At 62.6% G+C, this 46037-nt stretch carries 39 protein-coding genes and 1 tRNA gene (1 of these 40 only partly in view); 27 read left to right on the forward strand and 13 right to left on the reverse strand.

From position 1 onward, the window contains the following. The 3 genes from JKL46_RS18175 to JKL46_RS18185 form a co-directional block, all read left to right on the forward strand. Nucleotides 1–702, forward strand: partial view of a dihydrodipicolinate synthase family protein gene (locus JKL46_RS18175; RefSeq protein WP_201835541.1) — the 3' portion only. The gene continues 225 nt to the left of window position 1, outside the view; 702 of the gene's 927 nt are visible here — the last part of the coding sequence; its start codon lies beyond the left edge, outside the window; it ends in the stop codon at nt 700–702. Between the two features lie 79 nt (nt 703–781). Continuing rightward, nucleotides 782–1804 carry a 4-hydroxyproline epimerase gene (locus tag JKL46_RS18180; protein WP_201835543.1) on the forward strand — a complete coding sequence of 341 codons (1023 nt, stop codon included), beginning with the start codon at nt 782–784 and terminating at the stop codon, nt 1802–1804. A gap of 65 nt (nt 1805–1869) precedes the next feature. Further along, complete coding sequence (locus JKL46_RS18185) at nt 1870–3105, forward strand: NAD(P)/FAD-dependent oxidoreductase (protein WP_201835545.1); 1236 nt, start codon at nt 1870–1872, stop codon at nt 3103–3105. Between the two features lie 15 nt (nt 3106–3120). Here the strand turns inward: JKL46_RS18185 and JKL46_RS18190 are convergent, their stop codons facing one another. Beyond that, the gene (locus JKL46_RS18190; protein WP_201835548.1) at nt 3121–4137 is read right to left on the reverse strand and encodes a hemin-degrading factor; all 1017 of its coding nucleotides are present in this window, start codon (nt 4135–4137) and stop codon (nt 3121–3123) included. Between the two features lie 354 nt (nt 4138–4491). Here JKL46_RS18190 and JKL46_RS18195 point away from each other — a divergent pair, with 354 nt between their 5' ends. The 3 genes from JKL46_RS18195 (at nt 4492) to JKL46_RS36595 (ending at nt 10214) form a co-directional block, all read left to right on the forward strand. Further along, nucleotides 4492–7155, forward strand: a complete 2664-nt coding sequence (locus JKL46_RS18195; protein WP_201835554.1) for a cadherin domain-containing protein — start codon at nt 4492–4494, stop codon at nt 7153–7155. Nucleotides 7156–7232: 77 nt separating this feature from the next. Then, nucleotides 7233–9239, forward strand: a complete 2007-nt coding sequence (locus JKL46_RS18200) for a TonB-dependent hemoglobin/transferrin/lactoferrin family receptor (protein ID WP_201835556.1) — start codon at nt 7233–7235, stop codon at nt 9237–9239. 51 nt (nt 9240–9290) lie between these two features. Continuing rightward, the gene (locus JKL46_RS36595) at nt 9291–10214 is read left to right on the forward strand and encodes a M10 family metallopeptidase C-terminal domain-containing protein (protein WP_201835558.1); all 924 of its coding nucleotides are present in this window, start codon (nt 9291–9293) and stop codon (nt 10212–10214) included. A 40-nt stretch (nt 10215–10254) separates the two neighbouring features. Here the strand turns inward: JKL46_RS36595 and JKL46_RS18210 are convergent, their stop codons facing one another. Further along, on the reverse strand, nt 10255–10665 hold the full coding sequence (locus JKL46_RS18210) for a hypothetical protein (protein WP_201835560.1): 411 nt from the start codon (nt 10663–10665) through the stop codon (nt 10255–10257). A gap of 476 nt (nt 10666–11141) precedes the next feature. Between JKL46_RS18210 and JKL46_RS36345 the strand changes: the two genes are divergently transcribed. Further along, nucleotides 11142–14861, forward strand: a complete 3720-nt coding sequence (locus JKL46_RS36345; RefSeq protein WP_201835562.1) for a hypothetical protein — start codon at nt 11142–11144, stop codon at nt 14859–14861. Nucleotides 14862–15001: 140 nt separating this feature from the next. Here the strand turns inward: JKL46_RS36345 and JKL46_RS18220 are convergent, their stop codons facing one another. Then, nucleotides 15002–15142, reverse strand: a complete 141-nt coding sequence (locus JKL46_RS18220) for a hypothetical protein (RefSeq protein ID WP_201835564.1) — start codon at nt 15140–15142, stop codon at nt 15002–15004. 400 nt (nt 15143–15542) lie between these two features. Between JKL46_RS18220 and JKL46_RS18225 the strand changes: the two genes are divergently transcribed. The 4 genes from JKL46_RS18225 to JKL46_RS18240 all read left to right on the forward strand — a co-directional run bounded on the left by JKL46_RS18225 (nt 15543) and on the right by JKL46_RS18240 (nt 19794). Then, nucleotides 15543–16688: a TRAP transporter substrate-binding protein gene (locus tag JKL46_RS18225; RefSeq protein ID WP_201835566.1), complete on the forward strand. Its 1146-nt coding sequence runs from the start codon at nt 15543–15545 to the stop codon at nt 16686–16688. A gap of 88 nt (nt 16689–16776) precedes the next feature. Further along, nucleotides 16777–17445 carry a TRAP transporter small permease subunit gene (locus JKL46_RS18230; RefSeq protein WP_201835568.1) on the forward strand — a complete coding sequence of 223 codons (669 nt, stop codon included), beginning with the start codon at nt 16777–16779 and terminating at the stop codon, nt 17443–17445. After that, the gene (locus JKL46_RS18235) at nt 17442–19190 is read left to right on the forward strand and encodes a TRAP transporter large permease (RefSeq protein WP_201835570.1); all 1749 of its coding nucleotides are present in this window, start codon (nt 17442–17444) and stop codon (nt 19188–19190) included. Before JKL46_RS18230 ends, JKL46_RS18235 begins: the two co-directional genes overlap by 4 nt. A 226-nt stretch (nt 19191–19416) precedes the next feature. Continuing rightward, on the forward strand, nt 19417–19794 hold the full coding sequence (locus tag JKL46_RS18240) for a hypothetical protein (protein ID WP_201835572.1): 378 nt from the start codon (nt 19417–19419) through the stop codon (nt 19792–19794). Nucleotides 19795–19810: 16 nt separating this feature from the next. Here JKL46_RS18240 and JKL46_RS18245 read toward each other — a convergent pair whose 3' ends face one another. The 3 genes from JKL46_RS18245 to ggt all read right to left on the reverse strand — a co-directional run bounded on the left by JKL46_RS18245 (nt 19811) and on the right by ggt (nt 23804). Next, the gene (locus JKL46_RS18245) at nt 19811–21001 is read right to left on the reverse strand and encodes an O-succinylhomoserine sulfhydrylase (RefSeq protein ID WP_201835574.1); all 1191 of its coding nucleotides are present in this window, start codon (nt 20999–21001) and stop codon (nt 19811–19813) included. Nucleotides 21002–21085: 84 nt separating this feature from the next. Continuing rightward, nucleotides 21086–21991 (reverse strand): dTDP-4-dehydrorhamnose reductase, encoded by a 906-nt coding sequence (gene rfbD / locus JKL46_RS18250; protein WP_201835575.1) that lies wholly within the window; start codon nt 21989–21991, stop codon nt 21086–21088. A gap of 58 nt (nt 21992–22049) precedes the next feature. Continuing rightward, nucleotides 22050–23804, reverse strand: coding sequence for a gamma-glutamyltransferase (gene ggt / locus JKL46_RS18255; RefSeq protein WP_201835577.1), 1755 nt, complete (start codon nt 23802–23804; stop codon nt 22050–22052). A 188-nt stretch (nt 23805–23992) separates the two neighbouring features. Here ggt and JKL46_RS18260 point away from each other — a divergent pair, with 188 nt between their 5' ends. Further along, complete coding sequence (locus tag JKL46_RS18260; protein WP_201835579.1) at nt 23993–24223, forward strand: hypothetical protein; 231 nt, start codon at nt 23993–23995, stop codon at nt 24221–24223. Between the two features lie 137 nt (nt 24224–24360). Continuing rightward, nucleotides 24361–25674: an MFS transporter gene (locus JKL46_RS18265; RefSeq protein WP_201835581.1), complete on the forward strand. Its 1314-nt coding sequence runs from the start codon at nt 24361–24363 to the stop codon at nt 25672–25674. Here the strand turns inward: JKL46_RS18265 and JKL46_RS18270 are convergent. Beyond that, nucleotides 25626–26597: a transglycosylase SLT domain-containing protein gene (locus JKL46_RS18270; protein WP_201835586.1), complete on the reverse strand. Its 972-nt coding sequence runs from the start codon at nt 26595–26597 to the stop codon at nt 25626–25628. The two genes, JKL46_RS18265 and JKL46_RS18270, sit on opposite strands and share 49 nt — an antisense overlap. 555 nt (nt 26598–27152) lie before the next feature. On the opposite strand from JKL46_RS18270, the gene JKL46_RS18275 reads away from it, so the two are divergent. Next, nucleotides 27153–28007, forward strand: coding sequence for an ABC transporter substrate-binding protein (locus tag JKL46_RS18275; RefSeq protein ID WP_201835588.1), 855 nt, complete (start codon nt 27153–27155; stop codon nt 28005–28007). Nucleotides 28008–28019: 12 nt separating this feature from the next. Here the strand turns inward: JKL46_RS18275 and cobU are convergent, their stop codons facing one another. Both cobU and JKL46_RS18285 read right to left on the reverse strand, forming a co-directional pair. Further along, complete coding sequence (cobU, locus tag JKL46_RS18280; RefSeq protein WP_201835589.1) at nt 28020–28565, reverse strand: bifunctional adenosylcobinamide kinase/adenosylcobinamide-phosphate guanylyltransferase; 546 nt, start codon at nt 28563–28565, stop codon at nt 28020–28022. Between the two features lie 6 nt (nt 28566–28571). Next, the gene (locus tag JKL46_RS18285; RefSeq protein WP_201835597.1) at nt 28572–29963 is read right to left on the reverse strand and encodes a PAS domain-containing protein; all 1392 of its coding nucleotides are present in this window, start codon (nt 29961–29963) and stop codon (nt 28572–28574) included. A 272-nt stretch (nt 29964–30235) separates the two neighbouring features. Between JKL46_RS18285 and JKL46_RS18290 the strand changes: the two genes are divergently transcribed. From JKL46_RS18290 to phoB, 8 genes are all read left to right on the forward strand, one after another. After that, the gene (locus JKL46_RS18290) at nt 30236–31291 is read left to right on the forward strand and encodes a lysylphosphatidylglycerol synthase domain-containing protein (RefSeq protein ID WP_425493282.1); all 1056 of its coding nucleotides are present in this window, start codon (nt 30236–30238) and stop codon (nt 31289–31291) included. A 58-nt stretch (nt 31292–31349) separates the two neighbouring features. Next, nucleotides 31350–32654 (forward strand): ATP-binding protein, encoded by a 1305-nt coding sequence (locus JKL46_RS18295; protein WP_201835607.1) that lies wholly within the window; start codon nt 31350–31352, stop codon nt 32652–32654. A gap of 194 nt (nt 32655–32848) precedes the next feature. Continuing rightward, on the forward strand, nt 32849–33892 hold the full coding sequence (pstS, locus tag JKL46_RS18300) for a phosphate ABC transporter substrate-binding protein PstS (protein ID WP_201835609.1): 1044 nt from the start codon (nt 32849–32851) through the stop codon (nt 33890–33892). Between the two features lie 35 nt (nt 33893–33927). Continuing rightward, nucleotides 33928–34902 (forward strand): phosphate ABC transporter permease subunit PstC, encoded by a 975-nt coding sequence (gene pstC, locus JKL46_RS18305; protein ID WP_201835611.1) that lies wholly within the window; start codon nt 33928–33930, stop codon nt 34900–34902. Nucleotides 34903–34912: 10 nt separating this feature from the next. Continuing rightward, entirely contained in the window at nt 34913–35815 is a 903-nt protein-coding gene (gene pstA / locus JKL46_RS18310; protein WP_201835613.1) for a phosphate ABC transporter permease PstA, read from the forward strand. Continuing rightward, complete coding sequence (pstB, locus tag JKL46_RS18315; RefSeq protein ID WP_201835615.1) at nt 35812–36630, forward strand: phosphate ABC transporter ATP-binding protein PstB; 819 nt, start codon at nt 35812–35814, stop codon at nt 36628–36630. The genes pstA and pstB overlap by 4 nt, the downstream gene beginning before the upstream one ends. 28 nt (nt 36631–36658) lie before the next feature. After that, nucleotides 36659–37372, forward strand: coding sequence for a phosphate signaling complex protein PhoU (gene phoU / locus JKL46_RS18320; RefSeq protein WP_201835616.1), 714 nt, complete (start codon nt 36659–36661; stop codon nt 37370–37372). Between the two features lie 2 nt (nt 37373–37374). Beyond that, entirely contained in the window at nt 37375–38091 is a 717-nt protein-coding gene (gene phoB, locus JKL46_RS18325) for a phosphate regulon transcriptional regulator PhoB (protein ID WP_201835626.1), read from the forward strand. Nucleotides 38092–38164: 73 nt separating this feature from the next. Here the strand turns inward: phoB and JKL46_RS18330 are convergent, their stop codons facing one another. Further along, the gene (locus JKL46_RS18330) at nt 38165–38704 is read right to left on the reverse strand and encodes a GcrA family cell cycle regulator (protein WP_201835628.1); all 540 of its coding nucleotides are present in this window, start codon (nt 38702–38704) and stop codon (nt 38165–38167) included. Nucleotides 38705–39089: 385 nt separating this feature from the next. Between JKL46_RS18330 and JKL46_RS18335 the strand changes: the two genes are divergently transcribed. From JKL46_RS18335 to JKL46_RS18345, 3 genes are read left to right on the forward strand one after another with little or no spacing between them, the layout of a single operon-like run. Further along, entirely contained in the window at nt 39090–40298 is a 1209-nt protein-coding gene (locus JKL46_RS18335) for an acetylornithine transaminase (RefSeq protein WP_201835630.1), read from the forward strand. Next, a complete protein-coding gene (gene argF / locus JKL46_RS18340; protein ID WP_201835638.1) occupies nt 40295–41221 on the forward strand; it encodes an ornithine carbamoyltransferase in 927 nt (308 codons plus the stop codon). Before JKL46_RS18335 ends, argF begins: the two co-directional genes overlap by 4 nt. After that, nucleotides 41218–42207 carry an Hsp33 family molecular chaperone gene (locus tag JKL46_RS18345; protein ID WP_201835640.1) on the forward strand — a complete coding sequence of 330 codons (990 nt, stop codon included), beginning with the start codon at nt 41218–41220 and terminating at the stop codon, nt 42205–42207. Before argF ends, JKL46_RS18345 begins: the two co-directional genes overlap by 4 nt. Before the next feature lie 146 nt (nt 42208–42353). Here the strand turns inward: JKL46_RS18345 and argE are convergent, their stop codons facing one another. Together argE and apaG are read right to left on the reverse strand one after the other, a co-directional pair. Next, nucleotides 42354–43526, reverse strand: a complete 1173-nt coding sequence (gene argE, locus JKL46_RS18350) for an acetylornithine deacetylase (protein WP_201835648.1) — start codon at nt 43524–43526, stop codon at nt 42354–42356. A 7-nt stretch (nt 43527–43533) separates the two neighbouring features. Then, on the reverse strand, nt 43534–43926 hold the full coding sequence (apaG, locus tag JKL46_RS18355) for a Co2+/Mg2+ efflux protein ApaG (RefSeq protein ID WP_201835656.1): 393 nt from the start codon (nt 43924–43926) through the stop codon (nt 43534–43536). 196 nt (nt 43927–44122) lie between these two features. Here apaG and JKL46_RS18360 point away from each other — a divergent pair, with 196 nt between their 5' ends. Then, complete coding sequence (locus JKL46_RS18360; protein WP_201835658.1) at nt 44123–45214, forward strand: 2'-deoxycytidine 5'-triphosphate deaminase; 1092 nt, start codon at nt 44123–44125, stop codon at nt 45212–45214. Nucleotides 45215–45288: 74 nt separating this feature from the next. After that, nucleotides 45289–45363 (forward strand) — tRNA-Gly (locus tag JKL46_RS18365). Nucleotides 45364–45816: 453 nt separating this feature from the next. On the opposite strand, the gene JKL46_RS35210 is transcribed toward JKL46_RS18365, so the two are convergent. After that, nucleotides 45817–46037 (reverse strand): hypothetical protein (locus JKL46_RS35210; protein WP_210381396.1); only part of this gene is annotated, 221 nt, incomplete at its 5' end.

The following is a 46037-nucleotide window of genomic DNA, read 5'->3' on the forward strand; positions in this document are numbered from 1 at the left end:
CCGGTGATTGCCGGCGTCGCCGAGTTCACCACGGCCTTCGCCTCCGAAGTCGCGAAGGAGGCCGAGCGTGTCGGGCTCGACGGCGTCATGGTCATGCCGGCGCTGGTCTATTCCTCGAAGCCCCATGAGACGGCGGCCCATTTCCGCGGGGTCGCGAAGGCGACCAGCCTGCCGATCATGGTCTACAACAACCCGCCCATCTACAAGAACGACGTGACGCCGGACATTCTCGTTTCCCTGGCGGATTGCGAGAACGTCGTCTGCTTCAAGGATTCGTCCGGCGATACCCGCCGCTTCACGGATACGAAGAACATGGTCGGCGATCGTTTCGTTCTGTTCGCAGGTCTCGACGACGTGGTGGTCGAGAGCGTGATGCTGGGCGCCGCCGGCTGGGTTTCCGGCATGTCGAATGCCTTCCCGCAGGAAGGCGAGACGCTCTTCCGTCTGGCGAAGGCCGGGCGCTACGAGGAGGCTCGCGCACTCTATGAATGGTTCATGCCGCTGCTGCACCTCGATGCCCGCCCCGACCTCGTGCAATGCATCAAGCTGTGCGAGCACATCATGGGCCGCGGCTCCGAGTTGACCCGTCCGCCGCGTCTCGCTCTTGGCCCGGAGGAACGGGCCGCAGTGGAAGCGGTCATGGGCAAGGCGCTCAAGACGCGTCCCGCGCTTCCGGAGGTCGGGCTGAAATCCGCCGCCTGATACCATCGAAGCGGAGGGTGACGGCACCCTCCGCTTCCCGATATGCAAATCGCATCGTTTCAGAGCAGCGAGTGAAGTCATGGCGCGCGATACGTTCTTCTGCATCGACGGTCACACCTGCGGAAATCCAGTCCGCGTAGTGACCGGCGGCAGCATACCGCAGCTGAAGGGCGAGACCATGTTCGAGCGCCGCCAGCACTTCCTGGCGGAATACGACTGGATCCGCACCGGCCTGATGTTCGAGCCCCGCGGCCATGACATGATGTCGGGCTCGATTCTCTATCCGCCGACCCGCGCCGATTGCGATGTCGGCATCCTGTTCATCGAGACCTCGGGCTGCCTGCCCATGTGCGGCCATGGCACCATCGGCACGGTCACGATCGCGCTCGAGAACGGGTTGATCCATCCGAAGACGCCGGGCCTCTTGCGGCTCGATACGCCGGCCGGCGTCGTGGAGGCGCGCTACGAGCAGAACGGTCCCTATATCGAGCGCGTGCGCATCACCAATATCCCGTCCTTCCTCTATGGCACCGGTTACGAAGTGGAGGTCGAGGGCCTGGGGCATCTCACCGTCGACGTCGCCTATGGCGGCAATTTCTACGCCATCGTCGAGCCGCAGGCGCTCTATTCCGATCTCGCCGATGTCGACCCTTCCGATATCCTGCGCTGGAGCCCCAAGCTGCGGGAGGCCTTCAATGCGCGCTACCGGATCGCTCATCCGGAGAACCCGGACATCAACCGCCTGACCCACGTTCTGTGGACGGGGAGGGCGCAAAGCGCGGAGGGCACGGCGCGCAATGCGGTGTTCTACGGCGACAAGGCGATCGATCGCTCGCCGTGCGGCACCGGAACTTCGGCGCGCATGGCCCATCTTGCGGCCCGCGGCGAACTGAAGGAGGGCGATGCCTTCGTTCATGAAAGCATCATCGGGTCGACCTTCACCGGGCGCATCGAGGGGCGGGCGAAGGTCGGCGACCGCGATGCCATCATTCCTTCGATCGAGGGATGGGCGCGGGTGACCGGCTTCAACACGATCATCATCGACGACCGCGACCCCTTCGCCCACGGCTTCCAGGTCGTGGATCGCGGCACGCGCTCGTAACCTCGCTCCCGCGGGCAGGTTGACGCAATCCGCCCACGATCCCGCTCTCTTGAACAGGGTCCACGATGCAGATAGCGGTTGTCGGTGCAGGAATCGTAGGTCTCGCGACAGCTCACGCTCTCCTCGAGCGCGGGCATCGAGTGACGCTCATTGATCCCGGCGGCCTGCAGGGGCGCCCGACGGACGGCAACGCGGGCTGGATCGCGCACGTCGACATCATGCCGCTGGCCTCGCCCAAGGTCTGGCGGAACCTGCCGCATTGGCTGATGGATCCCCTCGGACCACTGACCATCCGGCCAGCTTATCTGCCGTCCCTGGCGCCCTGGCTCATCCGCTTCGTGCTGGCGTCGTCACCGGCACGCATCAAGACGAGCATGAAGGCTATCCGCGCCATCAACGCGCAGGCACTGCCCGCATGGCAGACGCTTCTTTCCTCCCTGGGCCTGAGCGGTCATCTGCGCGAGAAGGGCATCCTGTCGGTCTGGCGAAAGCAGAGCGCCTTCGCGCAGGCAGCCGATCTGTTCGCCCGGCAGCGCGATTACGGAATCGCAGTGGATATCCTGAAGCCCGGCGATCTTGCCGCTCTGGAGCCTGCTCTTCGCAATGTCGAAGCAGGCGCGCTCTATCCTGATGCCTGCCACGTTTCCGATCCGGCGACCCTGGCCTCCGATCTGCACAGGCTTGCCGGCGAGCGTGGCGCGCAGCTCGTGCCCGGACGCGTGCTGTCCATCCGCCCCGAGAGCGACGGCATCCATCTTCAAATCGATGGTGCTGTGCACGAGCTTGTCGCGGACAAGGTCGTGCTCGCTGCGGGAATATGGTCGCGCACGCTCGCGAAAGGTCTGGATGACAGCATCCCGCTCGACACCGAACGCGGCTACAACGCTACCTACCCGGAGGGTTCGTTCGGACTCAATCGCCCGATCATGTTCGAGGGCGAGGGATTCGTGACCTCACCCCTCGCGGCCGGTGACAGGGTCGGCGGCGCCGTCGAGTTCGGCGGCGTCGAAGCCCCGCCCAATCACGCGCGGACTGAAGCCATGATCGCGCGGCTCAAGCGTTTCCTGCCCGATTTCGATGCTGGCCAGCCTGCCAAGCGCTGGATGGGCTTTCGCCCCTCGGTGCCGGACTCGCTCCCGGTGATCGGGCCGTCGCGACGGGATGCCCGCGTCGTCTATGCGTTCGGTCATGGCCACCATGGATTGACCCAGGCAGCCGTGACTTCGCGCCTCGTGACCGATCTGGTCGATGGGCAACCCGGCGAGATCGACTTGAGGCCTTATTCGCCGCAACGCTTCTGACGCGGTTTCAACGCCTCAGAGGCCTTCGGCGAGCTGCCGCCAGGCCGGGTCTTCCGGGCTCTGTTCCTCGCGCACGCCGAAGAACTGCGCAATGAGACTGCGATCCTCCGCATAGAGCTCGACCGAGGTGATCAGCCCGTGTCGGGTCGGCTTGCGGACGAGCCAGGTCTCTGCGACGAGATCCTGGCGCAGATGAAGGTTGAAGCCTGGATCGAGAACGTTGAGCCAGGGCCCCATGATCTTGATCGTCGATACGAGACCATGATGGATCTGGATGCAGCCCCGGTTGCCGACGAAGCACATGATCGGCACGGCATCGGCAGACGCCTTCTCCAGAAGGTTGCGCGTCGCTGAATGGTCTAGCCGGCGGACGAACTCGGCCTCAATGATGTCGAGGCTGCCGTGCCGGCTGAGCCCGAAGCGCTTCAGCAGCGGGAAGAATTCGTGAATGTCGCGCATCGCGCGGAACGCCTCGCGGAAGCCTTGGGCGTCGACGTCCCGGCTGGAAGCGTCTTCCGGCGCCAGTGCCTCGATCTCAAGAGGCTGTAGTGAAGAATCGGCAAAGCGGTTACGGATGGCCTCGAAGGCCGCGACATCGGACGCAGGCTTCAGATGGATCTTGATGACGGCATCGCCCGTCTCGTCGAAGATCTGGAGGCTGCGCCGCGACCCCTTCTCATCCGGGATCTCGACGGCGAAGGCGGTGCGCCAGTGCTGAAAGAACAGCCGTAGATCGATGGCATCGTTGAGGACGAGCCCGGTCTGTCCCGCCACCGTGATCCTGCCGAAGGTGCCAACCTTTTCATGGACGGCGGCTTCGTTCCGGGTGAGGGCCATCACCTCGCCGAGGTCCGGGAGGGCCTGGAGCAGACCGGCCGTGTCGCTGCCGAGCCGCACCACCTCGGGCCCGTCATGCGACGCCAGAAGTTCGGCCTCGGAAATCCCGAGTTCCTTCGCGAGGTCGCGACTGCGCTTGCCGCTGGCATAGAAGGGTTCCGGCGTCTGGACCCGCACGGCATTCGATAAAGTCATTCTTGCCCCCTGCATGCTATCCCGACCGATCGATCGGCGGCGATGCTGTATGTCGTGCCGAGTTGTTGATGCTTTGTATCCAAGTCGTCAATAGGAATGATTTACTTTTGAAAAGTTCTATTCTTTGTAATTCGTGGATAAAGACTCGAATCGTGGCCAGTTTTTAATCATTCCAATTTAAATCTACTCATGGAAACAAATTAGATAGATTCCAATATTTTAGGAAACTATGGACTCTGCTTCAAAGTATAAGTAAAGCCGCTCCCCATCGGGGTCGGGATTGTCGACTCGCGCGCAGAATTTTTCCTTAGTCCCGCCTCGCGCGGGCGTAAGAGGCAGGGAAGGGGAGCTGACGTGGCTACACCTAAGACCATCACCATCGACGCATCGAATGCCGCAGGCGGCGTCGATCTCGACACTTACTTCGCGACGTATTTCCAGGGGTTGAAGATAGGGTCATCAAGTTACTACGGTGGTGTCGAAGATCCCGCTCCCTACGGGTATCAAAACGGAACACAAGTCGGTTTCCGTTACACAGACCCGGCCAATGCCGCGACGAACAAGCAGGTTCTTATCGAGGGCGAGAATCTGGCTTATGACTTTGCTCACTATGGTTCCGACAAAGGGCACGGGATCTCGGGCACGATAGAGTCGATCACGTTCGGCACACGCGAAGCGCACGTGCCTGCCGGACCGACAGAGCTGACCGGCGTCATCGCCGATCTGACGATTTCCGGATGGGACATCAGCTCCGATCCAGGTGCCGGCAACACTTCGGCAAATCCCGTCTACAACCTCTACAATGCTGTGCGTAGGGCTGGGACGGACGCGACGCATATCACCACCATCAACGCGGTCCTCGACACCTACGCCCAGAACATCCTCGGATCGGACTTCGCCGATACCTTCGTCGCTACCGTGAATGACGACACCATTTTTGGCGGTGGCGGCAACGACGTGATCGATGGCGGCGACGGCAACGATTTCGCCGTTTTCTCCGGCCGCCGCTCGGATTACACCGTCGTCGAGAACGGTGATGGCAGTTTCACGATTACCGACAAGCGCACGGAGGATTCAGATGGTGCCGATACGGTCAGCCACGTCGAGAACTTCCAGTTCTCGGACACGGCGATCACCTCCGGCAATCTCACGGCCCAGCAGGGTGCCATCACCATCGATGCCAGCGGCGCCGACGGCATGGATTTCGAGGCGTTCATCCGTGGAGGATTCGTTGCCGGTGCGCCGGCTGGAACGAGGTTCGCATTCGATAATTCAAGCGCGTTCGCGGGCGAGGAAATGCTCCTAAGCCTCGGCACGAGCGCGGCCTCGAAATATGTTCTCGCTCATGGCGACCTCGCATACAGCTTTATGCCTCACCACGTTGTCGGGGGAACGATCAACACCATCGAATATGGTGTGCGAGGGGCCGGTGCCTTCGACAGCAATGGATACTTTGTCGGTGGCAGCGCTCAGCTGAAAATTACCGGTCTCGACTTATTCAACACCAAGGTGACGGGCGCCACGACCCCTGAGGAAGTTGCTGAGATCAAAGCGAACGGCCCGGTGCACAACTTCGCCGACTTCAGCAACGCGGCAGCGCTTGGCCTGTATGCCGACGCTCTCGACAAGTACGCCCAGAAGTTCATCGGGTCAGCAAAGACGGACTTTTACGCCGGAACGATCTTCGCCGATACGATCAGTGGCGGCGGCGGTGACGATGTGTTCGGTGCCACCAAAGGCAACGATGCCATCGATGGGGGCGACGACTACGATCAGGTCGTCTTCAGTGGCGCAAGGGCCGACTACACCGTAACTCGGCTGTTGGACGGCAGCTACACCGTTGCTCTGAATGACGGCAGCGGAACCACGACTCTCAAGAATGTCGAGGCTGCAACGTTCTCGGATGTAACTCTCGATACGGTCCGCAACGTCGAACTCCCAGGAACTCCCCCAAAGAACATCGCTCTTTCCAAGGATTCTGCTCTGGAGAGCGCTCAGGTCGGCGAGACCATCGCCAATTTCTCGGCGACCGACGTTGAAGGCAAGGCTCTCGCATTCAGCCTCGTGAGCGATGCCGGTGGGCTCTTCGAGGTCGTTGGCACGGCGCTGAAGGTCAAGAGCAAGCTCGATTACGAGACGGAGAAATCCCATAAGATCAGAGTGAAGGTCAGCGACGCCGACGGGCACATCGTCTTCAAGGAGTTCTCGATTGCCGTCGGCAACGTCGACGAGGGACCGGAGAACATCTCCATCTCGAAGTCCATCATTTCCGAGACCGCGGAGGTAGGATCCCGTGTCGGGATGCTGTCCGCTGTCGATCCGGAGGGAGGGACCGTCACCTACAAGCTCACCGGCAATCCGGGCGGATACTTCAAGCTGACAGATGGCAAGCTCACCGTGGCCAAGGCGCTCGATTACGAGAAGAACCAGAGCCACACGATCACAGTCGCAGCCACCGACTCCACGGGCCAGACGACGTCACAGAAGATTACCATCGACGTCGGCGATGTGGTGGAGTCGAGATCGGGCACCGGTCGCAACGACGTGATGACCGGCAATATCGGCCGGGACAAGCTGTCCGGCGGCGCCGGCAACGACAAGCTCGTCGGCAATGGCGGCAACGACTACCTCTATGGCGGCAGCGGCAACGACAAGCTGACCGGCGGCATGGGGGGCGACGATCTCTGGGGCGGCTCGGGTGCGGACACCTTCATCTTCAAGTCGATCAAGGAGACGGCTGTTTCGGGTTCCGGCCGCGACACGATCTTCGACTTCTCGACACGCCAGAAGGACAAGATCGACCTTTCGGCCATCGACGCCAATACCACGAAGGGTGGGAACCAGGCGTTCTCCTTCATCGGGACGAAAGACTTCGGCGGCAAGGCCGGCGAGCTGCGGTATGAGAAGGCGAAGAGCGACACATACATCCACGGCGATGTGAACGGCGACAAGATCGCGGATTTCACGATCCATCTCGACGATCGCGTGTCGCTCTCGAAGAGCTACTTCCTCCTCTGAGCTACGCGCGGACCGGAGACCGGCAAGGTCTCCGGCCCGCTCCCTTGCCTCATGCTTCCTGTTCAAGGTCATCGTACGTGTCCCGGTCTCGCCCCAGCCGCCTTGGAATTGCCGTCGCTGCCACCAGCCTGATTTCTCTTGCAGCGCCGGTCGAGGCCCAGGACGCCGGCGACGAAACGGCTATCGATCTCGATGCCATCACGGTCACTGCGACGAAGGCCGGCGAGCGCGTCTACGATTCCCTGTCGCCATCGAGCGTCATCGACCGCGATCGGATCGAGACACAGGTGCAGCCCAACAGCACCGCCGACATTCTCAACCTGATCCCCAGCGTGACGACCCAGACGGCGCCGGGCGATCCGGGCGTGGGCGTCAATGTCCGCGGCTTGCAGGATTTCGGTCGTGTCAATGTCCTCGTCGACGGTGCACGCCAGAATTTTCAGCGGGAGGGTCATTCCGCGAAGGGCACCTTTTACTTCGATCCCGAAATGATGAAATCGGTCGACGTGACCCGCGGTCCAGCCTCGTCGATCTATGGATCGGGTGCCATCGGCGGCGTCGTCAGCTTCACGACCATCGATGCCGGGGACATTCTTCCCGACGGCACGCATGTGGGCGGCAGGCTGAAGGGCACATTCGAAACGAATGGCACCTCGCCCCTTCTCCATGGCGCCGTGGCGGCGCGTCCAAGCGAGACGTTCGATATTCTGGGCGCGGCCACCTGGCGCTCGGCCGGAGACTATCGTTCCGGCGATGGATCGATTGTCGACTTCACGGCTCAGGATCTGCTCTCAGGCCTCATCAAGACGAGCATCCGTCCCGGCTCCGACCAGGAAGTGACTCTGTCCGCGCTGCGGATCGGGAACGAATTCGAGAACGGCCTGTCGACCCTCTACCGAACGCGCGCCGTCGCAGACACCTTTACGGCGGGCTATCGCTGGACACCGGATTCTCCCATCTGGGATCTGAGCGCCAAAGTCTATTACAGCGGCACCAACGTGGAGCAGACCACGCTGGAAGGCCTGATCGCGGGTGCCGCGAAAACCTTCGACATCGGCACGGTCGGTTTCGATCTCTTCAACACGTCTCGGTTCGAGACTGGTCCGCTGCGGCATGAGCTGACCTATGGCGGCGATCTGTTCCAGGACAATGTCGAGACGAAGGACCCGATCGGCAGCAGCGATCAGCTCACCCCCTCCGGCGAGCGGCTCGTCTATGGGGCCTTCGTGCAGGACCGCGCCCAGTTCTCGGAATGGCTCGAGGTCATCGGCGCCCTTCGGTTCGATTCCTATCGGCTGACCGGCGACGGGACCGAGAACGAAGGCACGAGGCTTTCGCCCAAGATCACCGTCGGGATCACGCCCTGGCAGCCGGTTTCCTTCTATGCCAGCTATGCGGAAGGCTATCGCGCTCCCGCCTTGACCGAGACCCTGATCGATGGTTTCCATCCCCCGCCGCTCAGTGCAGGACGTTTCTTCCCGAATCCCAACCTGAAGCCCGAGATCGCCCATAACATCGAAGGCGGCGTCAACCTGCGGTTCGACAATCTTCTTGTCGAGGACGACCGCCTGCGCATGAAGCTCGGCGTCTTTCACAACCGGGTTGACGATTACATCGAGCAGGTCTTCGTCCGTTTCCCAATTCCCGGCGGCTATCAGTATCAGAACATTGCGGAGGGCGTGATCGAAGGCTTCGAAGCCGAGGGCATCTATGATGCCGGCTCGTACTTCGTCGGCATTTCCGGCCATATCCTTCAGGGCAAGAACAGCCGCACCGGCGAGGAACTCGTGAAGGTTCCACCGAACCGCCTGATCGGCACTCTCGGGTTCCGTGCTCTCGACGGAAAACTCGAATTCGGCACGCGCGTGTCCTTCGTCGGCGGTAAAGAGGGGGCCGAGGATTTCGGCTTCGTCGGCGATCCCTACACGGTTGTCGACCTCTTCGCCTCATGGCAGGTCAACGAGCGCGTCACGGCGGGTCTCGTGGTCGATAACCTCTTTAATCGCCAATACACCGAATATCTGAACGGCCAGCCGAGCCCTGGCTTCAATGCCAAGGCATCGCTGTCGGTCAAATTATTCTGATCAAGACATTATTCCGCAGGCGGGCACGCACGCCGCAATGAGGAGGCAGGCATGACGATCACCATCAAATTGACCGCGAGCAGCTCCAACAAGGGCGTCAGCTTCAACAGCTATATGAAAAGCTATTTTAAAGACTTTTCGTTCGAGGGTTGGCCCTACATTCTCGGCGGGTCGGGAGAGTTCAAGGGAACGCAGATCGTCCTGCTCGACAACATGAACGGCCGCAACACCAAGACCATCGTGCTCGACGGCCGCTCCATCGCCTACGATCTCGGTAAACACGAGATCAGCGGATCGCTGACGACAGTGCGGCTCGGCACGCTCGGCAACAGCTACAAGGATTCCGGCGCATTCACGGAGGACTCGGCCGGGCGGATCACCAACATCTCTGCGCAGGTGCAGGTTTCGGGCCTCGCCATTGCAGGCACCGAATTCCACTCGCTCGTGTCCGGGCTGATGGGTGGCGTCAGCACGTCCCGCAAGGCGAATCCAGCCGTTCTCAACGCGGCCCTGGCCGACGAGGCCCATAACCTGATCGGGTCCTCCGGCAGCGACAGCTATACGGGAACCCGATTCAGCGACCGTATCAAAGGAAATGCCGGCAACGACAGCCTGACGGGCGGTGTGGGCGCCGACGATCTCTGGGGAGGTGCGGGTGCCGACAGCTTCATCTTCAAGACGGTCGCCGAGTCGACGGTCAAGACGTCCGGCCGCGACACGATCTTCGACTTCTCCGCCGCGCAGAAGGACAAGATCCATCTGTCGTCGATCGATGCGAACACGCTGAAGGGCGGCAATCAGGCCTTTGCGTTCATCGGCACGCAAGCCTTCAGCGGGCAGGCAGGCGAATTGCGCTACGAGAAGAAAGCCAGCGACACCTACATCTACGGTGACGTCAACGGAGACAAGGTCGCGGATTTCGCGATCCATCTCGACGATCCCGTCGATCTTCTGCGCAGCTACTTCGTCCTTTGAGGGAGCGACAAGGGGCGGCGTGCGCCGCCCCGACCCGCGATCACTCTGCCGGCGTCAGGCGGCCCGTCGGCGTCGGGTTGAGGTAACGGGAAGGGCGGAAGACGAAATAGGCGAACATCACCATGGCCGCCAGCACGGTCAGCGAGGCGATCGCGGCCACCGGATCGAAGGCCATATAGCCGAGATGGAGGGCTGCAACGGCAATGGTGAGCACGACGGTGCCGATAGACCAGATGGCGACCTGGATCTTCGCCAGCCTGCTCGCATCGAGGGCTGGGCGGCGCTCGTAATAGATCCCGAAGAGGAACAGGGAGACCCAGCCGAGCAGGTTCAGATGCGCATGGGCCGGCATGATCGAGTGGTCCTGTGACATGGCCATGCCGATGCCCATGGCCATGCCGGCGATGACGAAGAGGACGGCAAGTCTAAAACTCAGTGCAGATGCAGTCATGGTGAGGCCCTCCAAATAGTATTCTCTGGTCGATTTTCTGATTTTTATTACAACCGTGGCTACAATGACCGATGTGCGTAAAATCACAACAATTTATACAATATCGAAATTTATATGTTATAATGTTTATAATTTTGATAGTGAGAAAACCTATCGAAAATCTGACGATTACGAAATTTAAGATTGTTTAGCTATTAATCTATCTCAAATGAGGAGTGGAATATCCCAAGTATATATTCTGTCGAATGATAATTTGGTTTAGTTTAAACTGTGTTTTCTCGTATCAATGCGTTAGGCGCGAACGATATTGATAATTTATTTTCGTAGCTTTTGAATTATCTTTAGTTTTACTTATGTTGCTAAAAGGGCACGAATTGTAAAAACACAGAAAATCGACCTGCCGATCATATGACTTGAGTATTCACCGCACCGTAGCTCCGGCTACGATGGGAGAAATATTTCAAGGAGGGGCGGTCATGGCAAAATACGAAATATTCGAGGGCGTCAGCCTGTCTCCCGGCGGCTTTTTTCCGGTCGGAATCGAAATCGATCCCGTCGACAACGGCAGCAATGGCAGGGATTACCCGTTCACGATCGACGGGGAAGTTCGCTTCGTCCGGATTCACTGGGGCGACAATTTCCTGATCGACACTATCCAGCTTTTTGGTGCGGATAACGCGTTGCTAGCCGGGATCAGCGGCGTCTCGATGAATGTTGACGACTTCGAGGAGCTCTGGTTCGAAACCGCCGTTACCTCTACACAGGTGTTCACGACCATTTTTTCGCTCGACGACGAGGTGATCGGCAATGAGGGAGAAAACATCTTCCTTCCAGGTCTCGGCAACGACACGATCTACGGTGGCAACAACAGCCCCGAATTTTTCGATTATGTCGATTACTCGGCCGATAACCGTGAGCATGGCATAACGGTCGATCTCGTCGACGGCGACGCGGATGACGATATCGGAAAGGTCACGAGCAGGGGCGGTCCGGCGGAGACCGATATCCTGCACTCCATCAATGGCATCTATGCGACGGCCCATGACGATCTCCTGATCGGCGACAATCGCGACAACGAATTCTATGCCGGCTTCGGCAACGACACGATTCACGGCGGCGGCGGACCGAACGGCAATCTCGACGTGCTGAGTTACCGGCCGGATGGCCGCGCCCAGGGGATCACCGTGACGTTCACCGCCCAAGGTGTCGGCAAGGTCACGTCGGACGAGAAGGGCGGCGAGCAGGACATCTTCACCGGGGTCGAGGCGGTCTACGGCACGGCCCAAGCGGACAGGTTCACCGGAGCGGCCGGCTTCCAGCGCTTCCGCGGCTTTGCCGGCAACGACACCTTCGATGGCGGCGCCGACGATGACGAGGTCGATTATCGCAGCGATACGACCGAAGTTCCCGGAGGGGTGGGCATCATCGTTGATCTCTCGAACGTGGACGGGGAGGGAAGGGTTACCGTTGAAGGCGCCAACCGCGATGTCGACACCCTCATCAGCATCGAGCAGATCCGCGGGACCCGGAACAATGATGCCATCGCAGGAACGAACGCCAACAACAGGTTGCGTGGGGATGCCGGTGACGACGAGCTCAACGGCCGGGGCGGAGACGACAGGCTCGAAGGCGGCAACGGCAACGATACCGTGCTGGGTGGCGCCGGCAACGACATGCTATACGGTGATGCCGGCAATGACACCCTGAATGGTGGCGCCGGCTGGGACACTCTGGACGGCGGGGCCGGAAACGACCTCCTCATCGGAGGCATCGGCGAACCGGAGGATGAAGATGTCTTCATCGGCGGCACGGGCAACGACACCATTTATGGTGGCGATGTCGAAGAGGCTGACGACGGCACGGTAAACTGGAACGAGATCAACTATAACGTAGGGGCTTTCTCGGGCATCGTCGTTAAATTCGCCGCCTCCGACGGGCGCTATGGTGTCGGCACGGTCGTGAAGAAGGGCGGTGACGGAGAGATCATCGGAACGGACCATTTTTACGACATCAACCTTATTCGAGGGACGATGGGAGCCGACAGCTTCGAGGGAGCGGATGATGCAATCACCCAGCGCTTCATCGGCTATGGCGGCAACGACACCTTCGATGGGTCGAACGGCATCAATGAGATCGACTATCGCGCCGATGCGAGAGCTGCGGGCCTTACGAGCGGGATGATCATCGATCTCGGGACCGGAAAAGTCACCGATGCGACGGGCGACGAGGATACGCTGATCTCTATCGAGAACATCCGCGGCACGGAGTCCAACGATCAGATCTCCGGCAATGGGCTCCACAACCGCCTGCGAGGCGATGCGGGCAACGATACTCTCAGAGGCAAGGATGGCAACGATACGCTCGATGGCGGTGCGGGCTTCGATACCCTCGATGGTGGGGATGGCAACGACCTTCTCATCGGCGATACCGGCAATGACACGCTTAACGGCGACGCCGGCAACGACACGCTCGATGGCGGCGTCGGCAACGACACTCTCGAAGGCGGCGCGGACAACGACGATATCAGCGGCGGTGACGGCAGTGATACGCTTAAAGGAGATGCCGGCAACGACACGCTCGATGGCGGTGTCGGCAACGACACCCTAGACGGAGGATCGGGCAACGACCTTCTCATCGGCGGGATCGGTGGCGCTGGAGAAGAGGATTGGTTCGAGGGAAGCAAAGGCGACGACACGATCCATGGCGGTCTTGAGGGCGAAGACGACGATCCCAACCAGAACCATTGGAACGAGATCAGCTACTACAAGAAAGGCATCTCGGGAATCGAAGTGACATTCGGCTCGACGTCGAGGTCCGGAACGGTCCGGAAGCTCGGTGATGCCGGCACCGATACCTTCACCAGCATCGACGCCGTTCGCGGAACCGAAGAGGCCGACAAATTCATCGGCGGCGACAGCGCGGGAGTACAGCGGTTCATCGGATACGAGGGCAACGACACCTTCGATGGATCTCTGGGCGTCAACGAGATCGACTATCGGGCTGAAGCGAGGGCGGCGCAGTCGACGAGCGGCGTGAATGTCGATCTCAGCACGGGAATAGCGACCTATAGAGGCTTCACCGACACGCTGAGGGCTATCGAGCGAATTCGGGGGACCGAGAATGCCGATACGATCTCCGGCGACAGTATGAGCAACCTCCTGCGTGGTGATGCCGGCAACGATACGCTCATGGGCCGCGGCGGCAACGACACACTCAATGGTGGCGCCGGTGGCGACACCGCGATCTTCAGCGCCGGCCGGTCGAGCTATCACGTGATCCATTCGGGCACCGAGCTGACGATCGTCGACCAGCGCGGCGGAGGCGACGGGACGGATACCGTCATCGATGTCGAGTTCTTCAATTTCAACGGCACGCTGTTGAACGTCGCCGAGGTGATCAACCACGGCTCTGCGGTCAATCTCACTGGGGGAATGGTTTTCGAGAACAGCAAGGTGGGCGAGACGGTGGGCACGCTCTCCGTGGCCAATCCTGACGCGCTCAGCGTGCATGGATTCGAGCTGGTCAATGATGCCGGCGGACGCTTCCAGATCGATTCCAGCGGCAAGATCACCGTGAAGAACGGCCTCCTGCTCGACTATGAGCAGGCGACGACCCACACCATCGCGGTGCGGGCCAAGGACCAGTTCGGCAAGGTGGTCGACCAGACCCTGACCGTCGTTCTCAAGGATGTGGACAAGGAGAGCACAACCGGCACCGCCGGCGGCGACACCGTGTCCGGAGGCGCGAATGCGGATACGCTCGCGGGCGGCGGAGGAAACGACGTTCTCAACGCGGGCGGCGGCAAGGACAAGGTCGATGGCGGAACCGGCAACGACCGGATCATCGGCGGAGGCGGTCAAGACACGCTGACGGGCGGTGCCGGCAAGGACGTGTTCGCCTTCGGCACCAAGGATACCGGAACGAGCAAGGGAACGGCCGACTATATCACCGACTTCTCCGGCAGGGGCGGCGACAAGATCGACCTCAAGGCGATCGATGCCGACGTCAAGAAACAGGGCGATCAGGCTTTCAGCTTCATCGGCAAGAACGCCTTCACCAAGGCGGGGCAGGTCCGCTACGAGAAGACGAGCAAGGAGACGTTCATCTATCTCAACACCGACAGCGACAAGGCCGCCGAAGGCGTGATCAAGCTCAAAGGAGCGATGGACCTGCAAAAGGCGTGGTTCGTGCTCTGATCCGAATCGAGAATGCGGCGCAGGCGATGAAGCCTGCGCCGCATCCGGTGTCGTCGGGAAAAGACGATAAGTTCGCTGCTAAGAAGCGCGGCGAAGCGAGATGCGAGAATGGAGCCGTTTCGACTTTGCTGGGAACGGCTTCAGCCGTCGTTCCGCTCCGAGTCCTGCCGGTCATGAAGGGCATCCTCGCAGCGCTCCACGTGGTTTTCCGCGCGCTGCTCCATCTCCTGCGTATTGTGGCAGGGGTTCTCGATATCCTGCTGGCAGAACTGGCATTTCATGATGGTCTCCTTCGGCTGAATGGGAGGCCAACGTGGAGGCGAAGGGAGGGTTCCGTGCCAGTCCGAGTACCGAGGGCAAAGATGTGGAGGCGTCGTATTCTCGAACTCCCGTCGTTCTCATGTGTTATATAGTTTCTATGTGGACGGGAGTCAAAGGAGCCTCAAGCGGATCTCGGGATGACCCCTATCGATCTAACCCGACACTTGTAGAGCAGGAGCGATCGGAAACGCGGCCGCAGATCCAAGAGCCAGTGAGAGGCGGCCATGCTCAACGGCAAATCTGTCTTCCCGCTAGACAATCCCAAACTAAAGCCTAGCTTAACATGTTAGCTTATTTAGACGATTATCTGTACGTTACTTAAACGGGCCATAAGAGCCCGTAATTTCGGGAGGAAAGATAATGACCAAAGGAAAGTCCCCTCTTGGGGAGAAGACTTCGCGTCGTAAGTTCCTGGGCGGCGCGGCCATTACAGCTGCCGCGACCGTTGCCGCCCCGAATGTTGTCAGGGCGCAAGGCCCTATCAACATGCGTTGGCAGAGTACTTGGCCTGCTAAGGATATCTTTCACGAATTCGCGATCGACTTCTCCAAAAAAGTCAACGACATGACCGGTGGCGAGCTCACGATCGAGGTGCTGCCGGCGGGCGCCGTCGTGCCCGCCTTCGGCCTGCTCGACGCCGTCTCCAAAGGCACGCTCGACGGCGGCCATGGCGTGAGCGCCTATCACTACGGCAAGCAGCCGGCCCTGGCGCTCTGGGGGTCAGGTCCGGGCTTCGGGATGGACGCCAACATGCTGCTCGCCTGGCACAAATACGGCGGCGGCAAGGAGCTGCTCGAAAAGCTTTACTCCTCGATCGGCGCCAATGTCGTTTCCTTCCTTTATGGGCCGATGCCGACGCAGCCGCTCGGCTGGTTCAAGAAGCCGATGGCCAAGCTCGAGGATTTCAATGGCCTGAAGTTCCGAACCGTCGGCATTTCGATCGACGTGTTCACCGGCCTCGGCGCCGCGGTCAACGCCCTGCCGGGTGGTGAAATCGTCTCCGCCCTGGATCGCGGTCTGCTCGAGGCTGCCGAGTTCAACAACGCGTCGTCCGATCGGGCTTTGGGCTTCGCCGACGTGTCCAAGATCTGCATGCTCCAGAGCTTTCATCAGAACGCGGAGCAATTCGAGATCCTGTTCAACAAGACCAAGTACGACGCGCTTCCGGGCAAGATGAAGGCGATCATCACCAACGCCGTCGAGGCGGCCTCGCAAGACATGGCTTGGAAGGCGATCGACCGTTACTCCAAGGATTACACGGAGCTTCAGGCGAAGGATAATGTGAAGTTCTATAAGACTCCGGACGCAATCCTGAAGAAGCAGCTCGAAGTCTATGACGAAGTCGTGAAGAAGAAGGCAGGGGAAAATCCTCTGTTCAAGGAAATTCTGCAATCGCAGATCGAGTTCGCTCAGCGGGCGACGCGATGGGAGCAGGACACCGTCGTCAACCGCCGCATGGCGTTCGATCACTATTTCGGAGCGAACGCGGCGGCAAAGAAGATCTGATGCTCCGCTGAAGCGGCAAGGCGTCGTTCGGAAAATCCGAATGGCGCTTTGCCTGGTCAGATAACCCTTTGCCAGCCGGCTTCTTCGCATGAACGTTCAAAAACTTCTGCATACGGTCGACGGTATCAGCACCTGGGTCGGCAAGGCCGCGGCGTGGCTCATCATCGGGCTGATGGTCCTGATCTGCGTCGAGGTGTTCAAGCGCTACTTGATGAACATGCCGACGGCGTGGATCTTCGACGCCAGCAACATGCTCTATGGCACGTTGTTCATGCTCGCCGGGGCCTATGCTCTGGCGCAGGATGCTCATGTCCGTGGTGACTTTCTCTACAGCTCGATGCGGCCGCGAACGCAGGCCACCTTCGACCTTATCCTGTACGTCGTCTTTTTCCTGCCGGGGATCATGGCCCTCATCTACGCGGGCTACGATTACGCGGCGTTGTCATGGCGTATCGGTGAGCATTCCACGGTAACGGCGAATGGGCCACCGATCTATCACTTCAAGACGATCATCCCGATCGCCGGCATTCTGGTGATGCTGCAGGGATTGAGCGAGATCCTGCGCTGCATCGTCTGTCTCAAGACGGGCGCATGGCCGAGCCGCCTCAAGGACGTCGCGGAGATCGATGTCGTGGAGGAGCAACTCGCTCACAGCGAGTATGTGGATGAGGAAACGCGCAAGGCCGCGATTGCGCGTGCACAACAAATCGATGAAGCGGCACGCCAGCGTGGGATGGGGGGAGACTTGCAGACATGAGCGATCCGGCGCTGGGACTCCTGATGCTGATGCTCATCGTGGTTGTGATCATGATGGGCTTTCCGACCGCCTTCACCCTGATGGGGCTCGGCATATTTTTCGGCTTCTACGCCTTCTACGATCCGGCGCAGCACTGGCTCGACAACAGGGTCTTCGATCTGATGGTTCAACGCACCTATGGGGCGATGACCAACGATGTTCTCATCTCGATTCCCCTGTTCGTGCTCATGGGATACGTGATGGAGCGCGGGGCGCTGGTGGACAAGATGTTCTACAGCATCCAGCTTTCGTTCCGGCGCGTACCCGCATCGCTTGCCGTCGCGACGCTGATTGTCTGCACGTTCTGGGGGATTGCCAGCGGTCTCGTTGGTGCGGTCGTGGTCCTGATGGGCGTGATCGCCTTCAATCCGATGCTGCGCGCCGGCTATGACGTAAAACTCTCCTCCGGCGTCATCACCGCAGGCGGAACGCTCGGCATCCTGATTCCGCCCTCCGTCATGATCATCGTCTACGCGGCGGTCGCCGGGCAATCCGTCGTCAAGCTCTATGCGGCAGCGATGTTTCCTGGCTTTTTTCTCGCCTTCCTTTATCTCGTTTACATCGTCGGCTGGGCGATGATCAATCCGAAGATCGCTCCGCCTCTGCCGGAGGAGCAGACAAGGGTCCCCGTGCCGGCTTGGATGCGGGAGTTCCAGGCAGCCTATTCAAGCAACATGCTGGTCGGACTTGGCAAGGCCCTGTTGTCTCCCTTCAAGGCGAGAGCGATCAGGACCGAGGATGGGCAGCTGAATTATTGGGCCCTGGTCAAGAATTTCGGCGCTGCCTTGATCCCCCTTGCATTGTCAGCGGGCACTCTCTGGCTTCTGTGGTGGTATGTGGTCATCCATCCTCAGGCAACCGCCGAGGAGGTCCCCGCCGAACTGGAACAACTCGGCTCGCCGACGGTCAGCGCAGCGCCGGCGGCGCCTACCGAGGCGGGGCCCTCGACCACCTTCTACATCGTCTTCGGCGTCATCGCTGTCGTCACCGCGCTGATGCTGTTCCGGTACTATCGGAAAATGAACGCCGAGCGCCTCGAGGTCGTAAAACTCCTCTCGTCGTCCGTCATGCCGCTGGCGGTCCTCACGGTCATCGTGCTTGGCGTGATCCTGTTCGGGGTGACGACAGCGACGGAATCCGCGGCGGTCGGTGCGGCTGGCGCCTTCCTGCTTGCATTTCAGGCCCGAACTCTCAACTGGAAGCGCACCAAGGAAGCGGTTTTTCTCACGGCCAAGACCACGGCCATGGTGTGCTGGCTTTTCGTCGGCTCGGCATTGTTCTCGGCCGTCTTCGCGATCCTTGGCGGACAGGCCCTGGTCGAGCGCTGGGTGCTGTCTCTCGATCTGTCGCCTGTGCAGTTCATGATCCTCTCGCAAGCGATCATCTTCATCCTCGGCTGGCCGCTCGAATGGACCGAGATCATCATCATCTTCGTGCCGATCTTCCTGCCGTTGCTGAAACACTTCAGCATCGATCCGGTCCTCTGGGGCGTCCTCGTCTTCGTGAACCTTCAAGCGGCCTTCCTGTCGCCTCCCGTGGCGATGTCGGCCTATTATCTCAAGGGCGTCTCGCCGCCACATGTCACGCTGAGCCAGATCTTCGCCGGCATGATGCCGTACATGCTGATCGTCATCATCTGCATGATCATCATGTATCTCTGGCCCGGAATGACGCTGTGGCTTCCGAACTACCTTTACGGTGGCTGAGGGACGGCCAAGCCTGTCGTGTACGTTTCGCGCCCGTCGATGGGCTCGTGCCTGATCAGTATAGGCCCGGAGCGAGATAAGACGATGCTCCGGCCGCCATGGCCGGAACCAGGGGCCCCGTGACCTGTTCACCCTCGTGCGTCATGGCGCACGAACGCCAAGGCGCCTCGAAGGGATAGAGAGACAATTGCGCTTCCTCTTCGAGCTTCTTCGATGGGAGATCCAGATGCGAAAAGCTCTTCTTCTCGCCGCAGGGCTTGCGGTTCTTGCGACAGGCGCGTGGGCGCAGGAATCCTCGCGGGATCGTGATGACTTCGATCGCGGCGGCTGGCGCGAGAGGCGCGACGGGTGGGATCGCGACCGGGATCAACGGCGCGGTCCTATGATGCCCATGACGCGTGAGGACAGGGACGAATCCAGCCGGTGGGAGCGTGGAGCGCGGTTCTTCCTGCGCAGCGGCGACACGCAGCTGCGCGTGGTCTGCGGCAATCGGGAGTCGACTCAATCCTGTGTCGATTCCGCCCTGCGCCTGTTCGACCGGATGCAATCGCAGCAGGGGACGAGCGCGAGGCCGCCGACTGCGCCCGCTCAGCCGCCTCAGTAGCGGCAGGCTGAACGCATCAGATCCGATCGAGCGCGTTGGTGAGATCCGCCAGCAGGTCGTCCCGATGCTCCAGTCCGACGGATAGGCGCACGAGTCCGTCTGAGATCCCCATCTCTTCGCGCAATTCCGGCGCAAAGCGCTGATGGGTCGTCGTCGACGGATGGGTCACGAGGCTTTTCGCATCGCCCAAGTTGTTCGAGATCCGGATCAATCGGAGAGCGTTCAGGAAGCGGAAGGTCTCTGCCTTGCCGCCCTTTACCTCGAGGGCGATCATCGTCGAGGCGCCGCTCATCTGCCGCCTGATCAGATCCGCCTGCGGATGGTCTGGGCGTCCAGGGTAAGTCAGGCGCTGCAGCTTCTGGTGACCGTAAAGAGCATCCGCGAGATAGCCGGCCGTCGCCGTCTGCCGCTCCACCCGCAGGGGCAGAGTCTCCAGCCCCTTCAGCAGGACCCAGGCGTTGAACGGCGAGATCGACGGTCCGGTCATGCGCAGGAACTGCTGAACCTTCGTCTCGATGAACTCCGTCGAGCCCAGGATCACGCCGCCGAGACATCGTCCCTGGCCGTCGATGTGCTTGGTGGCGGAATACACGACGCAATCGGCACCGAGCGCGAGGGGCTTCTGGAAAAGCGGTGTCGCGAAGACATTGTCGACGGTCAGCGTTGCGCCGGCCCGATGGGCAATGTCGGCGACGGCGGCGATGTCGACGATCTCGAGGCCCGGATTGGTCGGCGTTTCGAGAAAGAACGCTTTCGTCTCCGGTCGCACGGCGGCGCGCCATTGATCCAGGTTCTTCCCATCGACCAGGGTGCAGCCGACCCCGAAGCGGGGCAGGAGGTCCTCCACGACCCATCGGCATGAGCCGAACAGCGCCCGTGCCGCCACCACGTGGTCGCCGGCCTGAACCTGGCTGACCATGGCGGCCGTGACGGCGGCCATGCCGCTCGCCGTCGCACGCGCCGCTTCGGCGCCTTCGAACGCCGCCATGCGCTGCTCGAAGGCATCGATGGTGGGGTTGGAATACCGGCTGTAGCTGTAGCCCGGCTCCTCGTTCAGGAAGCGCCGTTCGGCGCTCTCGGCACTCTCATAGACGAAGCCCTGAGTCAGGAAGAGGGCTTCCGCCGTTTCGCCGTGTGGCGTTCGGTCATGCCCCTCGTGAACGAGGCGGGTTTCGATGTGGTGATCGTCTTTTTTCGGCGAGGTCATGAGCCGATCCTATGATCGTTCTTTAAAAAGAACAATCGTCTTCTTTTCGCGGAAAGCCGCCCAGGTTCTTCTGCGCGCTGCCCTTCATCGGGCGACTTCTTTCCTCGTCTCCTGGAGGAGACGCTTCACGCAAGGCTCAAGGGACTGGCGCCAGGGCGGAAGCACGACTCCGTGCACATCCTTCAGCTTGGTGCAGTCGAGCCTGGAATTGGCCGGGCGCTTCGCTGGGGTCGGATAGTCGACGGAGGCGATGGGGCGGACCTTCGCGGAGGGGCCGCCGAACTTCGCGGAGAGGGCAAAGACCTCGGCGGCAAAATCGGCCCAGCTGGTGAAACCCGTTCCCGTCATGTGGAACAATCCGCGCAGGCTCCCGTCGTCCGGTCGCTCGAGCAGGTTACGGCTGACCGCGATGACGCCGTCGGCGATGTCGAGGGCGCTCGTCGGCGAACCGAACTGATCGGCCACCACGCCGAGCTCGTCACGCTCGCCGGCAAGACGCAGCATCGTCTTCACGAAGTTCTTGCCGAAGGGGCTGTAGACCCAGGCCGTGCGAAGAATGGCGTAATTCTCCGCCTCGGCCGCCACGGCTTCCTCGCCCAGAAGCTTCGAGGCGCCATAGACTCCAAGCGGAGAGACCGGATCGTCCTCCCGGTAGGGGCGGTCGGCGGTGCCGTCGAAGACGTAGTCGGTGGAAAGGTGAACGATCGGCACGTTCATCGCAGCCGCCGCACCGGCGAGCGCGCCGGCTCCGATGCCGTTGATCGCCTCGGCAAGCTCTGGATCGGACTCGGCCTGATCCACCGCCGTATAGGCGGCGGCATTCACGATCACATCGCCGCCGGTTTCGATCAAGGCGTCCTCGATGCCGGAAGGGTCGGCGAGATCCAGCTTCGGGCGGCCGACCAGAACGGCCTGTGCACCATGGGCCCGCGCACGCTCCGCCAGAGCCCGCGCGACCTGACCTTCCTTGCCGACGACGATGATACGCATGGAGACCCAAAACCCTCTTCAACGTGAAGCGGCCCCGACGGGGCCGCTTCGAATTCCGTCAATTGCCGATGGCGACGCCTTCGCGGCGGCTGTCGGCGCCGCCGATGAGGCCTGCCGGCGTGACGACGATAGCATGGATGCCGGAATTCTGTTCGATCAGCTTGACCTCATGGCCCTTCGCCTCGAGGCCGGCTTTCCAGGCTTCGGCTTCGGTTCCTGCTTCCAGCTCCGTCGGGCCGTTGCGGCTTCCCACATTGGGGAGATCGGCGGCGACTTGCGGATCGAGCTGCCAGTCGAGAATGCCGACCAGGGTCTTGGCGACGTAGTTGATGATCAGGCTGCCGCCCGGCGAGCCCACCACCGCATAGAGCTTGCCGCTGCCGTCGAGCACGATGGTCGGCGCCATGGACGAGCGCGGGCGCTTGCCGGCCTCGACGCGGTTGGCGATGGGCTTGTCGTCCTCCGTCGTGGCGAAGGAGAAGTCGGTCAGCTCGTTGTTGAGCAGAAAGCCGCTCTTCGTCATCAGGCGCGCCCCGAACCCATCCTCGATGGTGGTCGTCATCGACACGGCATTGCCGTTGCGATCCACGATGGACATGTGGCTCGTGCCGAACTCGATCCCTTGAGACGGTCCCCAGAGGAAGGTCTTCTGGAAGGGCGGATCGCCGGGCTTCGCCTTGCCCATGGACTTGTTGGGATCGACCAGCGCGGCGCGGCTCTTGATGTAGCCCGGATCGGTCAGGCCTTTCACCGGCACGTTCACGAAGGCGGGGTCGGCGAGGAAGAGCGCCCGGTCGGCATAGGCGAGGCGGCCCGCTTCTGCGATCCAGTGGACCGCATCGGGGCCGGGCTTCATGGAGGCCATATTCTGCGTTTCGAGCACGCCCATGATCTGCTGCACGGCGACTTGGCCGGAGCTCGGCGGACCCATGCCGCAGATGCGGTAGACCCGGTAGCCGCCGCAGACCGCGTCCCGCTCCTGGACCTTGTAGGCCTTGAGATCCTCCAGGGTCATGTCGCCCGGATTGGTCGGATGACCGGTAACGGTCGCCACGATGTCCTGGGCGATCTCGCCGGTATAGAAGGCGTCCGCGCCCTTATCGGCGATGATGCGCAGGGTTTTGGCGAAGGCCGGGTTCTTGAGAACGGTGCCGACGGCCTTCGGTTTGCCGTCGGCCTCGTAGAAATAGGCGCGGGCGACCGGATCGTTCTGCAGGAACTTCTCCTGGGTCAGAAGCCCGTTGAGACGCGGGGAGATCGTAAAACCTTCCTCCGCGAGGCGGGCGGCCGGTTCGATCACCTGCGGCCAGGAGAGCTTGCCCCAGTTCCTGTGCGCCGCCTCGAGGAGGCGCAGCGTGCCGGGCACGCCGACCGAGCGGCCTCCGACCACGGCATCGTAGAATTTCATCGGCTTGCCGTCAGGGCCAAGGAAACGTTCCGGCTTTGCGGCGGCAGGTGCCATTTCACGGCCATCGAGCGTCGTCATGGTCGTTCCGTCCCAGAACACCATGAAGGCACCGCCGCCGATGCCCGAACTCTGCGGCTCGACGAGATTCAGAACCAGCTGAACGGCAACCGCCGCATCGACGGCGCTGCCTCCGGTGGCTAGAATCTCCCGACCGGCCTGGGCCGCCAGCGGATTGGCCGCTGCGACCATGTCCTTCGTTGCAGAGCCGGCGGATTTGGCCGTGCGGCCCGTGGAAGCCTCAGGTGCCGGAGCGACGGCCTGGGCGAGAACTGCGGTAGAAAGGGAAATGCCGGCAAGAAGTCCGAGGCTCCAAAAACTCCGGCGAAGAGCGCTCTGCGTGATCATGCTGATAGGCTCCCTCATTGTCGTTCGACTGGTTATTTTGGAAGAGCCTATCAAAAGACTATCCCTTCGCGCCACATTGATCGAGGGACGGGTGAGAAGAAATTCTGATTTTGTTGCGCTGCAATATCACACTCCTGTCACTCTTTTCCCGCATGGTGCGATTCGTAAGGCGAGCGATGGAGCAGGACATGTATTCATATAATCTGTTCCGGAGTACTCAACCGGATGGGCTGGTTTGCGCCGTTCCGGAGCAAAGGTCGGTTCCTGCTTTCGTCGTGGAGCCGAATTGGGAGTTCGGCGGCCGGCTCGACGGGGCGGATGCCCCGCTTGGATTCGACCGGAAGGCGGCCATGGAAAGCGTCAGATTCAACGGGTTCTATCTCTTTGCGACCTTCCAGAAGGACCGGTCGGGCGGTTAGCGCCCGGCCGATCTCCCCGCATGCGTGACCCGACTAAAGAAAATTCGCACGGGCCGGATCGACCCTTGATCTTGAGCGGCACCTGCTTTCTATCTGGCTGATATTCTCGCCTGCCGTTTCACCTCACCGATTCGATCGTGAATTCCTCCCTCGCCCTCATCTGGACCATCACGGCCGCAACCACGCTGCTTCAGGCCGGCAATGGATTGCTGCAGGCTTTGATGCCTCTACGCATGCAGGCGGAGGGCATTTCCGTCGCCTCCATCGGCGTGGTCGCCGCCGCCTACGGGCTCGGCTTCTCGACCGGCTGCTTCCTGGCTCCGAGTTTCATCCGGCATGTCGGCTACATCCGGGCCTTCGCGAGCCTCGCGGCCGTGGTTTCCGTTTTAATCCTCGTGATGACGCAAGCCCATTCGACGCTTGCCTGGATCCTCCTGCGCGGTCTGACGGGCGTCACGCTGGCCTGCATCTTCACGGTGACGGACGGCTGGATCAGTGCCCGCGCCACATCCAGCCATCGCGGGCGCATCCTGTCGATCTACATGATCTGCACCAAGGTCGCTCTGATGCTGTCGCCGCTCGGCATCAGCTTCGGCGACATTCGAACGGACGGTCTGTTCATGATGGTGAGTGCGCTGATCACGCTCTCGCTTCTGCCGATCGCGGCGACGACGACGAAGGAGCCGCCGGCGCCGCAAGGCGTACGGATCGAGGTTCGGAAGCTCTTTGCGACGGCACCCTCCGCGGTCGTGGGAGCCTTCGTCGTCGGTCTGGTCAACGGCCCCGTGGTCGCCATCACGCCGGTCTTCGGCATCAGCATCGGCTTGAGTCAGGATCAGGCCGCGGCTCTGCTGTTCGCGCTCCAGGCCGGCAGCCTCGCGATGCAATGGCCGCTCGGCTGGCTCTCCGATCGGGCGGACCGGCGCTACGTGATCGCAGGCCTCGCTGCCGGCACGAGCTTGGTCTCGCTCCTCATTCTCTGGGCGAGTGCGCAGGGAGCGAGCCTCCTGGTCCTGTGGTCCTTCGCGATCTGGGGCGGTCTTGCCTTGTGCATCTATTCCGTCTGCGTGGCCCATGCCTGCGATATCGTGGAACCGGGACAGATCGTGTCGACCGTCGGCACGCTTCTGTTTTCCTGGGCCGCCGGTGTGACCGTCGGGCCTCTGTTCGGCGCGGGCGCGATGCAGCTGATCGGGCCACAGGGTCTCTTCATTTATTCCGCGCTGGCGTCGCTGGGGCTCGTTGCCTTCATCGTCATGCGGATCATGCGTGTGCAGCGCACACCGGCCAAGGGCGGCTTTGCGGATATTGCACCAACCAGTTCGGCTTCCGCCACGTTGTCGCCGCGCGCGGAGTCCGAAGTTTCTCCCTCAGCCGATGAGCCCGAGGCAGAGCCGTCCGGTCAGAAGGTCGAGGCGTCCGCCGTGGCCCGCGCTGATACGGCCTCGTAGCGGTTGAGCCGCTTGTCGATCATGTCGTCGATCTTGTCATAGACCTCGGCGACGCTGAGCTGGCGGGTCTTCTTGCCGTCCTTGGTGAAGAACAGGGATTTGTTTGACTTCGCAGCCGCCGGGAAGGCGTCGCGGGCGCTCTTCTTAGGCGTGTCGTCCACGAGCGCGATGAACTTGCTCGCGCTGTCGACACCGAAGAAGTGGGACAGGTAGAACTCGGAGCGGCTGAGCTTGCGCCCGAGCTTGCCCTCGATCTTCGTCTTGTCGCGCTTCATCATCTCGGCGGCCATCAGGGACGAGATGTAAGGATTGCGGCGAAGACCGAGAATATGCTCGCGCATCGCCTCGTTCTCGACGGCGATCTTGGCGCCGGCGCCTTCGATCGACTCCGCCTCCGCGATAAGGCCATGCATCGGCCCAAAGGAGCGCACGGCTTCGAGCCAGGTGCTCGAAATGAACTGGAACAGGCCGACGGCGGAGGAGGTCGAGGCCTTGTTGCCGGGCAGGAAGCTCGATTCCTTGTCCGCCAATGCCATCATGTAGACCGGATCGGCGCCGGTCAGCTTGGAGGCGCGCATGATCGTGTCGACGATCCAGACCGGAACACGCATCTCCTCGAATTCCATGTATTCGGTCAGTTCCCGCGAGACCGGCTCCTCATCCGCGCGGCGGTCGGCAGGGACCTCCGTGAGGGGAAGAGAAAGGATGATCTGTCGCTGCAGATCGGCATGCGTGATCTCGACAGCCTCGACGGGCATGACGGTCTCAAGAGGATCCGCCGGAGTGATCGACTCCGTGGCCGTCGTATCGGCTGACCCGGGATCGGCGACGATCGTGATGGGAGGCAGCTGAAGCGGCTCGGACGACGAGGTTGCCTGGGCGTCCGACGTGGCGCTGACGGCGAGGGTAAGGCAGGCGCCCAAGCCGAAGCACTTCGTCAGATTCAGCAGAGTCCTGCCTCCCTGCAGAGGCGAGCAGCGCCGAGACGCCCAACGGAAGGAATATCTCCTTTTCCTCGATGGCTCGAGGCAAATGGTCGTCGGCTGGCATGCGTCCGCGGACGCTGTCAGTGCAATTTGCATGCGGGTAAGGCCCCCAGGATATGCCGCTTCGCCGCCGAGGCAGGTGTGCGGGTTCTTCGTTCGAGGGCAAAACTGTGATGACCTCATATGTCTAGAATGGGTCAGCGTGGCGGTATAATTTCGAATTTGTTCCGATCTGCGACCTTTTGCTACCCCTCAATCATAGAGGTTTCGGCTCAAACGGGCCGATTAACGGTAGCCAAGTCTTTCGTTTGAGCCAATTTGACCGAGGGACGAGATGACGCAGGACAAGTAATACGATTATCTGTCCCAGGTAGTCTTTTTTGTCCTTGTTTGACCTATCGTAATACTGCAGAGCTGAAGCGGTTGACGCCGGGCAAAGGAGGTCTCATGACGGACTGCGCGGCTCGGTGGAAAAGCGGGGGGACAGGCGCAATGCTGCGGAGCAGTCGCCGCCGCCTGGCGGAGGGGCTTCTTCTGACGGGCACGGCGCTGCTGGTTGCAGGCGCAGTCCAGGCTCAGCCCGTGCCGCGGCGGGTCGCGTCGCTCAATCTCTGCACCGATCAACTGCTGCTTGCCCTCGCGGATCGCTCCCAGATCGCTTCCCTGAGCCGGCTCGCCCGCGATCCATCTCTCTCCTTCATGGCGGCCGAAGCGGCCAGCGTTCCTCAGAACGACGGCGGTGCCGAGACATTGCTGTTTGAAAGACCCGATCTCGTCCTCGCCGGCACCTATGGCCAGCAAGAGCAGGCGGCCCTTCTCAGGCGCCAGGGTTTGGACGTCCTTGACCTGGGATCTTGGTCAAGCCTTGAGGACGGGCGCACGCAGATCCGCAGCCTGGCTCACCGATTGGGACAGTCGGAACGGGGAGAGGCTCTGATCGCCCAGATCGAAGCGGCTTTGGCGCGAGCGCGAGGGATCGTCCCGGGCAAACGGAGCATTCTGGTCTACGAGCGCGGTGGCTGGGTTGCCGCCGCCCATTCGCCACTCAATGAAGTCTTGACCCATATGGGCTTCTCTCTCCATCAGGAGGCCCTTGGATTGCCGACGGGCGGCGCTGTTCGCCTGGAGACGATTGTCGTGGCGCCGCCCGACTTTCTGCTCGTCGATGCCGGCTCCGCCGAGGTTCGCGACAACGGGACCGCTTTGTTTGCTCATCCGGCACTCGCGGATGCGGTGCCGCCGGAGCGCCGCTTGGCACTCTCCGGCCGGCTCACGATTTGCGGCGGGCCGTCGACGCCCGAGGCAATCGATGCTTTGAGGGCTGAGGTCATCGCCAAGGTACGATGAGGGAAAGTCCGGTCATTCCAGCCGCAGCTGCAGGGCAGGGGCGGGCTTGAGCAGGATCGGGCAGCCGGCCGCCACGAAGACGACCGCTTCGCAAGCCTCCGCAACCCGCTGATTCAGGCGACCCTGCGCGTCCCGAAAGCTCCGCCCGAGAGGGGTCGGGGGCACGATGCCCTGGCCGACTTCGTTCGAGACCAGGATGAGAGGCCCTCGTGCCTCCCGGATCGATCGAACCAAGCGATCCCCTTCCTGCTCAGAGTCGCGCTTGGCCATGACGATATTGGAGAGCCAGAGCGTCAGGCAATCGACCAGAACGGCTTTTCCCGGGACGGTCAGGTCGCGAATTGCGGCGGAAAGTTCCAAGGGTGCATCGAACGTCTGCCAGGAGGTATCGCGCTCCCGACGATGAAGAGAAATGCGCTCGCGCATCTCATCATCGAAAGCCTGCGCCGTCGCGATGTAGGTGCGCTCGGCCGACGTGCTCTCGGCGAGCTGGAGGGCAAGGCGGCTTTTTCCGGAGCGCGCTCCCCCCAGCACTAGGACACGGCGGTAGGTCGTCATGATCGGTCAGGCCGTCAGCCGGTCGAGCGGCAGGATCATGCGGACGCGCAGACCCTCCGGCAGCCATTCGCGGTCGAGGGTGCCGCCGAGCTGTCCCGTGATGCTTCTCTGGGTCAGCTGCGTGCCGAAGCCCTCGAAGGTTGGAGGGCTCTCGATGGGGGGGCCGCCGCTCTCGATCCAAAGCAGGTCGACATTGCCGTCCTGCATCGTCCAGCGGATCGTGAGCGCCCCTTCCGGGCAGGACAGACAGCCATATTTGGCGGCATTGGTCGCCAATTCATGCAGGACCAGCGCAAGGCTCGTGGTTGTGTTGGAGCCGACAGTCACGGCGGGTCCCTCGATCGCTATCGTATTCTCGCCGGCTTGCCGATAGGGTTCGAGGACAGCCTCGATCAGCCGTGCGAGTTCGACCTCAGCGCCGTTGCCTGGAGCATTCGTCGAGACGGGCTGGACGAGCTCATGTGCCCGTGAGAGCGCGCTGAGCCGCCCGCGCAGGGCATTCGCCATATCCTTGGGATCCTTGGCCGTGCGGGCGGTCATGGAGACCATCCCGTTGGCGATGGCGAACAGGTTCTTCACACGGTGGTTGAGCTCCCGCGTAAGAAGCTTCTGTGCCTCCTCCAGGCCATGCCGCTCCGTGATGTCGCTAACGACGCCGTAGAGGCTGATCGCGCGCCGGGTGCCGCCGTCATCCGAATAGAGCGTCTGCCCGTGCGAGCGGAACCAGCGGAGCTTTCCGTCCGGCAGGATGGCGCGGTACTCGCTGTCGTATTCGCTACTGGCATTCGGATCCGCCGCGGCGGCGATGCGTGCCTTCACGCCCTCGCGGTCATCCGGATGGATCATTGCCCAGGCTTCTTCGAGTGTAAGGCTGTATAGCCCGTTGTGCGGAAGGTGATAGAGCGAGCACGTGCCCTCGTCCCAGGTGATCAGATTCTTGTCCAGGTCGATCTGCCAAGTCCCGAGATCTGCGGCTTCAAGTGCGAGCCGGTATTGGCTCTCGAGCAGACGAACGGCTTCCTCGGCTCTTTTCTGGTCATGAATGTTGGTGCTGGTGCCGAACCAGCGCGCGATGTGGCCGGTCAGATCCTGGATCGGAATCGCCCGGCTGAGGAACCATTCATAGCGCCCTTCGGCGTTTCGGATCCGATATTCCCTTTCATAGGGCTCGCCGGTATCGAGCGAGTGGCGCCAATGTTGCAGAACTTCGGGAAGATCGTCGGGGTAGACCACGCTCTGCCAGCCATCTCCCATGGATTGCTCGGGCTGGAGCCCGGTGAACTCGCGCCACCGGCGATTGACGTAATCGACGGATCCATCGGGACGGGAAGACCACACGAGTTGGGGCAGAGACTCCGCCAGGACAGCGAATTGCGTTTCCGTTTCCTTGAAATCCACTCAAAACCCCCGGGTCCGCATATGCGGCCAGATATGCGGCCAAGTCTCGTCGCTCGATGAGAGCATTGTTGTAGGCCTTTTTCGAGGCTGACAACCCACATCGGTTCGATGCAGCGGGTTTCCGGCGCGAAAGAGTAGCGCCAGCCTTGCGAAACCATTAAAAGGCCGGCGGCTCTGGCGCTTCGTCCCGCCAGCGCATAGATGCAGGGCAGCCCTCGACCCTCGACGCGACCTTTTCAGGCTGAGGCTGATTGACAGTTTTCATGAATGATATGAGTTCCCAGCCGGCCTCTCCGCCGGAGATGTCTTCTGCCGAAGCGCTTCATCCCAAGGAGCGGCGCTCCCGTCGCTTCGCGTGGATCGGGATGGCGGCGAGCATCATTCTGTTCGGCGCGTCTCTGGTAGTTCTCTGGCACATCGTATCGGAAATCGATGTCAACGAACTGAAATCCGCTTTCACTGCGGCGAGCTCACGCCAGATCGGCCTCGCGGTGCTCTTGACCGCCATCAGTTACAGCCTGCTGACATGTTACGACGCCATCGCGCTACGACAGCTCAAGCTGCAGATCCCCTATCGCACGACCGCCCTGGCGTCCTTCACGAGCTATGCGGTGAGCTTCACGCTCGGCTTCCCTCTCCTGACCGCCGGAACCGTGCGCTACTGGATCTACGCCCCGAAGGGGGTGAGCCCGGGTCGGGTGGCGAGCCTGACCGTGATCGCCGGGGTGACCTTCTGGCTCGGCATGGCCCTGGTGCTCGCCTGGAGCCTGATCAGGATGGCCGACGAGCTCGCGAGCCTCGTCTATACCCATATCTGGATGAACCAGCTGCTGGGTCTCGGCGCCGCCGTCTTCGTCATCGGCTACATGGTCTGGGTCTCGATCAAGCGTCGGGCCGTGAAGATCCAGGGCTGGAAGCTGGAACTGCCGGGCTTTCGTCTCTCGCTCGCCCAGATCCTGATCGGCGCAGGCGATGTCTGCGCGGGCGCGGGCGTTCTCTTCGTGCTCTTGCCCGGCGGGCACAATCTCGGCTTCGAGACCTTCCTTGCGGTCTATATCTTCGCCGTCATGCTCGGGGTGGCGAGCCATGCCCCCGGCGGGCTCGGGGTCTTCGAGGCCACCATCCTGCTCGCCCTTTCGAACTATCCCCGCGAACCGGTCCTGGGCGCGCTGCTGCTCTACCGCCTCTGCTATTATCTCGTCCCCTTCGTGATCGCCCTTGCGATCCTGGGAGCCTACGAGATCCGCAACCGCATCAGGGCCGCCCGGCTCGCTTTCAAGCCCGACGAGAGCGACGTCCCGGCCGAGGCGGAGCTTGGCGGCAGATGACACCTGCCGGCGCGTGCCCTAAACAGGGCCGGCAATCCCTCCAACCCGCATCATCTTCATGAGCGACCCCGACGACCTCACGCCGGATTCCGGCCGGCAGAGCATCAGCCCTGTGCGGGATGCCGCCTGGCGCGGCGCGGTCGTGACCGGCTTCGTGCTGGTCGCCGTCGCCTTGGCGAGGGGCTACGGCGATGCCTGGCTCCTGTTCTGGGCCGTTTTTGCCGTTCTCGCAGGCTTCCTCGTCGCCGGACCCAGGCGCAGCCTCGGCCTCGGACCAGGGATGGCTACGCAGCCGAAGTCATCTCCCCGCCCCAGCCTCGCCGAGGCGGTGCTGGCCCAGATCCCGGACCCGGTCATCCTGGTCGGTCCGCGAGCGGTGGTGCTCGAAGCCAACAAGGCTGCCCATGTCCTGCTGGCCGGGCTGAAGACCGGGCACCCTCTGTCATTCGCCTTGCGCAGCCCGGATGTGCTCGATGGCATCCAGGAGGTCCTCGATACGGGCGAACCGCTGAAGGTCGAGTATTCCGAGCGGATCCCGACCGAGCGGACCTTCGAGGTCCATATCGGTCCCCTCCAGGCCGACGCAGCCCATCGTGCCGATGTACAGGCCGGCGTCGTGCTGTTCTTCCGGGACCTCACCTCGGCCCGCCGGCTCGAGGCCATGCGGGCCGACTTCGTCGCCAATGCGAGCCATGAGCTGCGCACCCCGCTGGCGTCGCTGCTCGGCTTCATCGAGACCCTGCAGGGCCCGGCCCGCGACGATGCCAGGGCGCGGGAGCGCTTCCTCGACATCATGAAGGGGCAGGCGCAGCGCATGAAGCGCCTGATCGACGACCTCCTCTCCCTCTCGCGCATCGAGATGCGGGTTCATCTGTCGCCGACGCAGACCGTCGACCTCGCCACCATCGCCGCCCAGATGGTCGAGACCCTCTCGCCGCTCGCGAAGGAGAGGGGGGTTGTCATCAAGGCGGCGTTGCCTGAGAAGCCCATGCTCATCCTGGGCGACCGGGACGAGCTTCTTCGCATTGCCGAGAACCTGATCGAGAATGCGGTCAAGTACGGCGAGAGCGGCGGGAAGGTCGATGTGGAGGTGTCTCGTATCGACACGTCCGCCGGGGGGCGGGTGGCCTTCTCCGTGCAGGATTACGGCCCCGGCATCGCCCCTGAGCACCTGCCGCGCCTGACCGAGCGGTTCTACCGGGTCGATGTGGTCCAGAGTCGCGACAAGGGCGGGACCGGCCTTGGCCTTGCCATCGTCAAGCACATCGTCAACCGCCACCGCGGCCATTTCGACATCGCCAGCGAGCCGGGGCAGGGAGCCCGGTTCACGGTCACGTTCCCTGAGGCCGGCGCCGGTCGCTGAACCCGGCTGAAGAGCGTTCACAGGCATGTGAGACGAGGGAATTCAAGCGCCTGAAGGGATCCATCCGGGGTGTCATGTAATTGTCATCCAACTGTCGTAGAGGAGACATCCGTCGGGCCTAGCTGTCCCATCGCGAGACACGGCCCCTGGCTTTTCGAGCTGCCTGTCGCGCTTGCATGAACAGGAGACTTACCGTGAAGATCATGTCCTACGCCATTGCGGCCGGCCTTGCCGTCGCGAGCCTGACGACCACGGCATCTGCAGCCGACATCACCGGCGCAGGCGCAACCTTCCCGTTCCCGATCTATGCCAAATGGGCCGAGGCCTATAACAAGGAGACCGGGAACCGCATGAACTATCAGTCCATCGGCTCCAGCGGCGGCATCCGCCAGATCCGCGCCAAGACGGTCGATTTCGGTGCGACCGATGCTCCGCTGAAGGGCGAGGAGCTTCAGAAGGACGGCTTCGTCCAGTTCCCGGCCGTCATGGGCGGTGTGGTCGCCGTCTACAACGTCCAGGGCGTTGCCGCCGGCCAGCTCAAGCTGACGGGCGAGGTTCTGGCCGACATCTTCAACGGCAAGATCGCCAAGTGGAACGATGCCAAGATCGCCCAGATCAATCAGGGTGTGACGCTTCCCAATTCCGCGATCACCCCGGTCTACCGCTCCGACGGATCGGGCACGACCAGCGTGTTCACCACCTACCTGTCGCAGGTTTCCGAAGGCTGGAAGAGCGGCCCCGGCGCCGGCGCCTCCGTCCAGTGGCCCGTCGGCCAGGGCGGCAAGGGCAACGAGGGCGTCGCCGCTCTCGTGAAGCAGGTTCCGAACTCCATCGGCTATGTGGAATACGCCTACGCCAAGCAGAACAGCATTCCCTTCGCCCAGCTTCAGAACAAGAACGGCAAGTTCGTGTCGCCGGAAGCCAAGACTTTCCAGGCTGCCGCCGCCAATGCCGACTGGAAGTCGGCGCCCGGCTACGGCATCTCGCTGACCAACCAGCCCGGCGACGAAGCCTGGCCGATCACCGCACCGACCTTCATCCTGGTTCCCAAGAATCCCGAGAAGCCCGAGCAGGTGGCCGAGGCCCTGAAGTTCTTCGACTGGTCCTTCAAGAACGGCGACAAGATGGCCGTCGAGCTCGACTACGTGCCGCTCCCGACCCCGCTGAAGGATCAGGTGCGCGCGACCTGGAAGAGCGAGATCAAGAACGCCTCGGGCCAGGCCGTCTTCACGCAGTAATCTGATCTCGATCGAACAACAAAGCGGATCGGCGAATGGTAGCTCTCTCGCAAGAACGTCTCGTGTCGAGCGCGGCTTCTCCCGCTCGCCGATCCCCGCCGCCGGGCCGTGACCGGCTCTTCCGCCTCGCGAGCCTTGGATCGGCCCTTCTGGTGCTGATCGTGCTCGCAGGCATCCTCGGCTCGATGATCTATGGCGGCCTGCCCGCCTTCCGCGAGTTCGGCCTCGGCTTCATCACCTCGAGCGTCTGGAACGTCAACGAGGATCAGTACGGCGCCTGGGTCGCCATCGTCGGCACTCTCTCGACGGCACTGATCGCCCTCGTCATCGGCGTGCCTCTTTCCCTCGGCATCGCGATCTTCCTCACGCAGCTCTGCCCGCCCTGGCTCAAGCGCCCTGTGGCGACCACCATCGAGCTGCTCGCTGCCGTGCCAAGCATCATCTACGGCATGTGGGGCCTCTTCGTTTTCGCGCCCCTCTTCGCGAACTACGTTCAGATCCCGGTCTCGAACATCGTTGAGGGCATGCCCATCGTCGGCACCATTCTTTATGCACGCACGCCCTCCGGCGTCGGCATCCTGACGGCCGGCATCATTCTCGCGATCATGATCATTCCTTTCATCGCCTCGATCGCGCGCGACATTCTCGATCAGATCCCCTCGGTGCTGCGCGAGAGCGCCTACGGCATCGGCTGCACAACCTGGGAAGTGGTGCGCAATGTGCTGCTGCCGCAGGCCGGGGTAAGCATCATCGGCGCGATCATGCTCGGCCTCGGCCGCGCGCTCGGCGAGACGATGGCGGTCACCTTCGTGGTCGGCAACGCCAACCGCCTGTCCGGCTCGATCTTCGATCCAGGCTCCACCATCGCCTCGCGGATCGCCAACGAGTTCAACGAGGCTATCGGCCTGCAGCTCAACGCGCTGATGGCCCTGGGCTGCATCCTGTTCCTGGTCACGTTCGCCGTGCTGGTGCTCGCCCGGCTCCTCGTGTCGCGCGTGAAGGTCGGTTAGGGAGATGACCATGGATACCGCACTGCCAGCGCGCGTCGCACCGACGACCGTCGCTCCTGCTCCCTGGGGCCGGGTGCGCCGCAGCCGCCATGTGGCCAATCAGGCTCTCAAGATCATCTGCACCCTGTTCACGATCCTCGGCGCCACCGTGCTCGGCTGGATCCTGCTCATGCTTCTCTACGAGGGCATCGGCGGGCTCTCGCCAGCGGTGTTCACCGAGACGACGCCAGGGCCCGGAAGCCAGGGCGGCGGCATCGCCAACGCCCTCGTGGGCAGCCTCATCCTCACGTTCCTCGGCATCGTCGTGGCGACACCCGTCGGCGTTCTTGCCGGCACTTATCTTGCAGAGTACGGCAAGGGCTCCAAGCTCGCCGAGATCATCCGCTTCGTGAACGATATCCTGCTCGCGGCGCCCAGCATTCTCATCGGCCTCTTCGTCTACATGCTCATGGTGCAGCCCATGGGCGGCTATTCCGGCTGGGCCGGCGGCGTGGCGCTGGCGATCATCGCGGTGCCCGTCATCGTGCGCACAACCGAAGATATGCTGCGCCTCGTGCCGGGTTCCCTGCGCGAGGCCGGAGCGGCACTCGGCGCGCCCATGTCGACAGTGATCATCCACATCAGCTGGAAGGCGGCCCGCGCCGGCATGGTCACCGGCATTCTGCTCGCCACGGCCCGCATCGCCGGCGAGACGGCTCCGCTGCTCTTCACGGCCCTCAACAACAATTTCTGGTTCAACCCGACCCTGATGGGCGGTGTCTCGAACCTGCCGGTCATGATCTTCCAGTTCGCCCTGTCGCCTTACGAGAACTGGCGCGAACTCGCCTGGGCCGGCGCCCTCATCATCACCATGTCGATCCTGGCGCTGTCGGTCGTCGCGCGCCTGCTCCTGAGGAAGGATAAAGCCCGATGAGCACCATTGCCCTCAACACGAGCAGCGCCATCGGAAATGCGGCCGCTGCGGATGCCAGTGCGCCGGTGCGCATCGCCGTCAAGGACCTCAATTTCTATTACGGTGACTTCCGCAGCCTGAAGGACATCTCGCTCGATTTCTACGACCGGCAGGTCACGGCTCTCATCGGCCCTTCCGGCTGCGGGAAGTCTACGCTGCTGCGCACCTTCAACCGCATCTACAGCCTTTATCCCGAGCAGCGCGCCGAGGGGCAGATCCTGCTCGACGGGCAGAACGTGCTCTCGCCTTCCGTCGACGTCAACGAGCTGCGCGCCCGCGTCGGCATGGTGTTCCAGAAGCCGACGCCGTTCCCCATGTCGATCTACGACAACATCGCCTTTGGCATCAAACTCTACGAGAAACTGTCGAAGTCCGAGCTCGACGACCGTGTCGAGGAGGCCCTGCGCAAGGCGGCTTTGTGGGACGAGGCGAAGGACAAGCTGCGCCAGTCGGGCATGGGCCTGTCGGGCGGCCAGCAGCAGCGCCTGTGCATCGCGCGCACCATCGCGCAGCGCCCCGAGGTGATCCTGCTCGACGAGCCGACCTCGGCGCTCGACCCGATCTCCACCGGCAAGATCGAGGAGCTGATCGAGCAGCTCCGTTCCGAATTCACCATCGTGATCGTCACGCACAACATGCAGCAGGCGGCGCGCATCTCGCAGTTCACGGCCTTCATGTATCTCGGCGAGCTCGTGGAATTCGGGCCGACCACCAGGATGTTCATGAACCCGGTCAAGAAGCAGACTCAGGATTACATCACGGGCCGCTTCGGCTGATCGAAGCACTTCAACGGAGGCGTCTCCCATGGCGGAGCATATCGTCAGCTCCTACGACAACGACCTGCAGGGATTGCGGCAGCGCATCTCCGAGATGGGCGGCATCGCCGAGAAGATGCTCGTCGATTCCATCGCGGCGCTGGTGCGCCATGACAAGGCGCTCGCTCAGGTGGTCGTTGCCTCCGACAAGCGCCTCGACGTGCTGCAGCGCGAGGTGGAGGAGAATGCCATTCTCACCATCGCCCGGCGCCAGCCGCTCGCCATCGACCTGCGCGAGACCATCTCGGCGATCCGCATCTCCGGCGATGTCGAGCGCATCGGCGACATGGCGAAGAACATCGGCAAGCGGGCGCTCGCCATCGGCGACGACTTTCAGCCGCAGAAGATCGTCGTCGGTCTCCAGCACATGGGCGACCTCGTCCTCGCGCAGCTCAAGGACGTTCTCGACGCCTATGCGCAGAAGGACACCGCGAAGGCCCTCGACGTGTGGAAGCGCGACGGCGCCATCGACGCGCTCTACACCTCGCTGTTCCGGGAGCTCCTGACCTATATGATGGAAGACCCGCGCAACATCTCGTTCTGCACGCATCTTCTCTTCTGCGCCAAGAACATCGAGCGCATCGGCGACCACACCACCAACATCGCCGAGACGGTCCACTATCTCGTCACGGGCGAGACGCTCGCCATCGACCGGCCCAAGAACGACCGCTCCATCGATACGACGGTTGGAATCGGAGCCTGACCATGGGACCGCGCGTTCTGATCGTGGAGGACGAGGAGCCGTTGATGCTCCTCCTGCGCTACAACCTCGAAGCCGAGGGCTACGAGGTGGACGGCGTCTCTCGCGGTGACGAGGCCGAGATCCGCCTGCGGGAGCAGGTGCCCGACATCGTGCTGCTCGACTGGATGCTGCCAGGTCTATCCGGGATCGAGCTGTGCCGGCGCATCCGCGCGCGCACCGAAACCGAGCGCCTGCCCGTGATCATGCTCACGGCGCGGGGCGAAGAGGGCGACCGCATCCGCGGCCTGTCCACCGGCGCGGACGACTACATCGTCAAGCCGTTCTCGGTGCCGGAGCTGCTGGCGCGGGTGCGCGCGCTCCTGCGCCGGACGAAGCCGACCCATATCGCAACGCTGCTGAGATCGGGCGATATCGAGCTCGACCGCGAGACCCACCGTGTGCGCCGCTCCGGCCAGGAGCTGCATCTTGGCCCGACCGAGTTCCGCCTGCTGGAATTCCTGATGCAGAGCCCCGGACGTGTCTTCTCCCGCGAGCATCTGCTCAATGCGGTCTGGGGCCACGACGTCTATATCGACGAGCGTACCGTCGACGTGCATGTCGGCCGCCTGCGCAAGGCGATCAACCTGCCGCGCCGGCCCGACCCCATCCGCACCGTGCGCGGTGCCGGCTATTCCTTCGACGAGACTTTCGCCCGCGAGGAGCAGGCGCTGGACGCTTGAGATCAAGGGCCGAGAACAAACAAAAAGGCCGCGCCGAGTATCATCGGCGCGGCCTTTTTGAAGCTCTCTAAGTTTAAGCCCTGGCCAGCTTCCGCTCGCGCTTGCGGTCGGCCACCGGCTGATAGGCGATGCGGGCGTGATGGTTGCAATAGGGCAGGCCGGTGATGGAACGCGCGCCGCAGAAGCGGAATTCCGGCTTGGTCGGATCGCCCATGGGCCAGCGGCACATGGACTCGCGCAGATCCATGATGGTCACGCGCTCCGACATGGGGATCGCGATGTCGTCTTCCGCGAAGACCTCGGGCACGTCGGCCACGGGCTGCAGCGGGATCGGTGCGATCACCACGTTGCTGCTGTGCACCTGGGCCGTGATCGGAGCCGGAGCGCTGGGCGCGCGGGTCGCCTTGCGGGCGCGGGTCGCAGCCGCCGAGGCGGCAGGCTTCGCGTCCTTGGCCCGGCCGGACAGGCCGAGACGGTGAACCTTCCCGATGACCGCATTGCGGGTCACGTTGCCAAGCTCGGCGGCGATCTGGCTCGCGCTCAAACCGTCGGTCCAGAGCTTCTTGAGAAGCTCGACCCGCTCATCCGTCCAAGTTGCGCCCGCATCCATCATTTTTAATCTGCCTCCATCGCTGGCAGCCTTCAAGCTCAGAATCCCGGATGCCTCGCGGACAGGGTTTTTACGTCCGACCGCGTTTGCGAGGGTCGCTCCTGAGGGTGAAAGCCGCCGCACGAATGTCCGTACTCGACTGACCCGAAGTTACAGGATGGGTGGACTCCGGCGCAAGAGTCCCCGAACAGGCCATGTCGTTTTCCCCAAGGAACTCGCCAAGCTCCAGGAAGCGGCAAAAATTCCTTGTGATGAGTCAGTTCATTTCTCTTGAATTGACAGGGTCTCGTGCCTGATTAGAATCCCCGCTGTGCCGCCCCCGCTGGGGCGGCGCTTTCTTTTTCGGGGCCCGGGTGCGACCTTGGGCCTCTCAAGGCGGAGACGACCTGTGACATCGCCATTGCTGCCGACCTACGCACGCGCCGAGCTTTCCTTCGAGAAAGGGGAGGGGCCCTGGCTCTACGGCCGAGATGGCGAGCGATATCTCGATTTCGGCGCCGGCATCGCCGTCAATGCCCTGGGCCACGCCCATCCGCACTTGGTGCAGGCACTGACCGAGCAGGCCACCAAGGTCTGGCACACCTCGAACCTCTTCCAGATCCCGGAAGGCGAGCGGCTGGCCAAGCGGTTGGTGGAGAACACCTTCGCGGATGTGGTCTTCTTCTCCAATTCCGGCGCCGAGGCGAACGAGGCGGCCATCAAGATGGCTCGCAAGTACCATGCCGCGAAGGGCCATCCGGAGCGCTTCCGCATTGTCACCTTCGAAGGCGCCTTCCATGGCCGCACGCTCGCGACCATCGCCGCCGGCGGCCAGGCCAAGTATCTGGAGGGCTTCGGCCCGAAGGTGGAAGGCTTCGACCAGGTGCCCGTCGACGATCTCAAGGCTCTCAAGGCCGTCATCGGTCCCGAGACCGCTGCCCTCATGATCGAGCCGATCCAGGGCGAGGGCGGCGTCCGCACCGTGTCCAATGCCTTCATGCGCGAGCTGCGCAGTCTCTGCGACGAGCACGGTCTGCTCCTGATCTTCGACGAGATCCAGACCGGCGTCGGCCGCACCGGCAAGCTCTTCGCATATGAATCGACCGGCGTGACGCCCGACATCATGTCCGTGGCGAAGGGCATCGGCGGCGGCTTCCCGATGGGCGCCTGCCTCGCCACGGCGGACGCCGCCAAGGGCATGACGGTGGGCACCCACGGCACCACCTTCGGCGGCAACCCGCTTGCCATGGCCGTCGGCAACGCGGTGCTCGACGTCATCCTGGCGCCGGGCTTCCTGAAGGAGGTCGAGCGCAAGGGCCTGCTGCTCAAGCAGCGCCTGGCCGAGCTGAAGGACCGCCATCCGAGCGTCATCGCCGACGTACGCGGCCAGGGTCTCATGATGGGCCTGCGCACCGTGGTGCCCAATACGGAATTCGTCACCGCTGCCCGTGCCGAGAAGCTGCTTCTGATCGGCGCCGGCGACAACGTGGTCCGTCTCCTGCCGCCTCTGATCGTCGGCGATGCCGATATCTCTGACGCCGTCAATCGTATCGATGCCGCGTGCCTCGCCATCGAAGCTGAGCAGAAAGCCCATGCTCAGCAGGGAGCCGTTCAATGAAGACCCGTCACTTCCTCGATCTCAGCGACTTTTCCGGCGCCGAGATCCGGCATCTCCTGAATATCGGTCTCGAGCTGAAGGCCAAGCGCCGCCGCGGCGAGAAGGCCAAGGATCGCCCGCTCGAGGGCAAGGTCCTGGCGATGGTGTTCGACAAGCCCTCCACCCGCACCCGCGTGTCCTTCGATGTGGGCATGCGCGAGCTTGGCGGCGAAACCCTGATGCTCACGGGCAAGGAGATGCAGCTCGGCCGCGGCGAGAGCATCGCCGACACGGCGCGGGTTCTCTCGCGCTATGTGGACGCCATCATGATCCGCACCCTCGACCATGCCATGGTGACGGAGCTCGCCCAATACGCCTCGATCCCTGTGATCAACGGCCTCACCAAGACGACGCATCCGTGCCAGATCATGGCCGACATCATGACCTTCGAGGAGCATCGCGGCTCCATTCAAGGGCGCACCGTGGCCTGGACGGGCGATTCCAACAACGTGCTCGCTTCCTGGGTCCATGCGGCCGCGCGGCTGGATTTCTCCCTGAAGATCGCATCGCCGCCGGAACTTGCCCCGCGTCCCGAGCTTTTGTCCTGGGCGAAACAGGAAGGGGCCCGGATCAGCGTGACCACCGATGCCTATGAAGCCGTCGAAGGCGCCCATGCCGTCGTCACCGATTGCTGGGTGTCCATGGGCGACGACGACGAGTTCCGCCGCCAGAACCTGCTGAAGCCCTATCAGGTCAACGGCAGGCTGATGGGCGTGGCCGACAAGGAAGCACTCTTCATGCATTGCCTTCCCGCCCATCGCGGCGAGGAGGTCACGGACGAGGTCATGGACGGCCCGCAATCCGTGGTCTTCGACGAGGCCGAGAACCGGCTGCACGCGCAGAAGGGGATCCTGGCCTGGTGTCTCGGAGCGGCAAACGCATGAGCCAGGCTTCGTTCGAAGGACATGACGACGTCGTCCTGCCGTTCTCGGTCGAGCCGCTCGACGTGCGCGGGCGTGTCGTGCGTCTCGGGGCTTCCATCGACACCATTATTACCCGCCACGGCTATCCCGATCGCGTCGCGCGCGTCATCGGCGAGGCGGCCGCGCTCACCGCCATGCTTGGCGCCTCGCTCAAGCTCGAAGGCCGCTTCCAGCTGCAGACCAAGACCGACGGCATCATCGACATGGTCGTCGTCGACTTCAACGCGCCGGATCGCCTGCGCGCCACGGCGCGGTTCGACAAGGACAGGCTCGAGGCTCTCGGCTCGGCCGCTGCAGGGACCGGCGAACTCCTGGGCACCGGCTACCTCGCCATGACCATCGATCAGGGCTCCGAGCGCAGCCGTTACCAGGGTGTCGTGGCGCTGCAGGGCCAGGGCTTCGAGGAAGCGGCGCACGAATATTTCCGCCAGTCCGAGCAGATCCCGACGCAGGTGCGCCTGGCCGTCGCGGAGCAGTTCGAGGAGGGCCGCCAGACCTATCGCGCCGGCGGCCTGATGATCCAGTTCCTGCCGTCGTCTCCCGAGCGGCAGCGCCAGGCCGATCTCCATCCCGGCGACATCCCGGAAGGACATCCGTCGAACGACCTGTCGAAGCCCGCCGAGGACGATGCCTGGGTCGAAGCCAAGTCGCTCGTCGCGACGGTAGAAGATCACGAACTGATAGACCCGGCGGTGTCGAGCGAGCGGCTGCTCTACCGCCTTTTCCACGAGCGCGGCGTGCGCGTGTTCGAAGGCCAGCACGTGCATGAGGAATGCACCTGCTCGCATGAGCGCATCATGGGCATGATGCGTCGCTTCTCACCGGAAGATCGCCGCGACATGGTCGGCGACAACGGCCGCATCGGCATCACATGCGAGTTCTGCTCGCGCTTCTACGATCTCGACCCGGTCGAGGTCGAGGCCGAGATCGCGAAGTCGGAAACCTAGCACTAACGACACTGCAAAAAACACGCACCTCATCCTGAGGAGCAGCGAAGCTGCGTCTCGAAGGAGCTTCCAGAGTGCACTGGATCCTCCTTCGAGACGGTCGCTGCGCGACCTCCTCAGGATGAGGTCAGAGCAGTTTGATCAGATCACGAACTCGCGCAGGTCGCCGCGAGCCGCCGCATGAAGGCGGCGCCCGCTTCGAGCTGGTTCAGCGTGATGTATTCATCCGGCTGATGCGCCTGATCGATCGAGCCGGGGCCGCAGACGACAGTCGGAATGCCCGCTGCCTGATAATGTCCCGCCTCCGTGCCGAAGGGCACGGTCTGCGTGTGGTTCTTGCCGGCGAGACGTAAGGTGAGGGTTTCGGCAAAGGATCCTGGATCCGGCGCAAGTCCCGGCACGGCCACTTCGAGATTCGTCTCGATCCGGCCGAACTCGCCGAAGCGGTTAAGGCGCTTGAGAGCAACCTCCTCGACGAACCGGTCGAGGCGCGCCGGGATTTCCTGCGGATCGAGGCTCGGCAGGCCGCGGAATTCCCAGTGGAAGCTGCAGGATTTGGAGAGGATATTGCGCGCCGTACCGCCTGCGATCGTACCCACATGCACGGTCGTGTAGGGGGGATCGAAGCGCCCGCTCGTGTCGCCCCGCGACATCATCTCATCCGCGATCTGGTTGAGTTCCGTGACCAGTTCGGCTGCCGTCATCACGGCGCTCGCGCCGAGGTAGGGCTTCGAGGAATGCGCCTCGAAGCCGTGCACAATGGTGGTGAAGGTGACGACGCTTTTATGCGCATCCACCACTTCGAGCATCGTCGGTTCGCCGACGATCGCAGCTTGCGGCAGGGGCAAGTCATGCCCGAGGCGGCGGATCGTATCGACGACGCCGAGACACGTGGTCTCCTCGTCGTATGAGAGCATGATGTGGATCGGCGTCGTGAGATCGGCCGCCAGGAATTCCGGCACCAGGGCGAGCGCGAGCGCATCGAAGGCCTTCATGTCCACCGCACCGCGCCCATAGGCGCGCCCGTTCTCCACGCGCAGCGTGAACGGATCGGACGTCCAGGCCTGGCCCGTGACCGGCACCACGTCGGTGTGGCCGGAGAGCACGATGCCGCCGCGATCCTGCGGGCCGATGGTGGCATAGAGCGCCGCCTTGTCGCCGGCTTCATTGGGCACCCGCACATAAGGCACGTTCCAGCTCTGGAGATAGCTCTCGACGAATGCGATCAGGGCTAAGTTCGACTTCGAACTCACGGTGTCGAACGAGACAAGTTTCGCCAGCATTTCGAGCGGCGTGAACCGCTGACCGTTGAGAGACATGAAAACCTCAGTGAAGCACGCGGTTCGTGCGGGGAATGTCGAGGGAGAAGGCGGGGATCTCGGCGTCGAAGGTTTCGCCGCCGGCGGTCTCCATGAGGTAGGTGCCCTGCATGGTGCCGCTCGGGGTGGGGAGGGGGCAGCCGCTGGTATAGCTAAAACTTTCGCCCGGGCCGAGCACCGGCTCCTCGCCGACGACGCCGGTGCCGCGCACCTCCTGCACATGCCCGTGCTCGTCGGTGATCAGCCAGTGGCGCGAGCGCAGCTGCACGCGGTCCAGGCTCCCGTTGATGATCTCGACCGTGTAGGCGAAGAAGTAGCGGCCCTGCTCGGGCGAGGACTCTTCCGGCATGTAGCGCGGCGTCACCGTCACGCTGATGCCGCGGGTCACAGCCTGATACATGAGCACGCCTTCGGCCGGTAGAGGAATTCCATGCGCTCTTGGTTAAGGCCGGCCGAAGGCCTCGTCAATCGAGGGGTGGAGCACCGGGTCGGAGGGATGCCCAGGGGGATAATTCCGTTTGAGAATTGCGTAACAACCCTTAGAGAATACTGCCAGGCTCAATAGCGAAAGAGGGCGGGGCCCTCGGAAGACGAACATGGTTGCGGTGAAGGACGGGATCCAGTCGGCAGATGCCATCATGCGCCTCGCGGAAGCAGGCGTCATCGCGCCGGAGACGCCCTTTGCCTCCGACCAGGTCCAGCCGGCGAGCCTCGATCTCAGGCTCGGGCGCCGGGCCTACCGGGTGCGGGCCAGCTTCCTGCCGGGCCGCAACCATACGGTCCGCGACCGGCTCGACCAGCTGAGCTTCCACGAGATCGATCTCGCGAACGGCGCCATTCTGGAGACGGGCAGCGTCTATATCGCCGAACTGCAGGAGTCCCTGGCCCTGCCGGAGGATCTGTCGGCGGCCGCCAACCCGAAGAGCTCGACCGGCCGCATCGACGTGTTCACCCGCGTGATCACCGACCGGAGCCAGGAATTCGACACCATCGGTGCGGGCTATCGCGGCCGCCTCTATGCCGAGATCTCGCCGCGCACCTTTCCTGTGCTGGTCCGCACCGGCACGCGCCTGTCGCAGCTGCGCCTGCGCAAGGGCCATGTGCGCCTGAGCGACGCCGAGCTCCAGAAGGTTCATGAGCAGGAGCGCGTCGTGACCTCCGCCGAGCCCTCGATCCAGGACGGCGTCGCCGTCAGCGTCGATCTCGCGGGCTTCGGGGCCGACAACCTCATCGGCTATCGCGCCAAGCGCCATACGGGGCTGGTCGACGTGGACAAGCCAGGCTCCTGCCGCATCGCGGATTTCTGGGAGCCGCTCTATGCCGATGCCTCCCGCACCTTGATCCTCGATCCGGGCCAGTTCTACATCCTCGCCTCCAAGGAGGCGGTGCACGTGCCCCCCGATTATGCCGCCGAGATGGTGCCCTTCGATCCGCTGGTGGGCGAGTTCCGCGTCCATTACGCCGGCTTCTTCGATCCGGGCTTCGGCCATGCCGGAGCGGGAGGGGAGGGGGCCCGCGCCGTGCTCGAGGTGCGCTCCCGCGACGTGCCCTTCATCCTGGAAGACGGGCAGATTGTCGGCCGCCTCGTCTACGAGCGCATGGCCGAGCGTCCGAAGGTGCTCTACGGCGCGGGTGCAGGTTCGAACTATCAGGCGCAAGGGCTGAAGCTCTCAAAACACTTCCGATAACCTTGGCACTTTCGGTGACGAAAGCCGCAACCCTCTTGCAGGATCGAGGGAAGGCCGGATATGAATAGAGAGACGCGGGTGTAGTTCAGAGGTAGAACGTCAGCTTCCCAAGCTGAATGTCGTGGGTTCGATTCCCATCGCCCGCTCCAACGATTTCCCTTAAAGCGCAATCTGTTCTTCGGCCCGCGTCTTTGCTCGCGCGCGGTGCTCCATCAGTTGGCTGCATCAATGTGAGGGTTCCGGAGTTGACAAACGATCCGGGAATCGACATATCCGCAGCCCCGCCGGAATTCAGTTCGGGCGAGCTTCACTCTCACAAGACGCCGACGCTGCCGAGATCCTCGGATCCCGCAGTCTGTCCGGGTCGCGGTCAAGAACTGAAAATGTTCTGACCAACGGCACGAGCCACGGATGCCAGTAGATGGCAGCGATCCCTGGTTCCTCTGACGACAATGAGAAGCTTTCGGATCGAGATTATCGATCTGAAAGAAATAAACGCAAAGGCTAATACGCTTTTGCGAACGAAGAAGCTTGCTTGAATACTGAAGGACTGCGTCGAGGCGACGCAAATTTCGGAAAATTTCTTCGAAATTGGTGTTGACCTACGGAAGGGCTTCGGATAGAACCTCTTCATCGGCGGCGCGGTTCTGATGGGCTGGCGCCGGGGACTTTAAGGGATCTGGCGGTTCGCGAGGACGGCCGGGGCGCTTGAGGTCCGGTTCTTTGTCTTTCGGGACGAGGGATTTTTGCTCTTTGACATTGTTGAGAGGGGAAGAGAAGCGTAGGCGGCGGTGTCCTTGCGCCGGTCCGGATGGATCGGGTG

The organism is Microvirga zambiensis WSM3693 (assembly GCF_016735695.1).
GTDB classification, from domain to species: domain Bacteria; phylum Pseudomonadota; class Alphaproteobacteria; order Rhizobiales; family Beijerinckiaceae; genus Microvirga; species Microvirga zambiensis.

Bases quoted from the DNA above. Each gene is read 5' to 3' on its own strand.
- JKL46_RS18180 (WP_201835543.1), top strand. From the start codon at position 782: ATGGCGCGCGATACGTTCTTCTGCATCGACGGTCACACCTGCGGAAAT.
- JKL46_RS18185 (WP_201835545.1), top strand. From the start codon at position 1,870: ATGCAGATAGCGGTTGTCGGTGCAGGAATCGTAGGTCTCGCGACAGCT.
- JKL46_RS18190 (WP_201835548.1), bottom strand. From the start codon at position 4,137: ATGACTTTATCGAATGCCGTGCGGGTCCAGACGCCGGAACCCTTCTAT.
- JKL46_RS36595 (WP_201835558.1), top strand. From the start codon at position 9,291: ATGACGATCACCATCAAATTGACCGCGAGCAGCTCCAACAAGGGCGTC.
- JKL46_RS18210 (WP_201835560.1), bottom strand. From the start codon at position 10,665: ATGACTGCATCTGCACTGAGTTTTAGACTTGCCGTCCTCTTCGTCATC.
- JKL46_RS36345 (WP_201835562.1), top strand. From the start codon at position 11,142: ATGGCAAAATACGAAATATTCGAGGGCGTCAGCCTGTCTCCCGGCGGC.
- JKL46_RS18220 (WP_201835564.1), bottom strand. From the start codon at position 15,142: ATGAAATGCCAGTTCTGCCAGCAGGATATCGAGAACCCCTGCCACAAT.
- JKL46_RS18225 (WP_201835566.1), top strand. From the start codon at position 15,543: ATGACCAAAGGAAAGTCCCCTCTTGGGGAGAAGACTTCGCGTCGTAAG.
- JKL46_RS18230 (WP_201835568.1), top strand. From the start codon at position 16,777: ATGAACGTTCAAAAACTTCTGCATACGGTCGACGGTATCAGCACCTGG.
- JKL46_RS18235 (WP_201835570.1), top strand. From the start codon at position 17,442: ATGAGCGATCCGGCGCTGGGACTCCTGATGCTGATGCTCATCGTGGTT.
- JKL46_RS18240 (WP_201835572.1), top strand. From the start codon at position 19,417: ATGCGAAAAGCTCTTCTTCTCGCCGCAGGGCTTGCGGTTCTTGCGACA.
- JKL46_RS18245 (WP_201835574.1), bottom strand. From the start codon at position 21,001: ATGACCTCGCCGAAAAAAGACGATCACCACATCGAAACCCGCCTCGTT.
- rfbD (WP_201835575.1), bottom strand. From the start codon at position 21,991: ATGCGTATCATCGTCGTCGGCAAGGAAGGTCAGGTCGCGCGGGCTCTG.
- ggt (WP_201835577.1), bottom strand. From the start codon at position 23,804: ATGATCACGCAGAGCGCTCTTCGCCGGAGTTTTTGGAGCCTCGGACTT.
- JKL46_RS18260 (WP_201835579.1), top strand. From the start codon at position 23,993: ATGTATTCATATAATCTGTTCCGGAGTACTCAACCGGATGGGCTGGTT.
- JKL46_RS18275 (WP_201835588.1), top strand. From the start codon at position 27,153: ATGCTGCGGAGCAGTCGCCGCCGCCTGGCGGAGGGGCTTCTTCTGACG.
- cobU (WP_201835589.1), bottom strand. From the start codon at position 28,565: ATGACGACCTACCGCCGTGTCCTAGTGCTGGGGGGAGCGCGCTCCGGA.
- JKL46_RS18290 (WP_425493282.1), top strand. From the start codon at position 30,236: ATGAGTTCCCAGCCGGCCTCTCCGCCGGAGATGTCTTCTGCCGAAGCG.
- JKL46_RS18295 (WP_201835607.1), top strand. From the start codon at position 31,350: ATGAGCGACCCCGACGACCTCACGCCGGATTCCGGCCGGCAGAGCATC.
- pstC (WP_201835611.1), top strand. From the start codon at position 33,928: ATGGTAGCTCTCTCGCAAGAACGTCTCGTGTCGAGCGCGGCTTCTCCC.
- pstA (WP_201835613.1), top strand. From the start codon at position 34,913: ATGGATACCGCACTGCCAGCGCGCGTCGCACCGACGACCGTCGCTCCT.
- pstB (WP_201835615.1), top strand. From the start codon at position 35,812: ATGAGCACCATTGCCCTCAACACGAGCAGCGCCATCGGAAATGCGGCC.
- phoU (WP_201835616.1), top strand. From the start codon at position 36,659: ATGGCGGAGCATATCGTCAGCTCCTACGACAACGACCTGCAGGGATTG.
- phoB (WP_201835626.1), top strand. From the start codon at position 37,375: ATGGGACCGCGCGTTCTGATCGTGGAGGACGAGGAGCCGTTGATGCTC.
- JKL46_RS18330 (WP_201835628.1), bottom strand. From the start codon at position 38,704: ATGATGGATGCGGGCGCAACTTGGACGGATGAGCGGGTCGAGCTTCTC.
- argF (WP_201835638.1), top strand. From the start codon at position 40,295: ATGAAGACCCGTCACTTCCTCGATCTCAGCGACTTTTCCGGCGCCGAG.
- JKL46_RS18345 (WP_201835640.1), top strand. From the start codon at position 41,218: ATGAGCCAGGCTTCGTTCGAAGGACATGACGACGTCGTCCTGCCGTTC.
- argE (WP_201835648.1), bottom strand. From the start codon at position 43,526: ATGTCTCTCAACGGTCAGCGGTTCACGCCGCTCGAAATGCTGGCGAAA.
- apaG (WP_201835656.1), bottom strand. From the start codon at position 43,926: ATGTATCAGGCTGTGACCCGCGGCATCAGCGTGACGGTGACGCCGCGC.
- JKL46_RS18360 (WP_201835658.1), top strand. From the start codon at position 44,123: ATGGTTGCGGTGAAGGACGGGATCCAGTCGGCAGATGCCATCATGCGC.